Origin of the sequence: Xanthobacter variabilis (genome assembly GCF_043831965.2) — a bacterium.
Classification (GTDB): Bacteria; Pseudomonadota; Alphaproteobacteria; order Rhizobiales; family Xanthobacteraceae; genus Xanthobacter.
The window spans coordinates 2,154,642-2,212,312 of the sequence record NZ_CM195533.1; the positions used below are offsets into that span (position 1 = coordinate 2,154,642).

Annotated in this window: 48 protein-coding genes, 1 CRISPR repeat array and 1 riboswitch (1 of these 50 only partly in view); of the genes, 33 read left to right on the top strand and 15 right to left on the bottom strand. The window is 65.3% G+C overall.

What is annotated here, in order from left to right; genetic code table 11:
- The 8 genes from V5F26_RS09335 to cas2 form a co-directional block, all read left to right on the top strand.
- Window positions 1–1,155, top strand: partial view of a vitamin B12-dependent ribonucleotide reductase gene (locus tag V5F26_RS09335; protein WP_394947422.1) — the 3' portion only. Its footprint begins 2,580 nt before the window's first position; 1,155 of the gene's 3,735 nt are visible here — the last part of the coding sequence; the start codon falls outside the window, past its left edge; its stop codon occupies window positions 1,153–1,155.
- Window positions 1,156–1,636: 481 nt separating this feature from the next.
- Window positions 1,637–3,952, top strand: a complete 2,316-nt coding sequence (locus V5F26_RS09340) for a CRISPR-associated endonuclease Cas3'' (protein ID WP_394947421.1) — start codon at window positions 1,637–1,639, stop codon at window positions 3,950–3,952.
- A gap of 143 nt (window positions 3,953–4,095) precedes the next feature.
- Complete coding sequence (cas5c, locus tag V5F26_RS09345; RefSeq protein WP_509210553.1) at window positions 4,096–4,761, top strand: type I-C CRISPR-associated protein Cas5c; 666 nt, start codon at window positions 4,096–4,098, stop codon at window positions 4,759–4,761.
- Entirely contained in the window at window positions 4,758–6,590 is a 1,833-nt protein-coding gene (gene cas8c, locus V5F26_RS09350; RefSeq protein WP_394947420.1) for a type I-C CRISPR-associated protein Cas8c/Csd1, read from the top strand. The genes cas5c and cas8c overlap by 4 nt, the downstream gene beginning before the upstream one ends.
- Window positions 6,580–7,521, top strand: coding sequence for a type I-C CRISPR-associated protein Cas7/Csd2 (cas7c, locus tag V5F26_RS09355; RefSeq protein WP_394947419.1), 942 nt, complete (start codon window positions 6,580–6,582; stop codon window positions 7,519–7,521). Before cas8c ends, cas7c begins: the two co-directional genes overlap by 11 nt.
- A 19-nt stretch (window positions 7,522–7,540) precedes the next feature.
- Entirely contained in the window at window positions 7,541–7,999 is a 459-nt protein-coding gene (gene cas4 / locus V5F26_RS09360; RefSeq protein WP_394947590.1) for a CRISPR-associated protein Cas4, read from the top strand.
- Between the two features lie 34 nt (window positions 8,000–8,033).
- Window positions 8,034–9,047, top strand: coding sequence for a type I-C CRISPR-associated endonuclease Cas1c (gene cas1c, locus V5F26_RS09365; protein WP_394947418.1), 1,014 nt, complete (start codon window positions 8,034–8,036; stop codon window positions 9,045–9,047).
- A gap of 3 nt (window positions 9,048–9,050) precedes the next feature.
- The gene (gene cas2, locus V5F26_RS09370; protein WP_234052525.1) at window positions 9,051–9,341 is read left to right on the top strand and encodes a CRISPR-associated endonuclease Cas2; all 291 of its coding nucleotides are present in this window, start codon (window positions 9,051–9,053) and stop codon (window positions 9,339–9,341) included.
- Window positions 9,342–9,525: 184 nt separating this feature from the next.
- Window positions 9,526–10,217: direct repeats of the CRISPR family, unit length 32 nt; unit sequence GTCGCCCCCCGTGCGGGGGCGTGGATCGAAAC.
- 2 nt (window positions 10,218–10,219) lie between these two features.
- On the opposite strand, the gene V5F26_RS09375 is transcribed toward cas2, so the two are convergent.
- Together V5F26_RS09375 and V5F26_RS09380 are read right to left on the bottom strand one after the other, a co-directional pair.
- Entirely contained in the window at window positions 10,220–10,819 is a 600-nt protein-coding gene (locus V5F26_RS09375) for a hypothetical protein (protein WP_394947417.1), read from the bottom strand.
- A complete protein-coding gene (locus V5F26_RS09380; RefSeq protein ID WP_394947416.1) occupies window positions 10,776–11,111 on the bottom strand; it encodes a hypothetical protein in 336 nt (111 codons plus the stop codon). The genes V5F26_RS09375 and V5F26_RS09380 overlap by 44 nt, the downstream gene beginning before the upstream one ends.
- 706 nt (window positions 11,112–11,817) lie before the next feature.
- On the opposite strand from V5F26_RS09380, the gene V5F26_RS09385 reads away from it, so the two are divergent.
- The 4 genes from V5F26_RS09385 (at window position 11,818) to V5F26_RS09400 (ending at window position 17,675) form a co-directional block, all read left to right on the top strand.
- Window positions 11,818–12,786, top strand: coding sequence for a LysR family transcriptional regulator (locus V5F26_RS09385; protein WP_394054605.1), 969 nt, complete (start codon window positions 11,818–11,820; stop codon window positions 12,784–12,786).
- 371 nt (window positions 12,787–13,157) lie between these two features.
- Window positions 13,158–14,606, top strand: coding sequence for an NAD-dependent succinate-semialdehyde dehydrogenase (locus V5F26_RS09390; RefSeq protein WP_394947415.1), 1,449 nt, complete (start codon window positions 13,158–13,160; stop codon window positions 14,604–14,606).
- Window positions 14,607–14,762: 156 nt separating this feature from the next.
- On the top strand, window positions 14,763–16,304 hold the full coding sequence (locus tag V5F26_RS09395) for an acetolactate synthase large subunit (RefSeq protein ID WP_394947414.1): 1,542 nt from the start codon (window positions 14,763–14,765) through the stop codon (window positions 16,302–16,304).
- A gap of 123 nt (window positions 16,305–16,427) precedes the next feature.
- Window positions 16,428–17,675: an MFS transporter gene (locus V5F26_RS09400; RefSeq protein WP_394947413.1), complete on the top strand. Its 1,248-nt coding sequence runs from the start codon at window positions 16,428–16,430 to the stop codon at window positions 17,673–17,675.
- Between the two features lie 120 nt (window positions 17,676–17,795).
- Here V5F26_RS09400 and V5F26_RS09405 read toward each other — a convergent pair whose 3' ends face one another.
- The 3 genes from V5F26_RS09405 to V5F26_RS09415 form a co-directional block, all read right to left on the bottom strand.
- Window positions 17,796–18,569 carry a DeoR/GlpR family DNA-binding transcription regulator gene (locus tag V5F26_RS09405; protein ID WP_394947412.1) on the bottom strand — a complete coding sequence of 258 codons (774 nt, stop codon included), beginning with the start codon at window positions 18,567–18,569 and terminating at the stop codon, window positions 17,796–17,798.
- Between the two features lie 34 nt (window positions 18,570–18,603).
- A protein-coding gene (locus tag V5F26_RS09410; RefSeq protein ID WP_509210554.1) for an IS5 family transposase occupies window positions 18,604–19,361 on the bottom strand; the annotation gives its coding sequence in 2 pieces (ribosomal slippage) (window positions 18,604–19,025 and window positions 19,025–19,361; 759 coding nt in all).
- Window positions 19,362–20,438: 1,077 nt separating this feature from the next.
- Window positions 20,439–21,620: a M20 family metallopeptidase gene (locus tag V5F26_RS09415; RefSeq protein ID WP_394947887.1), complete on the bottom strand. Its 1,182-nt coding sequence runs from the start codon at window positions 21,618–21,620 to the stop codon at window positions 20,439–20,441.
- A gap of 139 nt (window positions 21,621–21,759) precedes the next feature.
- Between V5F26_RS09415 and V5F26_RS09420 the strand changes: the two genes are divergently transcribed.
- The 15 genes from V5F26_RS09420 (at window position 21,760) to V5F26_RS09490 (ending at window position 34,143) form a co-directional block, all read left to right on the top strand.
- Complete coding sequence (locus V5F26_RS09420; protein ID WP_394947888.1) at window positions 21,760–22,215, top strand: SRPBCC family protein; 456 nt, start codon at window positions 21,760–21,762, stop codon at window positions 22,213–22,215.
- Between the two features lie 116 nt (window positions 22,216–22,331).
- A complete protein-coding gene (locus V5F26_RS09425) occupies window positions 22,332–23,321 on the top strand; it encodes an ABC transporter substrate-binding protein (RefSeq protein ID WP_394947889.1) in 990 nt (329 codons plus the stop codon).
- A gap of 34 nt (window positions 23,322–23,355) precedes the next feature.
- A complete protein-coding gene (locus tag V5F26_RS09430) occupies window positions 23,356–24,156 on the top strand; it encodes an ABC transporter permease (protein WP_394054587.1) in 801 nt (266 codons plus the stop codon).
- A complete protein-coding gene (locus tag V5F26_RS09435; RefSeq protein ID WP_394947890.1) occupies window positions 24,144–24,965 on the top strand; it encodes an ABC transporter ATP-binding protein in 822 nt (273 codons plus the stop codon). The genes V5F26_RS09430 and V5F26_RS09435 overlap by 13 nt, the downstream gene beginning before the upstream one ends.
- Window positions 24,966–25,158: 193 nt before the next feature.
- Entirely contained in the window at window positions 25,159–26,649 is a 1,491-nt protein-coding gene (locus V5F26_RS09440; RefSeq protein ID WP_394947891.1) for a ferritin family protein, read from the top strand.
- 11 nt (window positions 26,650–26,660) lie between these two features.
- Complete coding sequence (locus tag V5F26_RS09445) at window positions 26,661–26,921, top strand: toluene-4-monooxygenase system B family protein (protein ID WP_394054581.1); 261 nt, start codon at window positions 26,661–26,663, stop codon at window positions 26,919–26,921.
- Between the two features lie 10 nt (window positions 26,922–26,931).
- Window positions 26,932–27,243: a monooxygenase system ferredoxin subunit gene (locus tag V5F26_RS09450; RefSeq protein WP_394054579.1), complete on the top strand. Its 312-nt coding sequence runs from the start codon at window positions 26,932–26,934 to the stop codon at window positions 27,241–27,243.
- Between the two features lie 25 nt (window positions 27,244–27,268).
- Window positions 27,269–27,601, top strand: a complete 333-nt coding sequence (locus V5F26_RS09455) for an MmoB/DmpM family protein (RefSeq protein ID WP_394054577.1) — start codon at window positions 27,269–27,271, stop codon at window positions 27,599–27,601.
- A 37-nt stretch (window positions 27,602–27,638) separates the two neighbouring features.
- Window positions 27,639–28,649, top strand: a complete 1,011-nt coding sequence (locus V5F26_RS09460) for a ferritin family protein (protein WP_394054575.1) — start codon at window positions 27,639–27,641, stop codon at window positions 28,647–28,649.
- Window positions 28,649–29,659, top strand: coding sequence for a 2Fe-2S iron-sulfur cluster-binding protein (locus tag V5F26_RS09465; protein WP_394947892.1), 1,011 nt, complete (start codon window positions 28,649–28,651; stop codon window positions 29,657–29,659). Before V5F26_RS09460 ends, V5F26_RS09465 begins: the two co-directional genes overlap by 1 nt.
- Window positions 29,643–30,815, top strand: a complete 1,173-nt coding sequence (locus V5F26_RS09470) for a Rid family hydrolase (protein WP_394947893.1) — start codon at window positions 29,643–29,645, stop codon at window positions 30,813–30,815. Before V5F26_RS09465 ends, V5F26_RS09470 begins: the two co-directional genes overlap by 17 nt.
- 26 nt (window positions 30,816–30,841) lie before the next feature.
- Window positions 30,842–31,759, top strand: a complete 918-nt coding sequence (locus V5F26_RS09475) for a polysaccharide deacetylase family protein (protein ID WP_394054570.1) — start codon at window positions 30,842–30,844, stop codon at window positions 31,757–31,759.
- A 298-nt stretch (window positions 31,760–32,057) separates the two neighbouring features.
- Complete coding sequence (locus tag V5F26_RS09480; protein ID WP_394054568.1) at window positions 32,058–32,390, top strand: hypothetical protein; 333 nt, start codon at window positions 32,058–32,060, stop codon at window positions 32,388–32,390.
- Window positions 32,387–33,490: a CobW family GTP-binding protein gene (locus V5F26_RS09485; protein ID WP_394947894.1), complete on the top strand. Its 1,104-nt coding sequence runs from the start codon at window positions 32,387–32,389 to the stop codon at window positions 33,488–33,490. The genes V5F26_RS09480 and V5F26_RS09485 overlap by 4 nt, the downstream gene beginning before the upstream one ends.
- Window positions 33,490–34,143 carry a cupin domain-containing protein gene (locus tag V5F26_RS09490; RefSeq protein WP_394054564.1) on the top strand — a complete coding sequence of 218 codons (654 nt, stop codon included), beginning with the start codon at window positions 33,490–33,492 and terminating at the stop codon, window positions 34,141–34,143. Before V5F26_RS09485 ends, V5F26_RS09490 begins: the two co-directional genes overlap by 1 nt.
- Window positions 34,144–34,256: 113 nt before the next feature.
- On the opposite strand, the gene V5F26_RS09495 is transcribed toward V5F26_RS09490, so the two are convergent.
- The 6 genes from V5F26_RS09495 to V5F26_RS09520 all read right to left on the bottom strand — a co-directional run bounded on the left by V5F26_RS09495 (window position 34,257) and on the right by V5F26_RS09520 (window position 43,850).
- Window positions 34,257–35,636, bottom strand: coding sequence for an L-serine ammonia-lyase (locus tag V5F26_RS09495; protein ID WP_394054562.1), 1,380 nt, complete (start codon window positions 35,634–35,636; stop codon window positions 34,257–34,259).
- A 62-nt stretch (window positions 35,637–35,698) separates the two neighbouring features.
- A complete protein-coding gene (glyA, locus tag V5F26_RS09500) occupies window positions 35,699–36,970 on the bottom strand; it encodes a serine hydroxymethyltransferase (protein WP_394947895.1) in 1,272 nt (423 codons plus the stop codon).
- Window positions 36,971–37,159: 189 nt separating this feature from the next.
- Window positions 37,160–39,970, bottom strand: a complete 2,811-nt coding sequence (gcvP, locus tag V5F26_RS09505) for an aminomethyl-transferring glycine dehydrogenase (RefSeq protein WP_394947896.1) — start codon at window positions 39,968–39,970, stop codon at window positions 37,160–37,162.
- An 11-nt stretch (window positions 39,971–39,981) separates the two neighbouring features.
- Window positions 39,982–40,350, bottom strand: a complete 369-nt coding sequence (gene gcvH / locus V5F26_RS09510) for a glycine cleavage system protein GcvH (RefSeq protein WP_394054557.1) — start codon at window positions 40,348–40,350, stop codon at window positions 39,982–39,984.
- Between the two features lie 5 nt (window positions 40,351–40,355).
- On the bottom strand, window positions 40,356–41,471 hold the full coding sequence (gene gcvT, locus V5F26_RS09515) for a glycine cleavage system aminomethyltransferase GcvT (protein ID WP_394947897.1): 1,116 nt from the start codon (window positions 41,469–41,471) through the stop codon (window positions 40,356–40,358).
- 153 nt (window positions 41,472–41,624) lie between these two features.
- Window positions 41,625–41,712, bottom strand: a riboswitch (glycine riboswitch).
- A gap of 347 nt (window positions 41,713–42,059) precedes the next feature.
- Window positions 42,060–43,850 carry an NAD-dependent malic enzyme gene (locus tag V5F26_RS09520; protein ID WP_394947898.1) on the bottom strand — a complete coding sequence of 597 codons (1,791 nt, stop codon included), beginning with the start codon at window positions 43,848–43,850 and terminating at the stop codon, window positions 42,060–42,062.
- Window positions 43,851–44,409: 559 nt separating this feature from the next.
- Here V5F26_RS09520 and V5F26_RS09525 point away from each other — a divergent pair.
- The 6 genes from V5F26_RS09525 (at window position 44,410) to V5F26_RS09550 (ending at window position 51,222) form a co-directional block, all read left to right on the top strand.
- Window positions 44,410–45,306 (top strand): LysR family transcriptional regulator, encoded by an 897-nt coding sequence (locus V5F26_RS09525; RefSeq protein WP_394054551.1) that lies wholly within the window; start codon window positions 44,410–44,412, stop codon window positions 45,304–45,306.
- Window positions 45,307–45,572: 266 nt separating this feature from the next.
- Complete coding sequence (fumC, locus tag V5F26_RS09530) at window positions 45,573–47,033, top strand: class II fumarate hydratase (RefSeq protein WP_394947899.1); 1,461 nt, start codon at window positions 45,573–45,575, stop codon at window positions 47,031–47,033.
- A gap of 36 nt (window positions 47,034–47,069) precedes the next feature.
- Window positions 47,070–47,447: a cupin domain-containing protein gene (locus tag V5F26_RS09535; RefSeq protein ID WP_394054547.1), complete on the top strand. Its 378-nt coding sequence runs from the start codon at window positions 47,070–47,072 to the stop codon at window positions 47,445–47,447.
- Window positions 47,448–47,464: 17 nt separating this feature from the next.
- Entirely contained in the window at window positions 47,465–48,961 is a 1,497-nt protein-coding gene (gene mqo, locus V5F26_RS09540; RefSeq protein WP_370640746.1) for a malate dehydrogenase (quinone), read from the top strand.
- Between the two features lie 7 nt (window positions 48,962–48,968).
- Window positions 48,969–50,711, top strand: coding sequence for a ubiquinone-dependent pyruvate dehydrogenase (gene poxB, locus V5F26_RS09545; protein WP_394054543.1), 1,743 nt, complete (start codon window positions 48,969–48,971; stop codon window positions 50,709–50,711).
- 364 nt (window positions 50,712–51,075) lie between these two features.
- Window positions 51,076–51,222, top strand: coding sequence for a hypothetical protein (locus tag V5F26_RS09550; protein ID WP_234054547.1), 147 nt, complete (start codon window positions 51,076–51,078; stop codon window positions 51,220–51,222).
- A 231-nt stretch (window positions 51,223–51,453) separates the two neighbouring features.
- On the opposite strand, the gene V5F26_RS09555 is transcribed toward V5F26_RS09550, so the two are convergent.
- From V5F26_RS09555 to V5F26_RS09570, 4 genes are all read right to left on the bottom strand, one after another.
- On the bottom strand, window positions 51,454–52,956 hold the full coding sequence (locus V5F26_RS09555; protein WP_394947900.1) for a PepSY-associated TM helix domain-containing protein: 1,503 nt from the start codon (window positions 52,954–52,956) through the stop codon (window positions 51,454–51,456).
- Entirely contained in the window at window positions 52,956–53,537 is a 582-nt protein-coding gene (locus V5F26_RS09560) for a hypothetical protein (RefSeq protein WP_394947901.1), read from the bottom strand. The genes V5F26_RS09555 and V5F26_RS09560 overlap by 1 nt, the downstream gene beginning before the upstream one ends.
- A gap of 29 nt (window positions 53,538–53,566) precedes the next feature.
- Window positions 53,567–55,846 carry a TonB-dependent siderophore receptor gene (locus V5F26_RS09565; RefSeq protein ID WP_394947936.1) on the bottom strand — a complete coding sequence of 760 codons (2,280 nt, stop codon included), beginning with the start codon at window positions 55,844–55,846 and terminating at the stop codon, window positions 53,567–53,569.
- A 998-nt stretch (window positions 55,847–56,844) separates the two neighbouring features.
- Window positions 56,845–57,648, bottom strand: a complete 804-nt coding sequence (locus V5F26_RS09570) for a TrmB family transcriptional regulator (protein WP_394054537.1) — start codon at window positions 57,646–57,648, stop codon at window positions 56,845–56,847.
- Window positions 57,649–57,671: the final 23 nt, after the last annotated feature.

The following is a 57,671-nucleotide window of genomic DNA, read 5'->3' on the forward strand; positions in this document are numbered from 1 at the left end:
GTGGAAAGCCACATCCGCATGATGGCGGCGGCCCAGCCCTTCATTTCGGGCGCCATCTCCAAGACCATCAACATGCCCAACGAGGCGAGCGTGGAGGACTGCAAGGCGGCCTACCTGCTCTCCTGGCGCCTGGCGCTGAAGGCCAACGCGCTCTATCGCGACGGTTCCAAGCTCTCCCAGCCCCTCAACGCCCAGCTGGTGGCGGATGACGAGGACGAGGACGATGCGGTGGAAGCCGTGATGGCGCAGCCGGCGGCCGCGCGCGCCACGGTGGTGGCGGAGAAGATCGTCGAGCGGGTGGTGGAACGCATTGTCGAGCGCCCCGTCCATGCGCGCGACAAGATGCCGGACCGCCGCAAGGGCTACACTCAGAAGGCACTGGTGGGTGGCCACAAGGTCTATCTGCGCACCGGCGAATATGACGACGGCCGCCTGGGCGAAATCTTCATCGACATGCATAAGGAGGGCGCAGCTCTCCGGTCGCTGTTGAACAATTTTGCCATCGCCATCTCGCTGGGCCTGCAATATGGCGTGCCGCTGGATGAGTATGTGGACGCCTTCACCTTCACCCGCTTCGAGCCGGCGGGCCCGGTGCAGGGCAACGACACCATCAAGTATGCCACCTCGATCCTGGACTATGTGTTCCGCGAGCTGGCGGTGAGCTATCTTGGCCGCAATGACCTCGGCCACGTGGACCCCCATGACACGGGCTTCGATGCCCTGGGCAAGGGGGCCGACGAGGGCAAGGCGCCCACCAATCCGGCGGCGCGCATCGTGTCCAAGGGGCTGGTTCGCGGCAAGACGGTGAACCTGCTGGCGGCGGCGCAGGCCGTTCCGAGCGAGCCGCGCGCTTCCGCGGACAATGTCACGGTCCTGCGCGCCCGCACCGAAGGCGCCACCGCGCTGAAGCCGGAAGTGGCGGAGCTTGCGGAAGGCGAGACCGATACGGCGGAGGCCGAGCTCTCTTTGGCGGAAAGCGGCCTTGAGACGACGCTGTCCTGGAGCCCCTCGGCCCGCAAAGCCGAGGCCCGCGCGGAGGCTCGAGCGAAGGGCTATGAGGGTGAGGCCTGCCCGGAGTGCATGAACTTCACCCTGGTCCGCAACGGCACCTGCCTAAAGTGCGACACCTGCGGCGCCACCACCGGCTGCAGCTGATCTGAGGGCTGGCCTCACTGTTGTTGTGAAGGCACCCAAAGGATGAGCATTTGACGCCATAGTTTCGCTCATCGGCAGCCAAAGGTTGGCGCAGACAGCGAAAAGAGGTGTTCAGGGATTAAAAGGGCCTGCCGCAAGTTGCGGCGGGCCCTTTCTATTTGTTGGAGACTGTCCCATGACGGTAGCCGATTTTCCCGCAGCCGCAGATGAACGGCGGGCGAGCCCGCTCCTGACCCTAAGCGGGCACCCATATCTGTGGGTCTGTAAGGCCGCTTTGCTTTCGATAGTTGTCATGACGAACCATCTGAGTTCCGAGAAAAGCTAAAGGAATTCGAACGCGTGCTTGTACGATGAAGGACCCGAGGATAGGTTCAAAATGAGTTGCATCTGGGCTTTTCCTCTCGTCAGTCTTCCTCCGCCATGAAAGGTTGATTTGGCATAGGCGCCCGACTTTCCCAACCCGTCACATGCGTGAACATCCATGGCCGATGCCTACGCCCATTCGCTCCCCAACGTGTCCTTTGAGCATTGGGAAAGACTTGGAGACCATGGCGCGGCTGTTGGGGCACTCGCTGCGGGGTTCGCCGAATGCTTGGGGTGGGCCGAGGTTTTACGTCTCGCCGGGCAGCTTCATGACATCGGTAAGCTCTCACCGGAATTCCAGGACTATATCGCCGATCGGCGACCGTCCGGCGGAGACCATTCCGCTGCCGGCGGGCGCATCGCGCTGGACCAATATGGCCCGCATCTCGGCAAGATCATTGCCGCCATCATTGCCGCTCACCATGCGGGCTTGGCAGATAGCGAGGATCTGCTGCGCCGGATGGAGGCTGCCAAGCAGCGCATTCCGGCTGGCTGGCAGGACCATGCCGGCCCCCTTGCGGAGCGGGCGAGGCTGGCGCCGGATCAGCCTCTGCCCAGCGGAGGCCCGAAAGGTTTCGCGACCAGTTTCCTCGTCCGGATGCTGTTCTCGTGCCTCGTCGATGCCGACTTCATCGCGACCGAGCGCTTCTACGCGGGGGCGACCGGCGCGCGGGTGGAACGCGGCGGGCACAGCGACCTGTCCGCTTTGCGTGATCGTCTGCGCATCTTCATGGCCGCGAAACGCGTCGGCGCTGCATCCACCCCGCTCAACGCACTGCGCGCCGACATCCTCGACCATGCGCTGGGCAAGGCGACGCTTTCGCCCGGACTCTTCAGCCTCACCGTGCCGACCGGCGGCGGCAAGACTCTGGCCTCTCTCTCCTTCGCGCTCGAACATGCGGTGCGACACGGCCTCAGGCGGATCATCTACGTCATTCCCTACACCTCCATCGTCGAGCAGACAGCGGATGTGTTCCGGAAGGCTCTGGGGGCCGCCGACGACATTCTGGAACATCACGCCAGCTTCGATTGGGAGAAGGCGCGCGGCCAGCGCAAGGCCGATGACGAGGCCCCGGACGTCCTCGCCAAGCTGCGGCGAGCGGCCGAGAATTGGGACGTCCCCATCGTCGTCACCACTGCGGTGCAGTTCTTCGAGAGCCTGTTTGCCAACCGCACCTCGCGTTGCCGCAAGCTGCACAATATCGCGGGCAGCGTGGTCGTGCTCGATGAGGTGCAGACCCTGCCGCTGCCTTTGTTGCTGCCGAGCCTTGCGGCCATCGAACAACTGGCGCTGAACTACCGCGCCAGCGTGGTGCTGTGTACCGCGACCCAACCGGCGTTCCGCAAGATCGACGCGGCATTGCACGATGCCAGGGGCAATCCGATGGGCCTCGATCTGCCGGCGGACCGGGAGCTCGCTCCGGACCCCGCGGGGCTCTATGTGAAGCTGAAGCGCGTGGCGGTGGAGCGGATGACGGCGCCGGTCGCGGACAACGCCATCGCCGTGCGCTTTGCTGAGCAGCCGCAGATGCTGTGCATCGTGAACACGCGTCGCCATGCGCGGATGCTGTTCGAGGCGATCGCGGATCTGCCCGGCGCCACCCACCTGTCCACCCAGATGTGCGCCCGGCATCGCCGCATGGTGCTGGCGGATCTCAAGGAAAAGCTTCAGGCGGGGGCGCCGGTGCGGCTGGTGGCGACCTCACTGATCGAGGCCGGCGTGGACATCAGCTTTCCCGAGGTCTGGCGCGCCGCGGCAGGCCTTGATGCCATCGCTCAGGCCGCGGGACGGGCCAACCGGGAGGGCGAGCTGAGGGATGAGGATGGCTGCCCGAGGCTGGGCCGCGTGGTGATCTTCGAGCCCGCGGAGGGGCATCTTCAGCACGACATCAAGCAGCGCTGGCAGGCGGCGCAACCGGTGTTGGATAAGCATTCGGACGTGCTGGGCCTGGAGGCGGTACGCCACTATTTCTCCGAACTCTACTGGCGCAAGGGCGATGCCAAGAAAGTCTTCGATGCGGCGCGGGTCGGGGCCTATCCGGGCATCCTGCCGGCCATTGCTGAATCTGCCGCGGACCTGTCATTTCCGTTCAGGTCCATCGCCGAAGCCTTTCGCATGATCGAGGACATCATGGAGCCGGTCATCGTGCCATGGAGCGCAGGGCCGGACGACGATGATGCAGAGACGCTTCTGGCGCGCATCGCGGCGCAGGAGCGCCCGTATTCGGCGGACCTGCGACGGCTGCAGCAATATGTTGTGCCGATCCCGAAGCGGGCCCGGGACGAATGGCTGGCGCGCGGTGTGCTGACCCCCGTCCACCCGTCGCTCGGGGAGGCGATGCTGCGGTTTCCCGATATGTCGCATTATCGCGCGCAAACCGGGATCGATCTGGAGGACATGACTTATCGGGATGCGGGACAGAACGTGCTGTAGCCCGAAGCGGTTATGTTCTCGTGTGTTTTGCTCTGAATTGTCGTGCTCGGTGCGACTTTGTTGCCTTTCCGGGCTTGTTGATTGCCGGTGCGAAATATTCTCGCATAAGGTGTTCGAGGGGGGCGATTCGCATGTCTTATGGAGTGCGGCTGCACGTCTGGGGAGAGCGCGCCTGCTTCACGCGGCCGGAGATGAAAGTCGAGCGCGTCTCCTATGACGTGATGACGCCTTCAGCCGCGCGGGGCATTCTCGAGGCGATCCACTGGAAACCGGCGATCTGCTGGGTGGTCGACGCCATCCACGTGCTGAAGCCCATCCGCTTCCAGTCCTTCCGGCGCAATGAGGTGGGAGCCAAGGCCAGTGCCGTCACCGCCGCCCGGGCCATGCGGGCCGGCAGCACCGACGGGCTCGGCCTCGTGGTGGAGGACAACCGGCAGCAGCGCGCGACCTTGTTTCTGAACGACGTCGCCTATGTGATCGAGGCGCATTTCGAGCTGACCGCCCGGGCCGGGGCCTCGGACACCGAGGCCAAACATCTGAGCATGTTCAATCGCCGCGCGGCGGCGGGGCAATGCTTCCACCGGCCCTGCCTCGGAACCCGTGAATGCGTGGCTGATTTCGCCCTCATCCCTCCTGGCGCGCCGCTGCCCGAAAGCACCCTCCCGGAAGACCAGCGCGAGCGCGATCTCGGCTGGATGCTCCATGACATCGACTTCGCCGACAACGCGACGTCGCACTTTTTCCATGCTCGGCTGAAGGGGGGCGTCCTCGATGTGAAAAGCTGCCTTGCCGAGGGCACCGTGTCATGACGCTTCTGCAGTCGCTCGATCATTATTACGATCGGATGGCCGAACGGGGGGAGGCGGAAGCGCCCGGCTTCTCGCGCGAGAAGATCAGCTTCGCCATCGAGATCGCGCCGGACGGGACGCCACGCGCCGTGCTCGACTTGCGCCTCGCGAGCGGGAAGCGCCTCGTGCCGCAACTTCGCTCCGTGCCCGCTGCGGTGAAACGCACGGCCGGCATTTTGCCGAACCTCCTCTGGGACAAGACGTCCTATGTGCTCGGACGCACCGCGGGAGACGGGAAGCGCACGGCGCAGGAGCACGAGGCCTTCAAGGTTGCCCATCTCGAACTGCTGGCATCGACCGATGACCTGGGGCTGCTCGCGCTGCGCCGCTTTCTCGAAGGCTGGATGCCGGAACGCTTCGACGCGCCACCGTTCACGTCCGACATGCTGGACACCAACATCGTCTTTCGCCTGGAGGGAGAGAACAGCTTCATCCACGAGCGCGCGGCGGCGCGTGCACTGATCTCGAAAAGAGCGGGAAGCGAGGGCCGCGTGGTGCCATGCCTTGTAACCGGGACGCCCGCCGTCGCGGAGCGGCTTCATCCGACCATCAAGGAGGTGAGCGGCGCGCAGTCCTCGGGGGCCTCGCTGGTATCGTTCAATCTTGACGCCTTCGCCTCTTACGGCAAGGAGCAGGGCGACAATGCGCCGACCTCCCGGGACGCTGCCTTCCGCTATGGCGCCGCCCTGAACGGCATGCTGGAGCGGACCAGCCATAATCGTCTTGCACGTGGTATCGGTGATGCCACGGTGGTGTTCTGGGCCGACACGTCGCAGACGGTCGACGAAGCGCAGGCGCGCGCGGCCGAGGATGTCTTCGCCGCCCTGGCCGAGCCGCCGGATGACGCCGACGAAGCGAAAAAGGTGCGCGAAACGCTGGAGCACGTCATGGAAGGGCGTCCGGTCGAGGCGCTCGATGCGCGCCTCAGTCCCGGCACGCGCTTTCATGTGCTGGGTCTCGCGCCGAATGCGGCGCGTCTTTCGGTGCGCTATTGGCTCAGCGACGATTTCGGCACCTTCGTCGAACGCCTCGCCGATCATTACCGCGACCTTGCCATCCTTCCCCATCCCTGGGGCGAGCGCCCGCCGTCGATAGAGTGGCTCCTTGCCCATACAACGGTTCGTCAGAAAAACAGTTCGCTGAAGGAAAAGTTCGAGAATATCCCGCCCTTGCTGGCCGGCGAGGTCACGCGCGCGGTGCTGGAAGGCACGCGCTATCCGCGTTCGCTGCTCACCACGGCGATCATGCGGCTGCGCGCCGGAGACGATCCCTTGACCGGCTGGCACGCCGCCGTGATCAAGGCCGTGCTCGCCCGCGATGCCCGACTGAAGACCATTGATCGGCAAGCACCCGATAAGTCCCAACACGCCACGGAGGATCCGCCGGTGAGTCTCCAAAAGGATAGTCCCAGTCCGGCCTATCAGCTCGGGCGCCTGTTCGCCGCCTATGAGACGGCCCAGCGCATGGCCCTGGGCAAGGTCAACGCCACCATTCGCGATCGCTATTTCGGCGCGGCCTCGGCCACGCCCGCGAGCGTCTTCCCCCTGCTGATGCGCGGCGCGCAAAACCATCTGGGCAAGCTGCGCAAGGGTGGCAAGGGCGCCTGGCTGGAACGGGAGATCGAGGAGATCGCCGGCCATCTCGGCGACCACATGCCCCGCACGCTCCCGCTCGAGGCGCAGGGGCGCTTTGTGCTCGGCTACTACCACCAGCGCAAGGGCCAGTTCGCCGACCGCGCGGAGGCGGAGATCGAAGAGAGCGATGCAGAGGACAGCAGCAATGACGAGTGAAACCAGCGGCCTCGCGCGCCGGCATGAGTTCGCGCTCTTCTTCGATGTGATCAACGGCAACCCGAACGGCGACCCGGACTCCGGCAACATGCCGCGCCTCGATCCCGAGACCAATCAGGGGCTGGTCTCGGACGTGGCGCTGAAGCGCAAGATTCGCAATTACGTGGCGCTGGCGCGGCCCGATGCGCCCGGCCACGAAATCTACATGCGCGATGGCGCGACCCTCAACAATGAGCATAAGCGCGCCTGGGCGGCCGTGATGCCCGAGGTGACCAAGGCGGAAGAACTCAAGAAGGGGCCCAAGGAAGAGGAGAAGGCTCGCGCGCTCACCCGCTGGATGTGCGCGAACTTCTGGGACATCCGCACCTTCGGCGCGGTGATGACCACCGGCGTGAATGCCGGGCAGGTGCGCGGGCCGGTGCAGATCGGCTTCGCGCGGTCCGTCGAGCCCATCCTGCCGCTTGAAATCTCCATCACCCGCCTCGCCGCGACCACGGAGGCCGACGCGGAGGCGAAGGGCGGGCGCACCATGGGACGCAAGCACATCGTGCCTTATGGCCTCTATCGCGCCCATGGCTTTGTGTCGGCGCCGCTCGCCTCCCATCCGGTCAAGGGCACCGGCTTTTCCGATGCGGACCTCGACCTTTTGTTCGAGGCCCTCTCCAACATGTTCGAGCACGACCGTTCCGCCGCGCGCGGCGAAATGGCGACGCGCAAGCTTGTCATCTTCCGGCACGCCTCGCAGCTCGGCAATGCGCAGGCAAGCCAGCTCTTCGAGCGGGTGAAGGTCTGCCGGATGTTCAAGGGGGAGTGTTATCCGCCCGGCGATGAGCGGCTCGACAACGCCCCACCGCCGCGCAGCTTTGAGGATTATGCCATCACCGTCGAACGCGACGGCCTGCCGGACGGCATCGAGATCATCGAGCGGTAGGAACGCCGCCCCTCGGGTGATGCGCATCGCCCGAGGGGTGGCGTTGCGCTCGGTGGCTCTCGGGGTGAGCGGCAAGGCCGATGTGGTGGAGTTCCTCGGTCGTGCGGACGCGCAGGACATCCGTCCGTTTCCGGTGGAATACAAGCGGGGCAAGCCCAAGGCCCACCGCGCGGACGAGGTGCAGCTCTGCGCCCAGGCGATCTGCCTTGAGGACGCTTTCGGCGTCGCAGTGCCCGAGGGGGCGCTGTTCTATGGCGAGACCCGTCGCCGCCAGAGCGTGATATTCGACGACGCCCTGCGCGCCCTGACGACGCAGACGGCGGCGGCGGCCCGCGCCATGATCATGGCGCAGAGCACTCCGGCTCCGGTCCACATAGCCGGTTGCCGTCGTTGCTCACTGGAGGCGCTATGCCAGCCGGTGCGACTGGAGCACCCGCCCTCCATCGCGCTCTGGCTTGCTGCTCAATTGAAGGGGTGAGGGCGCTATGCGGCGGATGCTCAACACCATCTAAGTGACCAGCGAGGATGCCTGGCTGCGCAAGGACGGCGCCAATCTCGTCGTCGAGGTGGCCGGAGCGGAGCGTGGCCGCGCGCCGCTGCACATGCTGGAAGGGGTGGTCAGCTTCGGCCGGCCGGGCGCCTCGCCGGCCTTGCTGGCCGCCTGCGCCGAGGCCGGCATCACGGTGTCGCTCCTCGATCCGAATGGCCGCTTTCTCGCCCGCGTCGAGGGCCCGCGCACCGGCAATGTGCTGCTGCGGCGCACCCAGTTCCGCGTAGCGGACACCCCTGGACAAACGGTGCCCATCGTGCGCGGGATCGTGGCGGCGAAAGCCGCGAACCAGCGCACGGTGATCCGCCGCGCCCTGCGCGATCATGGCGGCACCATGCCGGCCTCTGACCGGGAGATGTTGGAAGTGGCAGAGCGCCGGCTCACCGATGTGGCCCGCCGCTCCCTCATCGCGGCGGAAGTCGCCCTGCTGCGCGGCTTGGAAGGAGAGGCGGCGCAGGTCTATTTCGGCTGCTTCAACCACCTTCTGCGGAGCGATGATCCCGCCTTCGTCTTCGGTGGACGTTCGCGCCGTCCGCCGCTCGACCGGATCAATGCGCTGCTGTCGTTTCTTTATGCTCTGCTCGGCCATGATTGTCGCTCTGCCCTCGAAACTCACGGCCTCGATCCCCAGGTCGGCTTCCTGCATGCCGATCGACCGGGCCGCGCGGGGCTCGCCCTCGATCTGATGGAAGAGCTTCGGCCTGTGGTCGCGGATCGCCTCGTGCTCAGTCTTGTCAACCGCCGACAGCTCGCGCCAGGAGATTTCAAGGTCGAGGATGCGGGCGGCGTGCGCTTGACCGATGAGGCACGCAAGCGTGTCCTGGTGGCTTGGCAGGAGCGCAAGCGGGAGGAGCTGACCCATCCCTTCCTCAATGAGAAGATGCCGCTGGGCCTTGTCGCTCATGCGCAGGCGCAGTTGCTGGCTCGCCATCTGCGCGGCGACATCGACGGCTATCCGGGTTTCATCTGGAAATGACGCATGCTGATGCTTGTGGCCTATGACGTGAGCACCGAGACTGCCGCGGGCCGCCGCAGGCTCCGCCGCGTGGCGCGGGCGTGCCTCGATTACGGACAGCGGGTGCAGAACTCCGTGTTCGAATGCGAGGTCGACCCTTCCCAGTGGGTCATTCTCAAATCGCGATTGATTGCCGAGATAGACGCCTCAACGGACAGTCTGCGTTTCTATCGGCTGGGCGCGGAAGGCCGGCGCAGGGTCGAGCATGTCGGCGCCAAACCCGTCCAGGATCTCGACGGTCCGTTGGTGTTCTGAAGGCCAGCGCGAACCTGAAGCCCACATACGGAGCCTAGACGGTTCGCGCGCCCACTAAGGCATGGGAAATTTACGACTTCACGCAAATCAAGCCCGGCATCGAGCGGCGTCAGCCCCTCACCGCCGGTCGGTTCGCGCGGACAACGGCATTTTCAGCGTGGCGGCAGGGTGTTAGAGACGGGCGGTCGCCCCCCGTGCGGGGGCGTGGATCGAAACCGTTTGGGCCATTCCGGCCTTTCCTAGCATCCATGTCGCCCCCCGTGCGGGGGCGTGGATCGAAACAGGAGGGCATCCGGTTCCCTGCTGCAAATGAAGGTCGCCCCCCGTGCGGGGGCGTGGATCGAAACAGAACCAACTCGATACTCAGGCGCGCCAGCTCAAGGTCGCCCCCCGTGCGGGGGCGTGGATCGAAACATCACTAGCGACCATTTCGAGGACATCCTCGGAAGTCGCCCCCCGTGCGGGGGCGTGGATCGAAACTATGAGGTTCCCCTCGCCTATGGCTCGGATGATGTCGCCCCCCGTGCGGGGGCGTGGATCGAAACATGAGCGCGAGCTGTTCGTAACCGACGGTGATGGAGTCGCCCCCCGTGCGGGGGCGTGGATCGAAACCCATCAAGACCGGCCGCGAAGACCGCGCGCTGAGTCGCCCCCCGTGCGGGGGCGTGGATCGAAACACGTGAAACACGGAAGGGGGCGGCTGCCCTCGCGGGTCGCCCCCCGTGCGGGGGCGTGGATCGAAACATCGCGAGCTTAAGCAGCATGCTCTCTGAATTTGGTCGCCCCCCGTGCGGGGGCGTGGATCGAAACGACGAGCGGGCGCGCGACGACGAGCGGTTCCGGCGTCGCCCCCCGTGCGGGGGCGTGGATCGAAACTCTCACATCTGAGCTGCAGCCGGATTCGTGGACACGAAGATAACCATGCCGCCGGCACCGCCGGTGTCGCCAGTGGTCAGGTTGGCCGAGACGCTACTGCCGATGGTGCCCGCCACGTCCCATCCACCCGAGCCGCCGGCCCCGCCAATGGCTTGGGCGACAATGCCGGGCGATTGATCGCCGGCGGTCGAGATCGACGTCGTGTAGACGTCGACACCGCTGGCGATGCCGCCCACGCCGCCCACGTTCACGCCAAGGCTGGTATCGCTGGCGACCCCGCCGACCAGGCTGCCGCCACCGGCGCCGCCCGCGCCGCAGAGGCTTTGCGCCGCCAGGCCCGCCGACAACGGACCGACGGCCTGGATCACGCCCTCATTGAAGACGGCGCCCGCAGTTCCGCCGGCACCACCACCGCCGCCGACCGCCAGGGACAGGTCCCTGTTCGACACGGACCCGGTCACCGCAAAGCCGCCATTGCCGCCCGAGCCGCCCAGGGCCTGGGCCACCAGGCTCTCCGCATTGCCGGTGGTCGGCGAGTTGGAGATGATGCCGCCGTAATTAACGACCACCACGTTGCCACTGGCCGCGTTGGGAGAGAACATAAATTCCCGTGTAATTGAATTTGTAGGTCCCCGACAGGCTGGACGTTTTCAGCGTCACGGAACCGCCGGTGCCACCGCCGCCGCCGGCATAGCCACAGTGTTCGCCCGAGCCGCCCGTGCCCCCCTTGCCGTCCGTCGAGCTGGCGACGATCAATGTGCCGTCATAGGTGGAGCCGGAGGCGCCGCCATAGGATACGGTTGCGTCGATGCTGCCACCGGGTTGCCCGCCGTGGCCGTCCCCGGGCTTGTCGAAACAGGACTCGTGCGCGTTGCCGCCGCTGGGGCCGGTCATCCGATTTTTGTAGTAGACGGTCGCCCCAACTGAGGCTGTCTGGGCGAAAGCCGGTGCGCTCAACGCTCCGATGGCTACTGAGGCAACAAAGGCGGCGCGGGACGCCGCAAGGAAGTGGCCTTTGGTGAAAAGCAGTATTGCGCAGAGTAGTTGTATATACACACTAACGGATCGTAGAGTTTTTGTATTTTTCTAAATAACTGAAATATAAAATCCGGACACAGGCGCATTGGCATCATACATATTCTCGTGTTGGTATGAATAGCGATTTCTGGCCATAGCACGGCCTTGCAGTGTTCTGCGGTGGCGGAGAAAGGATGCCGAAGCGACGATTTTGGTGAAGCCGGGGCGGTGCCTCAGCTTATGGCTGAACGCGCATGGACCTCGCACGCGTGCGGTATCGCACGGCTTGTCGGGACGCTCCAGGAGGCCGCGCCTCAAAACGTTCCGGGAGGTGGCTCTTTCGAGGGCTGATCGTAGTGATGGTGAGTGCCGTTCGGGGCTTGCCATCGTCACGTCGCGCTTCGCGGCACCGGGCGCCTGGGGTGCCAAACCGCTTGTGTGCCCCCGCCGCAGCCGCGGAAGACGTCGGTGCGTCCCGCGCCAACCGTCCCGTCCACCCCGTGGGATGGATTGCGATATGGCCACGCTCTGGATATCGTCAAGGCCCAGGTTTTATTATCCAGTCTGTCGAGAATCATCACATATGCGCAAGGTGAGAATACCGAATATTGGAACTTTATTGGCCTTCGAGGCGGCGGCGCGCTATGAGAGTTTCACTCTGGCCGCCAGGGACCTTTGCCTGACGGAAAGCGCTATCTCGCGGCAGATCGCCCTGCTGGAAGGCAATCTCGACGTCACGCTTTTTGTGCGCGTCAAGCAGCGTGTGCGTCTGACGCGCGCGGGGCGGCTTTACGCGACCCAGGTTCGCCGCTCGATTGAGGCCTTGAACCGGGATACCGCATCCCTGATGTCCCATGGTGGTGGCGCGCAGCTGGAACTGGCGGTGCTGCCTACCTTTGCCTCCCATTGGTTGATCCCGCGCTTGCCCAGCTTCAATGCGAGGCATCCCGACGTTGGTGTGAACATGGGGGTGCGAACGGAAGCTTTTTCCTTCGAGGAGACGCATTTCGAGGCCGCGATCCATTATGGCAGACCCTATTGGGCCTCTGCGCAGCTCGACTATCTCTTTGGGGAAGGCGTGGTGCCCGTCTGCGCTCCGGCTCTCATCAGCGGAGAAATCCGCTCGCCGCGGGATCTTCTCGCCTATCCGCTGCTGCATTCGACGACGCGGCCGAATGCGTGGGAAGACTGGTTCGGGCATCATGGCGTGGATGATGCGCGCGCCGTTCGCGGTGCCCGCTACGAACTCCACACCATGCTGATCAGCGGAGCGGAAGCCGGCCTTGGAATCGCGCTCGTGCCGGATTTCTTCGTGCAGCGGCATATTGAGGAGGGGCGTCTGCGAGCCCTCGCCGAGCCGGACTCGTCGGATAGCGATGCCTATTACCTCGTCTATCCGGAGGCTCTGAGCCAGAGGCCGTCATTACTTGCCTTCCGTGCCTGGTTGCTGGAACAGGCCGCGGCCTATACACGCGGCCTTGACCGGAGCGGGCCCGACCCGAAGGCTCCGGCGACGGCTTCCTCCGCACGGCCTGGGCGAGCCCATTCGTGAACACGGCTTCCAGGCGGAGCCCGTTGATGGCCTGCTTGTGCTCGTGAAAGAGCATGAAGACGTTTCTCGATGCTCCTTTCTTCCCCTGCGAGAGAATTCTTAGCGCCCGTCATGAGCCGGCTGCGGCCTGCGTCGCATCGGAGGGCGCCGCTACCCCGCCGCGCGCTTGGAAACCGGTGCTTCGCGCCACATGGCAGGCCAGGCCGCGGGGGCGCCTGACGCTGGAGTTAATGACGAAGGCGCATGACCTAGTGATTTTTTCTCGCTTTACCACCTCGGGCGGGCGGTGGAAAAACAAGACCAATAAAGCACAAGCATAGGCGGCAAGTTCATGGCGCCGCAGCGGATTATGCTGTCTGAAGGGAGGGCTCATGAGTTCCGACACCCCCTATCCGAACGTGCAGCTGCACATTGACGGTGCGTGGCGGGATGCTTCGGGCGGCGGTCGCATTGCGGTTGTCAATCCGGCGAGCGAGGAGGAGATCGGCACGGTGGCCCACGCCTCCCGGGCCGACCTGGACGAGGCGCTGGAGGCGAGCGCCCGCGGCTTTGCCGTGTGGCGCAAGGTGTCCGCCTATGATCGCTCCAAGCTCATGCGCCGCGCCGCCGACCTCCTGCGCGAGCGGGCGGAGGGCATTGCCCGCCTCATGACGCTCGAACAGGGCAAGCCCCTGGCCGAGGCGCGCGGCGAGACGCTGGCCGCCGCCGACATCATCGACTGGTTCGCCGAAGAAGGCCGGCGCGCCTATGGCCGCGTCATCCCGGCCCGCGCGCCGGGCGTCTACCAGCTCGTCATCAAGGAGCCGGTGGGGCCGGTGGCCGCCTTCACGCCCTGGAATTTTCCCATCAACCAGCTGGTGCGCAAGCTGTGCGGAGCCCTTGCCGCCGGCTGCTCCATCATCGTGAAGGCGCCGGAAGAAACCCCGGCCTCCCCGGCTGAGCTTATCCGCGCCTTCGTGGATGCCGGCGTGCCGAAGGGCGTCATCGGGTTGGTCTATGGTGTGCCGGCCGAGATCAGCGAGCATCTCATCCCCCACCCGACCATCCGCAAGGTCACCTTCACCGGCTCCACCCCGGTGGGCAAGCACCTGGCGGCGCTGGCCGGCGCGCACATGAAGCGTGCCACCATGGAGCTGGGCGGCCACTCGCCGGTGATCGTATTCGAGGATGCCGACGTGAAGGCCGCCGCCCGGCAGATCGCTACTGCCAAGTTCCGCAATGCCGGCCAGGTCTGCGTGTCCCCCACCCGCTACCTGGTGCAGGAAAAGGTGTACCAGGAATTCGTGGACACCTTCGTTGCGGTGGCCAAGACGGTGAAGGTGGGCAACGGGCTCGACCCCGACACCACCATGGGCCCGCTCGCAAATGAGCGGCGCATCCCGGCCATGGAGGCGCTGATCGCCGATGCCCGCCAGCGCGGAGCGGAAGTGGCGACGGGCGGGGCGCGGATCGGCAACAAGGGCTATTTCTTCGAGCCCACGGTTGTCACGGGCGTGACCCGCGAGATGCGGATGATGAACGAGGAGCCGTTCGGCCCGCTGGCGATGATGGTGCCCTTCTCGGATTTCGACGAGGCCATCACGGAGGCGAACCGGCTGCCTTATGGGCTTGCGTCCTACGCCTACACACGCTCCGCCAAGACGGCGGCGGCGGTGGCGGACGGGGTGGATGCGGGCATGATGACTATCAACCATCTGGGCCTGGCCCTGCCGGAGGTGCCGTTCGGCGGCGTGCGCGATTCCGGCTATGGCTCGGAAGGCGGCTCGGAGGCTATCGAAGCCTATCTCAACCCCAAATTCGTCTCCCAGATCGGCGTCTGAAAGGGCTGGCCACTTGCGAAAGGCGCCGCCCGTCTTGACGGTGACGCCTTGTGCGACTTCCGGGCCGAGGAGGCCCGGCTTCGATCCATATCTGATCTCGGCTCGAGATCCGCCTCTGTGCGCTGCGATCTTGGGCTGACGCGATGGGAGTTGCCGATGAACGGCGCGAAAAGTCTTGTCGAAACACTGTTGCAGTCCGGCGTGGATACCTGCTTTGCCAATCCCGGCACGAGTGAGATGCACTTTGTCGCCGCATTGGACCAGAGCCCCGGCATGCGTTGCTATCTGGGGCTGCAGGAAAATGTGGTGACCGGCATGGCCGACGGCTATTATCGGATTGCCGGAAAGCCCGCCTGTACCCTGCTGCACTGCGGCCCCGGCTTTTCCAACGGCATGGCCAATCTGCATGATGCGCGTCGTGCCCGAAGCGGCATCGTGAACATCGTCGGCGATCAGGCCACCTACCACCGCTGGTATGACGCGCCGCTGACCTCCGACGTGGACGCCATCGCGCGCACCGTCTCGCAATGGGTGCGCATGAGCACGGCCACACCGCTGTTGGGCGCGGATGCCGCGGAAGCGGTGCGGGCGGCGCGGACCGGACCGGGCCAGGTCGCGACGCTGATCGTGCCGTCCGACATTTCCTGGAGCGAGGGGGGCGTGGTGGCGCCGGCCCTGGCCGTTCCCGAGCTGGTGGCGCTGGATGCCATCGCCGTCGACAATGCCGCGCGGGCCCTGCGGAATGGGCGCAACACGCTGATCCTGCTTTCCGGCAAGGGCGGCACGCGGCAGGCCCAGAAATTGGCGTGGCGCGTCTCGCAGGCCACCGGCGCCAAGATCATGCTGGAATATTGCGCACCCACCGTGGAGCGCGGGGAAGGTTCGCTCCCGCTGGCCAAGGTTCCCTATGCGATGAGTCTCGCGATCGAGGCGCTGCGGGAATTCGACCAGATCGTTCTGGTCAATGCGAAAGCGCCGGTGGGCTTCTTCGGGTATCCCGACATGCCCTCCATCCAGCACCGGCCCGACGCCGACATCCATGTCCTGGCGCGGCCGGAACAGGATGCCGTGGCGGCACTGACGGCGCTGGTGGAAGCGCTTGGCGCGCCCGATGTGCCCCTTCCGCCGGGCCCTGCGCGCGCCGCGGCGGCATCAGGCGCCCCGACGTCGGACAAGGTGGCCCAGACGGTGGCGGCCCTGATGCCGGAAGGCACAATCATCGCGGATGAAAGCATTTCCTACGGGCGCGGCTTTTATCGCTGCTCCCATGCCTCGCCGGCTCACACCTGGCTGCACCAGGTCGGCGGCGCCATCGGCGGGGGGCTGCCCATGGCGACGGGCGCGGCGATCGGCGGCAAGAGCGAGCGTCGTGTCATCTCGCTGCAGGCGGATGGGTCGGGCATGTATACGGTGCAGGCCTTGTGGACCCAGGCCCGTGAAAACCTGCCGGTCACCACCATCCTGCTCAATAACAGGAAGTATAATATCCTCATCGGCGAGTATCAGAATGTCGGCGCCGTTCCCGGTGCCACGGCCATGAGCATGCTGGACCTGGGCAAGCCGGACCTTGACTGGGTTTCCCTGGCGAACGGCCTCGGGGTCGAAGCCGCCCGCGCGCATACCATGGAGGAATGCGCGACCCTGATGGAGGCGAGCTTCAAGGAGGCCAAGCCCTTCCTCATCGAGCTGATGATCTGAACCGAACCTTGCGCCCCCGCCTGGACCTCGCGCGGCGAGGCAGCCCATCGTGGGCCATGGTCCGGTGGGGGCGAAACGATATGCCTCGCCCAAAAATAAAATAAATATATCGGAGGAAACAGGATGACGACGGCTGTCGAGACGGACGAAAAAGCAGTTGCCGACAAAAAGTGGATGATCGTGTTTGTCTTCGCCTTCCTTGCCCTGCTGGCGGATGGCGCTGATGTAATGTACCTGGCTTTGAGCCTTCCCAGCCTGAAGCAGGAGTTCTCGCTCACGAATGTGGAGGCCGGCGCCCTGGGCAGCATTACCTTGGCGGCCATGGCGGTGGGCGGCATCTATGGCGGCTGGGCCTGCGATCGTTTCGGGCGCGTGCGGACCTTGTCGATCGCCGTTTTCCTGTTCTCAGTCGGCACCAGTGTTCTGGGGTTGACGCAGAACTACTGGCAGTTCGCCGTGGTTCGCTTCTTCGGTTCTCTGGGGCTCGGCGCGGTCTTCGTGTGCAGCAATACTTTGATGTTCGAGTATGCGCCCGCCAAATATCGCACCACCATCCTGGGAGCCCTGCAATCGGGCTGGACCATCGGCTATGTGGTCGCCTCCCTGGTGTCGAGCTTCGTCATCCCGGATTTTGGCTGGCGCTATCTGTTCTTTACTTCGATCGTACCAGTGGTAGTGGCGTTGGGCATGCAGATGTTCGTGCAGGAGCCCGCCTGCTATCTGGAGGTGAAGGCCGCCCGCGCGCTCAATGGGGGGGCGGGGGGAACCAAGCGGGCCTCCATCATCCGCCAGCTCCTCAGCGATGTGGAAAATCGCAAGCGTTTCGTCATCTGGACCATCGCCACGGGCCTTCTGCAGTTCGGCTATTATGGCGTCGTCAATTGGATGCCGTCTTATCTTCAGGAAGAGCTGCACATCAAGTTCAGTGCCATCGCCGGTTACATGATGGCGACCTTCCTTGCGTCGACCCTCGGCAAGATCTCGGCCGGCTGGCTGGCGGACAAGATCGGCTGCCGCGCAGTGTTCTTCATCGCCAATGCCGCCACGGCGGCCTTCATTCCGGTGGTGGTGTTCTGGCATTCGCCGAGCAACATCGCTTATCTGATGACCCTGTTCGGCTTCTTCTACGGCATGCCCTTCGGCGTGACGGCGACCTATATGGGCCAGAGCTTCGACACGAGCGTTCGCGGCCTCGCGATCGGCGCCACCTACAATATCGGCCGGCTCGGCGGCGTGGCGGCGCCCATCGTCATCGGCTATCTGGCGACCGGCGGGAACATCGGAACCGGCTTCCTGGTCATGTGCATCGCGTTCCTGCTGTGCGGCCTGGTCCCGAGCACTCTCATTCGCGGCAAGACCTATGCGACCTGAATGCCGGGCCCCCGCGTCCTCGAAGAGGGAGCGGGGTCGGGCGCCGGGAGCATGAGGAAGAGGGCGGCCGCGTGCCGCCCTCTTTGCGTTGCCGGGGCGTACAGGTGGGGCTGCGCGCCTTCAGCCGGCGGACGGGGCGATCACGATGCGGCCGTGTTCCAGCTCGCTGGTCACCGCGGCAGGAGGCGCCGCCTCAGTGACGAGGATGTCCACGGCCGACCAGCCGCACACATGGATGAGATCGGGCTTGGTCCATTTGGAGCTGTCGAGCAGCAGCATCACCTTGTCCGCAAGGGCGATCATGGCCCGCTCGAGCTCGGTCTCGAACAGGTCGAAAGCCATGGAGTCGTGCTGCGGGGATGCGGCCGCCACCGACAACACGAACAGGCTCGGCGTGAATTGCGAGGCGAAATCGATGGCCGTTGGTCCGATGACAGTGCGGTCGTCCGCGCGCAATTCCCCGTCCGGCAGGATGAAGCGGTGGCTGCGGCCGGCGCCGGTGAGGATCTGCGTCACCTCCAGGGAGAAGGTGATGGCGGTCAGCCGGCCCGCCCGCGGCACCAGCATCTCGGCGAGGAAACAGGCGGTGGACGAATTGTCGAGGAGGATGGTGGCCTCTTTGTCGATCAGCTCCACCGCGGCGCGGGCGATGCGGCGTTTCGCGGCGTCGTCGTCGTCGCGCAGGCGCCGCTCGAATTGCGTCTCCAAATCGCTGACGTTGAGGCGCACGCCGCCGTGGAACTTATCCACGAGGCCCTCATCGGCCAGCGTCTTCAGGTCGCGGCGAATGGTTTCGTCCGAAACCTCGAACCGAGCGGCGAGGTCCGTGATCGTGGCGGAGTGCAGCTCACGCAGCAGCTCGACGATCCGCTGCTGTCGCACGGTCTGGGCCATGGGACGGTTCTGCCCTAGGCTCAGGACTCGTTGATCACAGCCAGAAGAGCACCGTTGCAGCGAGGGCGAGCACGGAGAAGAAGACGGTTGGGCATCGGTCATAGCGGGTTGCCACGCGGCGCCAATCCTTGAGGCGGCCGAACATGATCTCGATCCGGTTGCGGCGCTTGTACCGGCGCTTATCGTATTTGACGGGCATGGAGCGGGATTTGCGGCCTGGAATGCAGGGCTTGATGCCCTTCTGCTCCAACGCGTCTCTAAACCACTCGGCGTCATAACCCTGATCGGCCAGCATCCACTGCGCCTTGGGCAGATCGTCGAGCAAGGCCGCTGCGCCGGTATAATCGCTGATCTGACCGGCCGTGATGAAGAAGCTCAAGGGGCGGCCATTGGCGTCCGTCACGGCGTGCAGCTTGGTGTTCATGCCGCCCTTGGTCCGTCCGATCAGCCGTCCGGGCCCCCCTTTTTTACCCCAAGGCTGGAAGCTGTGCGGTGGGCCTTGAGACAGGTCGCATCGATCATGACGGTCTGCGGCTCGGCCCTCTGGGCGGTCAGGCCTTCCATTATCCGCGCGAACACGCCCATCTCACTCCACCGTTTCCAGCGATTATACAATGTCTTGTGCGGCCCGTATTCCCTGGGCGCATCCCGCCAGCGCAGCCCGTTCCGGTTGACGAAGATGATCCCGCTCAGCACCCGCCGGTCATCGACCCGTGGTTTGCCGTGGCTCTTGGGAAAATACGGTGCAAGCCGCGCCATCTGCTCGTCCGTCAGCCAATACAGGTCGCTCATGCTCAGTCTCCTTATGGAGCCTGAATCACAGCGACGCCTGGCAATCAATGGGTCCTGAGCCTAGGCACCAATCCGCCGTCAAGCCTTGACCTTAGCATGAGACGTTCCCGCAGAAACCCCATCGACGAATAGCCTCGTAGATGGGGTTTTGCATGGTGCATTGGATGTAAAAGCGCAAAAATGCGATTCCACACCTACGCTAGTGGCTGGGGCATGCAGGGACGTGTTCGATTATATCGCGATGTTCTACAATCCCATCCGGAAGCACGCCGGGGACGGGATGCTGTCGTCCATCGAGTTCGGACGGTAGCACAAAGCGAAAGCCGAAGGTGTCCAGCAAACTTGGGGCGGTTCAGTCGGACATCTCGCCTTGACGCGGGTCTTGGACGTGGACGGCATTCTGCCGGTGCGTGATCCGGGTGCCCTGCATTTCACCTTGTATCGGTGCGCCGACATGTCGTAGCCGCCGTCGCATCGTGATCTCTCTTTGACCTTCGGTCGCTCTGGCGGTTGGGGGGAGGGGCTTTTGGGCCTTGCAGCACCGTGCCGAGCGCATAGGATTTTTGAGCGAACTGCGTGCAACGTAAGGCGCGCAAACGCGTGATGTTTTTCAGAATATTAAATTAAATAAATGCAATAGTCGTAAATATAAGCGAGATTCAATGATGCGCGGAGCCTTGCTTGACTGTGAGTGCACCCAAAGGATGGGCTGTTGACGCCATCGTTCGGCTCATTGGCAGCCAAAGGTTGGCTTGGCGTTTGAACAATGTTGCCGATGAACGAAAGAGGGCCCGTAGCAGAGGTGCTGTGGGCCCTTTTTTCTTTTTTGGCTACCGCGGGTCAGCTTCATGTTGAAGTGCTGGGGCATCGGCGTGAGCCATAAGAACCCGCGCCAACTCTCCGCTCGGGTGGGCTTGGGTTCGCCGACGCGTGGGCGGGCGGTAAGCGTAGCTTGCGCGCGCGACGGCCCATGGGGGATCGGATCCGCGCACGCCCGAACCTCGACTTCATGTGGGTGTCTTCATCAATCGCCCGCGCTTCCCAGTGCCGGTTTCTGCCGCCTGAGAAAAGCAGGCCTCATGAGCTCTTTTGTATGGTGGGCGCTTCGCTCCGTGTGTGCGTCATGTATGCGCCGAATTGATTCCAGCACAAAATGAGTTGTTTATAAATTTCAACTGCTTCCAATAAGCGGTCGATGCGGCAATACTCGTCCACCTGATGGGCCATATGCGTTTCGCCAGGTCCCAGGATCAGGGTGGGAACATTGCCGAACGCCGGCTTCAGGATGCTGGCGTCGGTGAAGAAGGGCACCCCTTTCGCCGGCTCCGGCTTTTCAGGGGGGGCGAGCAGCGCAATGGCCTGCTGCATCCAGGGGTCGTTCGGCGACGTCCAGACGCTCTCCAGGTCCACCAGCCGGTCCAGGCGATCGAGCTCGGGTTCCAGGTATCTGTTGATGTCATGGAAGAGCTTATCGTGAACCATTCCCGGCGTGGTCCGGATGTCCACGCCGAATTCGATCAGGTCTGGAACGGAATTTATGTTCATGCCCCCATTTACTCGGCCGACATTCAATGTCGGTGACCCGAGACCATCGTGGGGCTTTTGATTGAAGCCGAAGTCCTTCAGCTTTTCGAGCATCGTCATGCCGCGATAGATGGCGTTTACGCCCAGGTCGGGCATGGAGCCGTGGGCCGTGCGCCCGGTGCAGGAAGCTGCGAGCCAGAGGGCGCCCTTGTGTCCGACCCGGGGCTGATTGCCCGTGGGTTCGCCGACAATGATCGCTCCCGCCTCGCCCAGCACGCCGTCATGTCCGGCCAGGAATGTCGCCCCTTCGCAGCCGGTCTCTTCTCCGCCGGTCAGAACCAGCAGGACGCCCGGGCCCTCGTCCACGCGATCCGCAAGCTCGGTTGCCGCGACGACCATCGCTGCCACGCCGGCTTTCATGTCGCTGGAGCCGCGCCCGAGAATACGCCCGTCGCGCACCTCTCCTGCAAATGGATCGAAGCTCCAGCTCGCGGCGCCAATGGGGACGGTGTCGAGATGGCCGGTGAAGCAGATGGGGGGTGTGCTTCGGTCGCCTGAGCAGCCGCGTCGGGCGACGACGTTCACGCGCTTCTCGCCGAAGGTGTGCAGCGCGGTGTCAAATCCTGCGTCCTCCAGGAGATTGGCCAGATGCTCGGCGCAGGCAGCCTCGTCGCCGGGCGGGTTGACGGACCGGAATTGAATGAGGGTCCTCGTGAGCTCAACCGGGTCGATCATCCGCCTCTCCGCCTCGATATGCCTACTATTTAGCCATCTCTTGCACTGCTTATGTGCTGGGCGAAAGTTGACAGGAACATTGAACTGCAGTCAAGTCACTTTCCATACGATGAACGTTTGTTTCATATGGAGCAAGCCGATGCATGTGGAAGTCGCGCTGGATGTGCCGTTTGCGGCGGGTGATGTGTGGCGCCTGGCCGGTGGTTACGACCTTTTGCCGTTGATCAGCACTGCGACGGCGACGAGCGGCCTGGAGGATGGGGGGCGGGTGCGTGTGCTCGTGAATCGCGACGGCTCCATCCTCTGGGAGCGGCTCATCCACTTCGACGAAGCGGCGCGCACGCTTGCCTATGAAATCATCGACGCGAAGGCGTTCTCGGGCGCTTACGGCACCGGCTATCTCGGGCGCGTCAGCATTCTGGAGAAGGGCGAGGGCGCCTCGACCTTCCGCTACGAGGCGGATTTCGAGCCGGCGCCGGGCTTTTCCGACGATGCCGCCAAGGGCGCGGTTGAAGCCTTCGCCGCTGACTGCGTGAACGGCATCGCCCGCGTGCTCCGCCTGAGGGGCCAGGAGAAGGGCCGGGGCCAGCGCTGATCTGGCCGGCTGAACAGCGGTGCGGCGCGCCGGCCTCGCGCGGGCCGGCGGCACGCGATCCCAATCCGCACATGCGGGCCAATTGCACCAAGACGACAACCAAGAGGGGTAAGGCTATGCGACGGACGTTCAATTGCCGGCGGTTCATCACTGGCGCCCTCGGCGCCGCGATGCTGGTTGCCGGGACCGCGGGGGCTGCCCAGGCGGGCAAGCTTTCCATCGGTCACTTCATCTGGGTCGGCTACGGCCCCATGTATCTCGCCCGGGACCTTGGATACTTCAAGGATGAAGGGGTCGAGGTGGACCTGCAGGTGGTGGACGATTCCGCCCTCGCCATGGCGGCCCAGGCGGCGGGCAAGCTCGATGGCGTTGCCGTCACCGTGGACGACATTCTGAAGTACCGCTCGAAGGATTTCTGCTTCAAGGCGGTGGCGGTGCTCGACGACAGCGCCGGCGGCGACGGCGTGGTGGTGAAGGACGACATCAAGGATCTCGCCGCGCTCAAGGGCAAGACGGTGGCGCTGAACGAGGGCTCCACCTCCCAGTTCTGGTTCTCCTACCTTTTGACCAAGGCTGGCCTGCCGCTCGACACGGTCGAGATCACCAACATGACCGCCGACGCAGCCGCCGCCGCCTTCATCGCCGGCCGGGTGCCGGCCGCCGTGACCTGGGAACCGAACCTGACCATGGTCAAGACCCAGAAGGCCGGCAAGACGCTGGTGAGCAGCGCTTCCACACCCGGCGTCATCGTCGATGTGGTGGAGTTCTCCTGCGACGTCATCGAGAAGCGCCCGCAGGACGTGAAGGGCTTCGTGCGCGCCGTCCAGCGGGCCATGACCTACATCAAGGAGCACAAGGACGAGGCCTACGCCATCATGGCCAAGGGCGTGGGCGGCTATCTGGAGAAGCCCGCGGACTTCGCCGACGCCGCCAGCGGCGTGCGCTTCTACGACAAGGACATGATGGCCACGTATCTCGGGACCAAGGAGAAGCCCGGCGAGGTGGCCGAGGTGATCGACCTTGCCAACGGCATCTGGGTGAAGCTGGGCAAGATGAAGGCCCCGGTTCCGGTGGCCGAGGTGGTCGATCCGAGCTTCGTGAAATAAGCCGCCCGCGGCAGGTTCGGCGCCAGGTCAAGCCATGACACATCGCTCTCTCCTCCAGGCCTGTCTCACGCCGCGGGCCGCCGTGCCCGCGGCCCTGCTCACCTCCATCACGGTCGCCGTGTGGCTGGTTCTGCTCGGGGCATGGTGCGTCCTCACCTATGGCGGGTTCATGCCCGCCATCTTCCTGCCGACGCCGGGGGCGGTGTTGTCAGCCTTCTTCCGCATGCTCTCCGACGGCTCCCTGGGCCGCCATGTGTGGGCCAGCGTGGAGGTGGTGCTGATCGGCTTCGTGGTGTCGTCGGCACTCGCGGTGCCGATCGGGCTCCTCAGCGGCTCGTTCAAGGTGGCGCAGGCGGCCATCGAGCCGCTGGTGAACTTCATTCGCTATCTGCCCGTCACGTCCTTCGTGCCGCTGTTCATCCTGTGGATCGGCATCGGCATGGAACAGCGGGTGATGGTGATCGTGTTCGGCACCTTCTTCCAGCAATTGGTGATGGCCTCCGACATCGCCAAAAGGGTGCCGAACGATCTTCTGAACGCGGCCTACACGCTGGGCTCGTCGCGGCGGGACGTGCTGCTGCACGTGCTGTTTCCGGCGGCGCTGCCGTCGGTGATCGACATGCTGCGCGTCACCATGGGGTGGGCCTGGACCTATCTCGTGCTGGCGGAGCTCGTCGCCGCCTCGGCCGGCCTTGGCTACATCAGCCTGCGCGCCGCCCGTGGCTTCCAGGTGGACGTGATCTTCCTGGCCATCGCCGTCATCGGACTGCTCGGCCTCCTGACCGACCAGTTCTTCCGCTTACTCCGGCTGAGGATCACGGCATGGGCACGCTGATGGAAACGGCCGCGCCGACGCAGGGGGGCGCCGCAGGGCCGGCCAAGCTGCGCCTCGAAAACGTGCAGCTCACCTATCAGAGCACGGGCAAGACCGTCACCGCCATCGAAAGCATCTCGCTGGATGTGGCGCCGGACGAATTCGCGGTCATCGTGGGGCCGTCCGGCTGTGGCAAGTCGAGCCTGCTCTATCTGATCGCGGGGCTGGCCGAGCGCACCGGCGGCAAGATCCTGCTCGATGGCCGGGACGTGGGCCGGCCGGGGGCGGACCGGGGCATGGTGTTCCAGTCCTACACCCTCTTTCCCTGGCTCACGGTGCGCCAGAATGTGGAATTCGGCCTTGTCCGGCGCAAGGTGCCGCCGGCGGAGCGTGACGACATCGTCAACCACTATCTGAACGTCACCGGGCTCGCGCAGTTTCACCAATCCTACCCGAAGGAGCTCTCGGGCGGGATGCAGCAGCGGGTGGCCATCATCCGCGCCATGGCGAACGACCCCGCGATCCTGCTCATGGACGAGCCGTTCGGGGCCCTGGATGCCCAGACACGGGTCGTCATGCAGGAGCTGCTGCTGAAGGTGTGGGACGGCGCGCGCAAGACTGTGCTGTTCGTCACCCACGACATCGACGAGGCGGTGCTGCTCGCCGACCGCATCTATGTCATGTCGGCCCGCCCCGGCCGGCTGAAGGAGGTGATCGACGTCTCGATCCCTCGCCCGAGGTCCCCCGAAATGAGCTCCGAACCGGAGTTTCTCGCCTTGAAGCGTCGCATCCAGCAGCTGTTGCGCAACGAGGAGGGGGACCCCCATTGACCCTTGTTTCCTGTTGCCCTCACACAGGAACTGTGTTCAAGTAACTTGAAATATGTGCATGAAACGGAGTGCCTAATTCTTGGTCAAAGTGCCCGTGAATTCGCCGGGGGCGGCGATGCGCGAGGCCCTCGCGGTGCTCATGGACATATAGGCAAGGATCGCGCCTTCCACAGATCAACGCCGGAGTCAGCCGATGGCTATGCTTGCGACAAGCGAATGGTACGACATCGCCAGGGACACCAACTGGACCCCCACTTATGTGGCGGAAAAGGAGCTGTTCCCGCCCGAGTTCAGCGACCCTTATGGAATTCCGCTCAGTGAGTGGGAGACGTTCGACGAGCCTTACAAGATCACCTACCGCGACTATGTGAAGAGCCAGCGCGAGAAGGATGTGGGCGCCTATTCGGTGAAGTCGGCCATCGCCCGCACCGAGTTCTACCGCAAGTCCTCGCCGGGCTGGAAATCGCTGCTCCAGCTCCATTTCGGCGCCACGTCCTTCACCGAATACGGCTCGGTCTCCGCCTTCGCCCGCATGACCCGCTTCGGTCGCGCGGCGGGCATGCGCAACATGGCGAATTTCGGCTCCATCGACGAGATCCGCCACGCCCAGATCCAGATGTATTTCGCCTATGAGTTCATCGGCGAGAGCCGCGCCTTCGACTGGGCCCAGAAGGCGGTGCGCACCGAGAACTGGGTGGTGGTCTCCGAACGCCACTGCTTCGACGACATCGAGCACACCCGTGACGCGGTGTCCGCCGCCATCATGACCAACTTTTCGTTCGAGCAGGCCTTCACCAACCTGCAGTTCGTCGCCCTGTCGGCGGATGCGAAGAAGTATGGCGACTATTCCTTCGCCACCATGCTGCAGACCATCCAGTCGGACGAGGCCCGTCACGCCCAGATCGGCGAGCCGCTGATCGAGATCATGCTGCGCAACGGCCGCGAGGCCGAGGCCCAGAAGCTCATCGACATCTCGTTCTGGCGCATCTGGAAGCAGTTCTCGGTGCTCAGCGGTGTGTCCATGGACTATTACACGCCCCTGGAGCAGCGCGAGCATTCCTTCAAGGAGTTCGTCACCGAGTTCGTGAGCTCCCAGTTCCTGCGCAACATCGAGGCACTCGGTCTCAAGAAGCCGTGGTATTGGGACGAGTATTTCCTGCCCGACGTGGATGTTTATCACCACGCCCAGCAGATCGGCATCTATCTCTATCGCGCCACCGAATGGTGGGACGTGATCGCCGGCGTCTCCCCGCGCGAACGCGATTGGCTGGAGCGGAAGTATCCGGGCTGGAACGACACCTTCGGCCAGTCCTGGGACGTCATCACCGAGAATATCCTGAAGGGCCGCATCGATCGCACCGAGCCCAAGCTGCTGCCCATGATGTGCAACATGGTGGGCTTCGAGCTGACTGGCGTTCCCGGCAAGAAGTGGGACGTGAAGAGTTGCCAGCTCGACCTGGATGGGCGCCGCTATCACTTCGGCCATCCGGTGGACAAGTGGATCTTCGAGCAGGAGCCCTCCCGCTACAAGAACCACCTTGGCTTCATCGACCGCGTGGTGGAAGGCATCATTCCCGGAGGGCCGGAGGGGCCCTTCAAGTACATGGACATGAGCGAGGCTGATCGCGGCAATTGCGGCGAAGGTTTCGGCTGGGCGGAAGCCTTCCGCCAGGCGGCGGAATAGGAGCGGGTGCCATGGAAAACTTTCCCCTCGTCATCAACTTTCAGGGCGACTACGGCATGAAGGTGCTGATGGTCGATCCCTCGACCACGACCATCGGTGATGTCGCCCGCATCGCCCATGACGAGCTCGTGGGGGTGGTGGTGAAGCCGCTGCCCCACGGCACCCGCCTCGTGGTGCGCAAGCACGATGACGGCTCCCTGCTCGACGACGGCCTGAAGATCGCCGAAGCCGGCCTGGTCCGGCTCGAGGCGCTCGACATCGTCCACGATTGAGCGCGCCATCATGAGCTTCAAGCCCGTCTGCACCCTCGACGACCTCTGGGAAGGCGACATGCAGGTCTTCGAGGTGGGCGCCCAGGAGGTCCTGGTGGTCAATGCCGAAGGCGGGGTCATCCGCGCCTTCGACCCCATCTGCCCCCATCAGGAACAGGCGCTGATCGAAGGCACGCTCGAGGGCTGTGTCCTGACCTGCCCCGCCCATCTGTGGCAGTTCGACGTCGTGAGCGGAGAAGGCGTCAATCCCACCGGGTGCCGCCTGAATGCCTATCCGGTGCGCGTCGAAGGTGCCGACATCCTCGTCGATCTGCCCGACTGAACCGCGCGCTTTAAGGACAAGATCCATGTCTGACACCATCAAGGATGCCCATGCCGAGGACTTCGTCGGCCCGATCGTGACCCGCGGCGAGATCTCCGACGCCGTCGCGGAGGCGGCCGCCATCGACAATGAAGGGCGCAAGCTGCGGCTCGGGGAGAATTCCGGCTATGTCCGGGTCGAGGTGCAGGGCGAATGCGTCATTCGCTTCAAGACCGTCTCCGAAGTGCTCGGGCGGGATTTTTCCGTCACCGATCTCGAACGCAACATGCCGGGCTTCTCCGGGCTGATCCGGGTCGACGCGGATCAGGTGCGCTTCCTCGCCTCCAAGAAGAAGCCTGCCGCTGCCGCCGCGAAGTGAGTTGATCAAAAGCTTTCCAAGATCGAGGTACCCGAAGATGACCGCCCTTCAGCATCAACGTCCGGGCCTGAAGACCTGGAGCGTCCTGTCCGGAACCCGCAAGCGCCCCAGCGAATACGAAATCCTGACCTATAAGCTGCATGCGCGCACGCGCAATCCGCAGTCGCCCTATGAGCAGGATCCTGATACCATGATGAATACATGGTACAAGACCTATGTGGTCGGGAGCCCGCTCACCCATCCCGATTGGGACAGCTTCCGCGACCCCGACCAGCTCACCTACCGCGCCTACACCACCATGCAGGACGGGCAGGAACAGTATGTGGATGGCCTGCTCAACGACCATGACGAGAACGGCCACGACAAGGGGCTGAGCCCGGCCTGGGTCGCCACCCTCGCCGCTCTCTACACCCCCATGCGCTATGTCATGGCGGCCGGGCAGATGGCGTCCGCCTATCTGGTGCAGACGGCGCCCGCCAGCACCATCACCAATGCGGCGGCGTTCCAGGAAACGGACTATTTCCGCTGGATCTCGCGCATCGCCTACCGCACCCGCGAGCTGGCCAATGCCCATCCCGATCAGGGCTTCGCCACCGGCGAGCGCGAGCGGTTCGAAACGCTGCCGGCCTGGCAGGGGATGCGCGAGCTGATCGAGAAGGCGCTCATCGCCTATGACTGGGGCGAGTGCTTCTTCGCCTTCAACGTTGTCGCCGCCCGCGCCATCGAGGAAGCCTGCGTGCGCCAGGTCGGCCTTGCCGCGCGCCGCAATGGCGACACCCTCACCGCCATGATGTGTGACAACCACATGCGCGATGCCGCCCGCTCGCGGCGCTGGACCGGCGTGCTGGTGCGCCAGTGCCTGACGGTGGAGAGCAACAAGGCGGTCATTGACGGCTGGCTCGCCAAGTGGGTGCCGCTGGCGGACAAGGCGATGACGGCCTTCTGCGTCGGCCTGCCGGACAGCCCCGAGGCGGGGGCGGCCGCGAAGGCCGCCTGTGCCGACTTCCGCCGCGAGCTCGGCCTCGGCATGCCTGCCGGCGTCGCGTGATGGGCGAGGGCGCCTACAAGATCACCGTGGAAGGGCGCGAGGGCGCCTTTCCCTGCGCCGCGGGCGATACCCTTCTGGGTGCCGCCCTGCGGGCCGGGCTTGGCCTCGCCCATGAGTGCGCTTCCGGCGGCTGCGGGAGCTGCAAGGTCGATCTGAAGGCGGGCGATGTCGATCTCGCCTATCCGGCGTCGCCGGGCCTGAAGCCGCGGGATTTCGACAAGGGCAAGCGCCTTGCCTGCATGACGCGCCCGAGGAGCGATCTCACCATCCGCTTCCTCGAGGCGGAGGAGGCCCGCCCGGTCATCCGCCCCCGGCGGCAGCCGGCGCGGCTGCTGAGCCGGCAGGCGGTGACCCACGACATCTTCGAGCTGCGCTTCGCGCTCGAGGGAGACGACAGCTTCCTGCCCGGCCAGTTCGCTCTCCTGGATGTGCCGGGCCTGCCGGCGGGGCGGGCCTATTCCATGGCCAACCTGCCCGGACAGTGCGAATGGCACTTCCATGTCCGCCGCGTGCCCGGCGGACGGGCCAGCGGCTTCCTGCTCGACACGCTGGCGCCCGGCGACGCGCTGACGCTGGACGGGCCCTATGGCACCGCCTTCTACCGGCCCGGCCTGGAACGGGACGTGGCGGTGGTGGCCGGTGGATCGGGCCTGGCGCCCATGCTGTCGGTAGCCCGCGCGGCCTTGCGCGATCCCGGCTGGCGTGGCCGTCGGCTGCATTTTCATTACGGCGCGCGCACCGGCCGGGACATGATCGCGCCCGAGCTGCTGGGCTTCGACGATCCCCGTCTCGTCTTCCATCCGGTGCTGTCGGATGTCGGAGAAGACGAGGCCTGGAGCGGGCCGCGGGGGCTGGTGCACGACCATCTGCGCGACAGCCTGGGGGACGACGCTTCAACGCGCGAATTCTATCTCGCCGGCCCGCCGCCCATGGTGGAGGCCGTGCGCCGGGTGCTGCTTCTGGAGCAATCCATTCCCGTCGATCAGGTGCATTATGACCGCTTCTTCTGATTTTCCGAGCGCCCTGCGCGTGGGCGAAACCATCTATGTGGGCGGCCAGAATGCCACCACCAGCGATGTGGGCATCGAGGCCCAGACCGCTGAGGCCTTCGAGCGGCTCATCGGGCGCATCGAGGCGGCCGGGGCCTCCATGGCGGACCTCGTCAATCTGCGCACCTATTACGTCTATGCCGGCGCCGGCGGGCGCGACGTGACGGATTATTGGGAGCGCATGACCAAGGTGCGGGTGCGCTACATCGCCGATCCGGGCCCCGCGGCGACGGCGCTGCGGGTGGGCGGCGTGCCGGCGCCGGAAAACCTCATCGGCGTCGACGGGGTCGCCTCCACCGATCCCGACCGCCAGCGCATCATGCCCGCCCATGCCTGGGACTGGAGCATGCCCGTCACCCTTTCCCAGGGCTGGCGGGTGGGTGACACCATCCATGTGGGCGGGCAGATCTCCGCCGACCGCCTCGGCAAGGCTCTGGCCCCCGGCGAATGGGGCGCCCAGGCGAAGAACGCCCTCGAATACATCCACCATGTGCTTCTGGACGGAGGCATGGACTGGGCGGACGTGGCGCACATGCGCATCTGCTTCAAGCATGACGGCGACCGCGTCGCGGCCCGCGCTTTGCTGGAGGAGATCCTGGAGGTGGTGCGCGCCACCCTGCCGGAGCCGCGCCCGGCCCTCAACGCCTTCGGCGTCAACCTGCTCTATGAGGGGCTCGGCCTCGAGATCGACGCTGTGGCCAAGGCCGGGGGCAAGACCCCGGTGGCGCCCGCCGGCTCGGGCGACTGGATCGCCCTGCCGGGCTTCCCGCCGGCCTGCGCCGCCGGCAACGAGCTTTATGCGGCGGGCCTGTCGGCTCCGGGGGCGGCCTCCCTCCAGGCGCAGGTGGAAGGCACCCTGGACCGGCTGCTCAACTGCCTGTCCACCGGCGGCTTCGCTCCGGAGGATCTGGCGCGGCTCACCGTGTTCATGGTGCCGGAAGGCAGCCCCGCCCAGGCGGAGAAGGACCGCGCCCTGGTGATGGAACTGGCCCGCCAGTACCTGCCGCAGCCGGGGCCGGTGGTCACCCTTCTGTCCCTTAATGGCCTGCCCCACGACGGCCAGCGCTTCCAGCTCGATGCGGTCGCGGTGCGCGACGTGCCGCGGACGGCTTTCTGACAACTCGCGACGAGAGGTTTTAGGACATGATCAAGAATCCCGTTCCCTGGCCCAATGGCGCGCGTTGCGCCGTCGTCTTCACCTGGGACATGGATGCCGATTCCATCCTGCATCTGGCCCATCCCAATGATGCGGACACGCGCCTGTCCACCAATTCCATGCTGCGCTATGGGCCTGAGATCGGCGTGCCGCGTATCATGGACCTGTGCAGGGACATGGGCGTGAAGCACACCTTCTTCGTCCCCGGCTGGTGCGCGGAGCAGTATCCCGACGCGGTCGAGGCCATGATGAAGGGCGGCCACGAGGTGGCACTGCACGGCTACCTGCACGAATATCCCAATGAGATGACCCGCGAGCAGGAGGAGTTCTGGACCCGCAAGGGCGCGGACGCCATCGCCAAGATCTCCGGCAAATATCCGCGCGGCTATCGGGCCCCCTGGTACAAATATTCGCGCCACTCCACGGATATTCTGGCCGAGCTGGGGTTCATCTGGGATACCTCGCTCATGGGCGATGACAATCCCTATCTCATCCGCTCCGCCGGCGGCGAGCTGGTGGAATTGCCCTCGCGCTGGCAGCTCGACGACTGGCCGCAGTTCGTTCACAACCACGACCTCGACTTCATGATGCCCGTGGCTTCGCCGCAATACGCGATGGACGTCTATATGGCGGAATTCTACGCCATGTGGGAATATGGTGGTATCTGGGTCAACTGCTTCCACCCCTTCTGCTCGGGCCAGGTCGCGCGGCTGATGATGGTGCGGGACATGATGGCGAAGATGCAGGAGAAGGGCGACGTGTGGTTCGCCACCGGTGAGGAGGTGGCGGCGCATCTGCGCAAGCTCATCGCGGAGGGCAAGTACGACCCCAGGGTCGATCATCTGCCGTTCTATACCGGGCGTCTGCCCGAACTTGCGGAAGATTATGTGATCCGTGCCCGCTAGAGCGCCTTCGAGCGAAGTGGAGACCGGTGCGCGTGAAGAACGTGCTTTAATACAATGAGTTAGAGCATTGCTCGATTCCGGGAAATCGGGAAATGCTCTAGAAATGCGATGCCGTCCGGGTGGAGTTGCCCGGGCGGCATCCGATGGGGTGTTTTCTCGCCGTCGCAAGGTGCGGGATACACTTTGACATTTCGCTTCGACGATCGTTTCGGCATGGTGGGTAGGAGCTTTGCTCGCGGGATCGTCGAAGCCGGGGGATGATGCTGGAGATGATCCACATCGTCTGGAGGGATCGAAGATGTGCAGCTTGTGCGCCGCTTTGGGCGGGAGCCGCTACTGGACCGATGCCGCGGGACGGGAGGCCTTCAGTCGCGGCGGCCACAAGGTGACCTTACGTGAGGAGCGCGAGCGCAGGGTTGCCTTTCTCGACCGCATGCTCGCCCATTACGGGCTCTCCATTCGCGATTGGGGCGGCAACTCCTATGTGCTGATGGACCGGCGTGGCCGGCGCGAGAATGTCTACAATCTCGCGGGCATCTGGGCGCTGGTGGACACCATGGCCGCGACCGAATGCGATCCGCTGGACCCCGCTTTGCTGGCGCGCCTCGCTCCGGAAAGTCCCGCGGCATGATCGGCGCTGAACGTCTACCCGCCCTCGTGCTGACCGGCTTTCTCGGCAGCGGCAAGACGACCTTGCTCGGCCGGATCCTGGCTGATCCGCAGTTCTCCGACAGCGCGGTGATCCTCAATGAGCTGGGCGAGGTGGGGCTCGACCAGGACCTCGTGACCCTTTCCGAGGATTCCACGGTGGTGATGCCAGGCGGCTGCGTGTGCTGCACCGTGCGCGGCGACATCGAACGCGCCTTGCGCGATCTTTTCGACGCCCGGGATGCCGGCCGTATCCAGCCGTTCCGAAAGGTCATCATCGAAACCACCGGCATCGCCGATCCGCTGCCGCTGCTGTTCACCCTCAATGCCAGTCCCCTGGCGGCCGAGCGCCTGGAGAAACCGCGCGTCGTCACCATCGTTGATGGCGTTCTCGGCCGCGAAACCCTCGCCAGCCAGCCGGAGGCGGCGGCGCAGGTGGCGGCCGCGGATTTGATCGTGATCTCCAAGCGCGACCTTGAGGCCGACCCCTCCCTTGACGCGGTGCTGTCCCGGCTGAACCCGTGGGCGCCCCGTCGCCGGGCGGATCTGCTCACCGACGCGGTGGCCGATCTCATCGCGCCGCCGGAAGGAGATGTGGTGACCCGTCATGTGGGCCGCTTTGCCTGCCTGCCGGCCGGTGATGCGGGCTTCTCCGACGGGGAGGCCCATGGCGGGGTGCGCAGCTTCTGCCTCGTGCTCGACACGCCCCTGGACTGGACCGCCTTCGGCATCTGGATGTCCATGCTGCTGCATCGGCATGGACAGCAGGTCTTGCGCGTGAAGGGACTTCTCGATGTCGAGGGTGCCGGCGGCCCGGTGGTCTTTCACGGCGCGCAGCATCTTGTTCATCCGCCCATCCACCTTACGCAATGGCCGAGCGAGGATCATCGCTCGCGCCTCGTCTTTATCGTTCGCGGCCTCACGCCCGAGAGCGTGGAGCAATCGTTGAGAACATTCGATTCCGCAGCAAAATTGAGCCAGCGTGATGCCGGTCGTGGCGGTTATCTGCCCGCCGGTGCGGGCGGTACGATCGCCGGCCGTCCGGTCCGGCGCGCCACCGCGCCGCGCTGGATGAAGGGGTAATGGAAACCGTGGTCAAGAACACAGCCTCGCCCAAGGTGGCGCTCAACACCCATCACAAGCCGAGCGCCCCGGCGGCGGTGCCTCCCGCTTCGTTCGACGATCTCCTGGTCGGCAAGCGCCTGCGGCAGGCGCGCCGGGTCAAGGGACTGCGCCTGAAGCAGCTCGCCGACGCGGTGGGGTGTTCGGAAAGCCTTCTCTCGAAGATCGAGAACGACAAGGCGCGTCCCTCCCTCCAGATGCTGCACAACATCGTGGGGCATCTGGGCATCACCATCGGCAGCCTGTTCACCGAACGCGATCCCCATGAGGGCGTGGTCATGCGCGCGGGCGAACGCGCGATCATCCGCATGGATTCCCAGACCACGGACGGGGTGCGTCTCGAATGCCTGATCCCCGAGGGCGGGGGCAAGACGATCTACGGATCCATTCATATCGTGGAGCCTGGAGGCGGCAGCGCCGGCCCCATTTCCCATGAGGGGGAGGAGGTCGGCTACGTGCTCGAAGGCACTTTCGAGCTCACGGTGGCTGACCGCACCTATACCCTCTACCCCGGAGATTCGTTCTTCTTCGAATCTCACCTGCCGCACAGCTATCGCAATCCGGGCACGGTGACGACGAAGGTGCTCTGGATCAACTCGCCGCCGACCTTCTGACGGGTTCCGCCCGGCACGGCGCACGTCCGGGCCACCGCGACCGCAAGGAGCGTCCCTGCGCGGATGGGCCTCGGGTGTGTGGCCTTCGGAGGCGTGCCGAGCGCGGGTCATGCTCAGCATTCCGGGAGGTTGACGGCGAGGCCGCCGAGGCTGGTTTCCTTGTACTTGGCGCCCATCTCCTCTCCGGTCTGGCGCATGGCCGAGATGCAATTGTCGAGCGGCATGAAGTGCGCGCCGTCGCCCCTCAAAGCGAGCGAGGCCGCCGCCACCGCCTTGATGGCTGCGATGCCGTTGCGCTCGATGCACGGCACCTGCACCAGCCCGGCCACGGGATCGCAGGTCATGCCGAGATGGTGTTCCAGGGCGATCTCCGCCGCATTCTCGACCTGTTCCGGCGTCCCTCCGAGAATGGCGCAGAGGCCGGCCGCCGCCATGGCCGCCGCCGAGCCGACCTCGCCCTGGCAGCCGGCTTCGGCGCCGGAGATGGAGGCGTTGTGCTTGATGAGGCCGCCGATGGCGGCGGCGGTCAGAAGGAAGTCGTGCACCTTGCCCGGCTCGGCGCCGGCGCAATGGTCGAGATAGTAACGCAGGACCGCCGGAACGATGCCGGCCGCGCCGTTGGTCGGGGCCGTCACCACCCGCGCGCCGGCGGCATTCTCCTCATTGACGGCCATGGCGTAGGCAACCAGCCAGTCGGATGCGGCATGGGGCTGGGACATGCCCGCGACGCGCTCCTTCACGAGCTGCTCATGGAGACGGCGGGCGCGGCGGCGCACCTTGAGGCCGCCCGGCAGATCGCCATCCCGCGCAAGACCGCGCGCGATGCAGTCGCCCATCACCGACCAGATATGGTCGAGCCCGCGTTCCAGCTCTTCGGCGGATCGCGTTGCGCGCTCGTTGGCGCGTTTCATCGCGGCGATGGGCAAGCCGCTCTCGCGCGCCATGCGCAGCATGGTGGCCGCGGTCGCGAAGGGATAGGGAACGGCGTCGCGGTCCTCGGCCGGCGCCGCGTCCTGCTCCGCCGCGGTGACGACGAAGCCGCCCCCGATGGAATAATAGGCTTCCGCCAGGATCGTCCCGCCATCACGATCCAAGGCCTCGAAAACAAGGGCATTGGGGTGACCCGAAAGCGGGCCGAAATCGAAGATAATGTCACCTTCGGGATCGAAGCGAAGTGGGGGGAGGTCCCTTGGCGTCAGGGCGCAGTCGTCGCGGAGCCGGGCAAGATCGGCTTCCGCTTGGTCGGCGTCGAAGGCCGCCGGCGTCCATCCGAGCAGCCCGAGGGCGACGGCGCGATCCGTGCCGTGGCCTCGGCCGGTGAAGGCGAGCGAGCCGTGAAGACGGACGCGGAGCCGATCCGGCTGCGCCCGCGCCGACTGGTCCGGTCGACGCAGGAGATCGAGAAAGCGCGATGCCGCCACCATCGGCCCCATGGTATGGGACGAGGACGGTCCAATGCCGATCTTGAAGACGTCGAAAACGCTGAGGAACATGCCGGCCTCGTTCGGGAGAGCGTCGGGCCAGCAAGGCGATGCCGGGCCCCCTGGTTGCTCGCTCAGGCGTAGATGGGAAAGCGGTGGCAAAGGCCCCGGACTTCCCCCAGAACCTCGCTCAGCACCTTCTGCTCAACGGTTCTGTCGCCATCGGTGTCGGTCCGCGCGCGTGCGTCAATGACAGCGAGGATCATCCTGCCGATCGTTCGGAACTCCGCTTCCCCGAAGCCGCGCGTCGTGCCTGCGGACGTCCCGAGGCGGATGCCCGAGGTTATGGCCGGCTTTTCCGGGTCATAGGGAATGGCGTTCTTGTTGCAGGTCAGCCCGGCGCGCTCCAGGGCCGCCTCGGCATCGCGGCCGGTCACGCCCTTCGGGCGCAGGTCGACCAGTACGATGTGGCTGTCGGTGCCTCCCGAGACAATGTCGAGGCCGCCTTCCGCCAGCGTGTCCGCGAGAACCCTGGCATTGGCCATGACCTGGGCCGCATAGGACTTGAATGCCGGCTCCAGCGCCTCGCCCAGCGCAACGGCTTTCGCGGCGATGACGTGCATGAGCGGGCCGCCCTGATTGCCGGGAAAGACGGCGGAGTTGATCTTCTTCGCCAGCGCCGCGTCGTTGGTGAGGATCATGCCGCCGCGCGGGCCGCGCAAGGTCTTGTGGGTGGTGGTGGTCACCACATGGGCATGGGGCATGGGATCAGGGTAAAGGCCCGCCGCGACGAGGCCCGCATAATGGGCCATGTCGACTATGAGATAGGCGCCGATCTCGTCGGCGATCTCGCGAAAGGCGGAAAAATCGATGGCGCGCGGATAGGCCGAGCCGCCGGCGATGATCAGCTTGGGGCGCGCCTCCCGTGCGCGGCGGCGAACATCGTCGTAGCTGATGCGCTGGTCGTTCTCGCGCACCTCATAAGCAACCACGTCGAACCATTTTCCGGACATGGCCACCGGCGAGCCGTGGGTCAGGTGACCGCCATGGGCGAGAGACAGGCCCATGATGCGATCGCCCGGCTGCAGCAGCGCCAGGAGCACGGCCTGATTGGCCTGGGCCCCGGAATGGGGCTGGACATTGGCAAAGGCGGCGTTGAACAGCTTTTTCGCGCGCTCGATCGCCAGCGTCTCCACCTCGTCGACGAACGCACAGCCCCCATAGTATCGGCGGCCCGGATAGCCCTCGGCATATTTGTTGGTCAGGATGCTGCCCTGCGCCAGGAGAACATTGTGCGAGACGATGTTCTCCGACGCGATCAGCTCGATCTGGTTTTGCTGCCGATCAAGCTCGCGCGCGATGGCGGCGGCGATTTGAGGGTCGCCGATGGCGGACTGGTCATGCATTCAATCGGTCCTTGGCGCGGGATAGCGGGTGGCGCCTCCTCTCGGCGCGCGCGGATAGGCGCGCGCCGAGAGGCTCGACGCGGGATCTTTCGGTTTCCGTGGCGGCGGGCCGTCCGGCCTGCCTTTGCCCATGAACTTCTGTTGTGAAACCTTTACCCGACAGCGCGCTGTCGGGCCGGCTCCTTGGGATTACTCGGCGGCCTCGCCATAGGCCGAGAGGGGTGGGCAGGCGCAGATCAGGTGTCGATCACCGGCGACATTGTCGATGCGCGAGACCGGCGGCCAGTATTTCACCAGCGATCCCGGCTCGCCGGCGGGATAGGACGCGATCTGGCGCGAATAAGGGTGAGCCCAGTCTTCCGCCAGTGCCTCGTGCGCCGTGTGCGGGGCATTGACGAGCGGATTGTCGTCCCGGGGCCAGGCGCCCGTTTCGATCCGCTCCGCTTCGCGCGCGATGGCGATCAGCGCCGCGCACAAGCGGTCGACCTCGCTTTTCGGCTCGGATTCCGTGGGTTCCACCATCAGCGTGCCGGCCACCGGGAACGACATGGTCGGCGCATGGAAGCCATAGTCGATCAGGCGCTTGGCGATGTCGTCCACGCTCACGCCGGAACAGTCCTTGAACGGGCGGGTGTCGAGGATGCACTCATGCGCCACGCGCCCGGAGCGGCCCCGGTACAGCACGCGATAATGGCCCTCCAGCCGCGCGGCCAGATAATTGGCCGAGAGGATGGCGATCTCGGTCGCCTTCCGCAGCCCGTCCGGCCCCATCATGCGGATGTACATCCAGGTGATGGGCAGGATCGAGGCGCTGCCGAACGGTGCGGCCGCCACCGCGTGGGAAGAGCCCTCCGCCACATGGCCCGGCAGATGCGGCCGCAGGTGCGCCTTGACCCCGATCGGACCCACCCCCGGCCCGCCGCCGCCATGGGGGATGCAGAAGGTCTTGTGCAGGTTCATGTGGCACACGTCGGCGCCGATGTCGCCCGGCCGGGCGAGGCCCACCAGGGCGTTGAGATTGGCGCCGTCGAAATAGACCTGGCCGCCATGGGCGTGCACGACGGCGCAGATCTCCTGCGCACCCTCCTCGAACACGCCATGGGTGGACGGGAAGGTGAACATCAGCGCGGCAAGATTTGAGCTGTGCTGCTCGGCTTTCGCCTTCAGGTCATCGATGTCGATGTCGCCGTCGTCGGTGCAGCGCACCACCACCACCTTCATGCCCGCCATGGCGGCGCTCGCGGGATTGGTGCCATGGGCGGAAGAGGGGATGAGGCAGATGTCGCGATGGGCCTCGCCACGGGCCGTGTGATAGCCGCGAATGGCGAGCAGCCCGGAATATTCGCCCTGGCTGCCGGCATTGGGCTGCAGGGTCACGGCATCGAAGCCGGTGATCTCGCCCAGCCACCCCTCAAGCTGGCCGATCATCGCTCGGATGCCGGCCGAATGGGGCTTGGGGGCAAAGGGGTGGAGATTGGCGATGTTCGGCCAGCTCACCGGCGCCATCTCCGCCGCGGCGTTCAGCTTCATGGTGCAGGAGCCGAGCGGGATCATGGCGCGGTCCAACGCAAGGTCCTTGTCCGCCAGTCGGCGTAGGAAGCGCATCATGTCGGTCTCGGAGCGATTGTCGTGGAACACGGCCTGGGTCAGAAAATCCGCGCCGCGCGGGGTGCCGGGCAGGCTGTCCGTTCCGGCCGGGGAAGCGGTCGCGCCGAACAGGGCGGCGATGGCCGCAAGGTCGGTCTCGCCGGAGAGCTCGTCGAAGGTGATGCCGACCTGATCGGCGTCGATGACGCGCAGCAGGCGTCCTGCCTTCTCGGCTGCGGCGGCGATGGCTTGCGCCCGGCCGGGAACCACGGCGGTGACGGTGTCGAAGCGGCGCATGCCCAAAATCTGCACGCCGGCTGCGCGCAGCCCCTCGGCCAGCCCCTCGGCCAGTGCGTGGATGCGTCGGGCGATGGCCTGAAGCCCGGCCGGGCCGTGCCAGATGGCATAGGCGGCGGCCATGTTGGCGAGCAGCGCCTGGGCGGTGCAGATGTTGGAGGTGGCCTTGTCGCGGCGGATATGCTGCTCACGCGTCTGCAAGGCGAGGCGGTAGGCGGGCCGGCCGTGCGCGTCCACCGACTGGCCGACGATGCGGCCCGGCATCACCCGGGTGAGCTTTTCGGAAACCGCGCAATAGGCCGCGTGCGGACCGCCGAAGCCCATGGGCACGCCGAAGCGCTGCATGGAGCCGACGGCGATGTCGGCGCCGAGGGTCGCGGGCGTGCCGGTGAGGGTCAGGGCCAGGGGATCGCAGACGAACACCACCAGGGCGCCCGCCGCGCGGGCCTTCGCGATGGCATCTTCATGGTCGCCATAGACGCCGGCCGCGTCGGGCCAGGAGACGATCAAGGCGGCGGTGTCCTCATCGCCGGCCGTGCCGTCGATGGTGATGCCAAGCGGGGCGGCGCGCGTGCGCAGCACGTCGAGGGTCTGCGGCAGCGCCGTGCCGGCGAGGGCCACCTTATGGCGGGCTCCGCGATGATGGCGCACCGCGATGCCCACCGCCTCGGCGACCGCCGTGGCCTCATCCAGCAGCGAGGCGGAGGCCACCGGCAGGCCGGTCAGCTCGCTCACCAGGGTCTGGAAATGGAACAGCATTTCCAGACGGCCCTGGCTGATCTCCGCCTGATAGGGGGTGTAGGCGGTGTACCAGGCGGGGTTCTCGAACATGTTGCGCTGGATGACCTGCGGCACCTTCACGCCGTGGTAGCCCGCGCCGATGAAGCTCTTCATCACGGTGTTGCGGGCCATGAGGCCGGACAGCTCGTCCAGGGCCTCAGCCTCGTCAATGGCGGCGGGCAGGTCGAGAAGGCGCCGCAGCCGGATGGATTCGGGCACGGCCTGGTCGATGAGATCCTCGACGGATGCGGCACCAATCGTGGCCAGCATGGCGGCGATGTCGGTGTCGCCGGGGCCGACATGCCGGTCGACGAACGCGAAGGGGGCGGAGGTCATTGCGGGTCCTGTCAGCCGATAAGGGCGTTGTAGGCGGCTTCGTTCATGAGGCTTTCGAGCTGGCTTGCGTCGGACAGGCGCATTTTCCAGAGCCAGCCGTCGCCGGTCGCGGCGGCATTGACCCGCGCCGGATCGGAGGTGAGGGCTTCATTGACCTCGATGACCTCGCCAGCGGTGGGCGCATAGACCTCCGAGGCGGCCTTGACGGATTCCACCACCACCACCACGTCGCCCTTCGACACGGCGCGCCCCGGTTCGGGCAATTCCACGAAGACGAGGTCGCCGAGCTGGCCTTGTGCATGATCGGTGATGCCGACCGTGGCAATGTCGCCTTCGACCCGCAGCCACTCGTGATCTTCGGTGTAATAGACGGACGACATGAGACTTATCCCTTGCGATAGCGGTGCTGGGTGAAGGGCAGGGGGTGGATCGCCATGGGGATCAACTTGCCCTGCAGGTCTGCGTGGAGGCGGGTTCCGGGCGTGGACAAAGCGAGCGGCACGTAGCCCATGGCGACCGGATGATCGACGGAGGGCCCAAAGCCGCCGGACGTGACGCGGCCAACGGCATTGCCCTCGGAATCGCGAAGCACGGTTCCCGCCCGCACCGGCCGGCGGCCCTCGGCCCTGAGGCCGACGCGCTTCTCGTTGGCGCCCCGCGCCAGCAGGTCACGCAAGGCGGGCGCGCCGACGAAAGCGCCGTCCGCCCGCACGCTTTTGGGGATCGCCCACATCAAGGCGGCGTCGACCGGATTGGTGAGGGGCGTGATGTCGTTGCCGTGCAGGCAGAGGCCGGCTTCGAGGCGCAGGCTGTCGCGGGCGGCAAGGCCGACCCAGCTCACGCGCTCATCGGCCAGAAGCCGGGACAGGAGCGCGCGGGCATCCTTCTCCGGCAAAGCGATCTCGAACCCATCCTCGCCGGTGTAGCCCGAGCGGGTGAGGAACCATTCGGGGTGGGGCTCCACGGCCTGCATGAAGGACAGGGCGCCGGCATCGACGCCGGCCGCGCCGAGCACGGCTTCGGCGTCCGGTCCTTGCAGGGCGAGAAACACGCGATCGAGCGGCGCGATGGTGACATCGAGCGGCGCGGCGAGGGCGCGCAGATGGGCTTCGTCGGCAACCGCATTGCCGGCATTGGCGACCAGCATGAAGCGCGCTTCATCCAGCCGGGTGACGATGACGTCGTCGAGAATTCCGGCTTCGTGATTGAGTAGAAAGGAATATTTCGAGTGTCGTGGGGCCAGGGCTGCCGCCTGGAGGGGACAGGCGCGATCGAGCAGCGCGCCGGCATCGGCGCCGGACAGCTCGAACAGCTTCATGTGCGAGATGTCGAACAGACCCGCATGCGCGCGGGTGTGCTGATGCTCCTTCATGACGCCGGCCGGATAGGTCAGCGGCATGAGCCAGCCTGCAAAAGCGCCGAAACGTGCCTCAGCTTGCCGATGCAGATCTTCCAGGGGGAGGTGTTTTACCGGAAGGTGACTTGCTTCATCGCCCGCCATGACTTCTCCAGAACAGCACGAACCCGACCGCTACGCGCGATCATTGCGTGCCCCTCTGTCTGAAGCCTGAGAGACTCGTGCGAACCAGCGAGATGCGGGCTGCACTTACACCTTCGGCGCGGGGCCGTCAGACCCCGACTTTCCAGAGTGTCCTTACTGTTTCCGGTTCTTTTGCCTGAGAGATTTCGGGCGATTTCCCCTTCGGCGGCAGCGTTATGCTGCACTCTCCCGGAAACAGCTTAAGGCTTGTTGAGCCTTTCGACGCTGGCATCAGATATAGCGGCCGGAAGTTTGTCAACCCCACTTCCGTTTCACTCCACAAAAGCGGTTGAGCGACTGTTTTTTAGGCATAATACAACCACGGGAAGATGGCGGCGCCGTTGTGTACCAGAACAACGTGGCGGTCTGTGACCTGCTGTTCCAGGCGCTGGTGGAGGCGCGATCGCTTCATTCCCGCTTCTCGCCCGCGCGGTCGCACAGTGGCGACCGCGCGGATCTCGTCCTTGCCATGGCGCTCGGTCTCACTGCCCCCGGATGATCCCGGGGGCGCCAGCCGCCGCGGGCCGCCCTAAGCGGGCGATCCGCTCGCTAAACCGCTTCGACGGGGCAATAGACCGGCCACCACTGCCCCGAGCGCACCTTCTCGACGACGTCGTCCGGCTTCTCGTGCGAGAGGCCCTGGGCGATGGCAGTGCGCGCCACTTCGATGGCGACCACGCTGGAGGTGGTGCGCAGCTCCGCGTTCGATGGCAGGAGAGAGGCGCCGGGAGAGGCCTCGGGCGCCTGGCCGGCTACGGCCTGCGCGGCGGCGAAGATCATCTCGTCGGACACCATCGCGGCACGGGAGGCGATGACGCCGAAGCCGAGGCCGGGATACAGCGCGGCATTATTGGCCTGGCCGATCCTGTAGGTCACCCCATCAAGCACCACGTCGTCGAACGGGGCACCGGTGGCGACGAAGGCCTTGCCCTTGGTCCAGGTCAGGATCTGCGTCGGCGTGGCTTCGTGCAGCAGCGTGGGGTTGGAGAGCGGGAAGATGATCGGGTGTTCCACGTGGGCGGCCATCGTGCCCACGATCTCCTGGGTGAACTGATGGGGCGTGGTGGAGGTGCCGATGAGGATGGTGGGCTTCACCGCCGCCACCACCGTCGCAAGGTCGATGATGCCGCCCTTCGCCGCCGCGGCAGCCCGCAGCGCGGACATTTCGGGCCAGCGCGTTTCGGCCGCCGGGATCGCCTCGCAGCGGGTGCGGGCGAGGCCTGCCACTTCCGCGTCGGGGCGCGCATAGGGCCGCTGGAAGTCGAGCAGTCCATCGGACATGTCGGCCGTGAGGAGGCCGGGCAAGTCGACCAGCCACACGCGGCGCGTGGCCTCTTCCTTGGAGAGGCCATGGCGGACCATCAGGTCGCGGATCTGGTCGGCGATGCCGACGCCCGCCGTGCCGGCGCCAAAGACCACCACGCGCTGCTCGCTCCAAGGGGTGCCGGTGCGCGCGACGGCGTTGAGCAGGCCGGCAATGACGATGGAGCCCGTGCCTTGCATGTCGTCGTTGAAGGTGGCGACCTTGTCGCGGTAGCGGCCGAGGATGCGGCGCGCATTGGTGGAGCCGAAGTCTTCCCAGTGCAGCATCGCCTTCGGGAACAGCTTTTTCGCCGCGGTGACATAGGCATCGATGAAGTTGTCATAGTCTTGCCCGCCCACACGGGCGTGGCTGTAGCCGACATAGCAGGGGTCGTTGAGCAGCTTCTCATTGTTGGTGCCGACATCGAGCACCACGGGAATGACCCGGTGAGGGTCGACGCCAGCGGCGGCGGTGTAAACGGCGAGCTTGCCGATGGAGATGTCGATGCCGTTCGAACCCCAGTCGCCGATGCCGAGGATCTCCTCGGCGTCGGTGGCCACCAGCAGGTCGATGTCATCGGGGCCGGCGCCGAACGCCGCCAGCTTCCCCTCGACACCTGCCGGGTCGTCAATGCTCAGGAAGATGCCGCGGGGACGGGTCATCACCTCGCTATAGTTTTCGATGGCCTCGCCGACGACGGGATCATAGACGACGGGCAGCATTTCCAGCATGTGGCGCTGCAGCAGGGCGTAGAACAGCGTGACGTTATTGTCGTGCAGGCGCCACATGTAAATGTGCTTCGCCAGATCAGTCGGGGCGGCGTGATAAGCCTGGTAGGCCAGCTCCAGCTGGGGCTCCAGCTCGGTCGTCACCAGCGGCGGCAACAGCCCGTCGAGGCCGAGGGCCTTGCGTTCCGCGGGCGAGAAGGCCGAGCCTTTGTTGAGCGCCGGATCTCGCAGGACGTCGTAGCCGCGCGCGGTGGTGCTGATGCGGCGGCCGGCAGCATCGGTGATGACCTTTGCCTGTCTGCTAAACATGCTTGAGACCTTTCCGACTTGGTGGACGTTATTGGCGGGTTAAGGGCGGTGGACTTGTGTCCGACGGGCACAGGGCACGCCGGGCGCGCGCCATCACGGTAAGTGGCGGACGGACCCGGCGGAGCGGCCGGAGCCGGAGGGATTGGGCGGCCAACAGCTTCAAGGGGCACGCCGTGGCGCGTCCCCTGCAGGCGGGCGCACGGCTCTTCAAAAGGCGCCGATCACCGCGCAATCCGGTGTTGCCCCCGCGGTGTGGCGCGGAGGGAGAGATTTCGTGTCGCTGCAGAAAAATAAGCTATGACAATTATAATTACGCGCTTTTGCGGATCTGATATATTTATGTGAAAATCGCAATCAGCGTCCGTGAGTCGTGTTTATAAGTTGAGCTTATATTCATGTTGAACGTGCATGTCGACATGAAAGCAATAGAATTCAATTTATTTGATATTTATACATATTTATTTCATTTGAAGATAAATAATCGCGGTGCAACTTGTCGCTGGCGTGTCGTCGAAAGCGTGCTATCAATACCGTCATCGCGGCTGGGGACGGGCAGGGCATGGCAGGACCGGGCGACCTCATAGACACCGACGAACTCAAGGCATTCGACGCGGTGGCGAGCAGCCGCAGCTTCAGTCGCGCGGCGGAGCAGCTGGGGTGCTCCCAGTCCGCCATCAGCCAGCGCGTCGCGCGGATCGAGAAGCGGATCGGGCGCCGGATCATCCGCCGCACGACGCGCCGGGTCGAGCTGACTGCTGATGGCGAGGCGATGTTGATCTATGCCCGCTCCATCCTGGGGCTGGCGGCGGATGCGCGCGAGCAGCTCGCCCGTCCGGGCATGCGGGGGATTTTGAAGGTCGGCATTGAGGATGAGTTCGCGACGACGCGGCTGCCTCTGGCCCTCAGCATCTTCCGCTCCGAGTTTCCGGATTTCGCGATGAAGTTCGTCACCGGCCGCAATGAGCACCTGCACGATGCGCTGCGCGCCGAGGAGGTCGATCTGGTTCTGGGCAAGAGCCACATGGACGATCGCGGCGAAGTCCTCTGGCACGAGCACCTGGTGTGGGTGGGGCGCGCCCGCGAGCGGATCGCGGCGGACGAGCCGCTGCGGTTCATCACCTACACCAGCCCCAGCATCACCAGGACCATCGCCGAGGCCGCCCTTCGCGCCGCCGGCCGCGATTGGACGCCGGTGGTGGAGGGTAGCAACCTTCTCGGCCTGCTGGCCGCGGCGGAAGCCGGCCTTGGCGTCATGGCCATCGGACGCAGCTTCCGGACCCCGGGCATCGCAACCCTTCCGCAGGATGCGGGCCTGCCGCCGCTCGGCACCCTCAGCTATGTGCTGGAGGGACAGGCGGACGCCTCGAACGAGGCGGTGGGCGCATTCTGCAGCGTGTTGCGCAATGCCGCCCGGCAGGTGGCCAGCGCGGCACCGGCGCCGGGCACGGCAAATTGAGCCGGCCGCTGCGACCGATGTCGTTTCAAATGCTTGTGCAACCCGCATTCCGGCAGGTCTGCCGGTCGGGCGCGGGTCCCCGGAAAGGGGGCGCCCGAGTGAGGCCGCAATCCGCCCGCCGGCCTGATGCCATTTGCCACAGGCCCGGCCAGAATTGGTCCATAGGCCGCCTTCCGGAAGCCCATAAGCTTGGCCGCGTCTGATGGCTCCAGATTTCCGCGACTGACGCAGTTCTTGTCATCTCAAATCCGCTCGGAGTTCCGACTATGACTTCGCTTCCTCCCGAGACCCGGACGTTGCTCGATCTGCCCATTGGCATCCAGGCGAGCGGTACCCGGCGCGAGTTCGATTCCATGGGTGAGGTCGAGGTCCCCGCCGACCGTTATTGGGGGGCGCAGACGGAGCGGTCGCTGCATCACTTCAACATCGGTGGCGACCGGATGCCGAAGGCGGTCTATCACGCCTATGGCTATGTGAAGAAAGCCTGCGCGCTGGTGAACGCGGCCGCGGGGCGCCTGCCGGTGGAGAAGCGCGACGCCATCATCCGCGCGGCGGACGAAGCGATCGCCGGGAAGCTCGACGATCATTTCCCGCTCTATGTCTGGCAGACCGGGTCGGGCACCCAGTCCAACATGAACGTCAACGAGGTGCTGTCGAACCGGGCCATTCAGCTGCTCGGCGGCACGCTCGGCACCCAGCATCCGGTTGGTCCCAACGACGACGTCAATATGGGGCAGTCCTCCAACGACACCTTCCCCACCGCCATGCATATCGCCTCGGTGGCGGCGATCGACGACCTTCTGGTGCCGGAGGTGGTCAAGCTGGTGGAGACCATCGAGCGCAAGGCCGCCTCCTGGATGGACGTGGTGAAGATCGGCCGCACCCATCTGGAAGACGCCGTGCCGCTGACCGTCGGCCAGGAATGGTACGGCTGGGCGGGGCAGATCCGCGATGCGATCGCCGCCATCGAGGAGAGCCGCTCGGGCCTTTATCAGCTGGCGGTTGGCGGAACCGCCGTGGGCACGGGCCTCAACGCGCCCAAGGGCTTTTCCGCCGACGTTGCCGGCCAGATCGCGGAATTGACCGGCAAGCCCTTCGTCACCGCGCCCAACAAGTTCGCGGCGCAGGGCTCGCTTGATGCCATGGTGCGGGCCCATGCGGCGCTGCGCGGCCTCGCGGTGGCCCTCATGAAGATCGCCAACGACATGCGCTGGCTGGCCTCGGGCCCGCGCTGCGGCTTTGCGGAGCTGCTGCTGCCGTCCAACGAGCCCGGATCATCCATCATGCCGGGCAAGGTGAACCCGACGCAGTGCGAAGCCATGGTCATGATCGCCATCCAGGTCATGGGCAACGACACCGCGGTCTCGGTGGCCGGCAGCCAGGGCAATTTCGAGCTCAACGCCATGCGCCCCGTCATCATCAACAACTTCCTGCACTCCGCGCGTATTCTCGCGGATGGCTGTGCCAGGTTCCGGGAGTTCTCGGTCGAGGGCACCGAGCTCAACCGCAAGAAGATCGACGAATATGTGAACGGCAGTGTGATGCTGGTCACTGCTTTGTCTCCGGTCATCGGCTATCAGAACGCCGCGCACATCGCGGAAAAAGCGATTGCCGATGGTACGACCCTGCGGGAAGCCGCGCTGGCGTCCGGCAAGGTGGATGCCGCGCTTTTCGACAAGACCATCCGGCCGCTGGACATGGTCGGTACGGGACTGGCTGGCGCTTGAAACGAGGGGGGATAAGCGATGATCAGGTGTGTCAGGATGTGGACCGGGCCCGATGGCAATTCCCTGTTCGAGGAAGGCACCATCGCCCTCGCTGACGGCGAGCGCGGTGACTTCATCGGCAAGGCGGCGGGAGCCAAGAACATTTCCTTCCGCGAAACCGCCTCCGGCGGCTCTTTCGAATGGCATCAGGATCCCGAGCCGCGCTACGTGATCACCCTGTCGGGGACCCTGGAATTCGAAACCAAGTCCGGCGCCACCTTCACCATCCGTCCGGGCGACATCCTCATCGCCCAGGACAATTCCGGCTCCGGCCACAAGTGGCGGCTGATCGGCGATGAGCCGTGGCGCCGGGCCTACGTGGTCTATGAGGAAGGGGTCGATCTCGGCTTCGTTCCTGTGAAGGCCAACAGCTGAACGCGTGGAGACCTGCCGTGTCGCAACCGTCCATCGAAAATCCTGATATCGTCCTCATCGGCGCCGGCATCATGGGCGCCACCCTCGGCACCGTGCTGAAGGAGCTGGAGCCCTCGCTTTCGGTCGTCATGTATGAGCGGCTGGCCGATTGCGGCCAGGAGAGCTCCAACTCCTGGAACAATGCCGGCACCGGCCATGCCGCCAATTGCGAGATGAACTACACGCCGCAGCGGGCGGACGGCTCGGTGGACATCTCCGAGGCGCTCATCGTCAACACCGAATTCGACATCTCGCGCCAGCTCTGGGCCCATCTGGTCCGCAAGGGCGCGATCCCCGATCCGCGCGCCTTCATCCATCCTTGCCCGCACATGAGTTTCGTATGGGGCGAGGAAAACGTTGCGTTCCTCAAGGCGCGCTTCAAGGAGATGTCCGCGCACCACTGCTATCACGGAATGGAGTTCAGCGACGACCCGGCCCAGATCGCGCAATGGGCGCCGCTCATCATGGAAGGGCGCGCCGCGGACGAGAAGGTGGCGGCGACGCGCATCATCACGGGAACGGATGTCGATTACGGCTCCCTCACCCACCTTCTGGTGGCGCAGCTGCGCGCCCAGACCGGGTTCGAGGTGCATTACAGCCGACAGGTGGTCGGGCTGGAGCGCGAGGCGGACGGACGCTGGCGCGTGACGGTGGAGAACGGCGCCGACAAGTCCCGCGAGAGCGTCTCGGCGAAGTTCGTCTTCATCGGCGCGGGCGGCGATGCGCTCGATCTTCTGCAGATGTCCAAGATTCCGGAAGGTCGGGGCTATGGCGGCTTCCCGGTCAGCGGCATCTGGCTGCGCTGCGATGTGGATGCGGTGAGCCAGCGCCACCACGCGAAGGTCTATGGCAAGGCGGCCAGCGGCTCGCCGCCCATGTCCGTCCCCCATCTCGACACGCGCATCATCGGCGGCAAGAAGTCCCTGCTGTTCGGGCCCTATGCGGGCTTCTCGACCAAGTTCCTCAAGCAGGGCTCGCTGCTGGACCTGTTCGAATCCATCACCCCCTTCAATATTCTGCCGCTGCTTGATGTCGCCAAGAATAATATGAGCCTGACTGAGTATCTGATCGGGCAGGTGCTTCAGAGTTCTTCCCACCAGTTCGGTGTCCTGAAGCAGTTTTTCCCGAACGCCGCGCGGGGGGACTGGAAGGAAGCGGTCGCCGGCCAGCGCGTCCAGATCATCAAGCCCAGCGGGCATGAGGGCGGCTATCTCGAATTCGGGACGGAGCTGGTTCCGGCCGCCGACAAGTCGCTGGTGGCCCTGCTCGGCGCCTCGCCGGGTGCCTCGACAGCCGCCTTCATCGCCATGGAGGTCCTCCAGACCTGCTTCGCCGAGCGCCTGACGGACGAGGAGTGGCTGCCGGCCCTGAAGCGGATGATCCCGACCTACGGCATCGATCTGAAGGTTGATGCCGAAGCCTGCGCCCGCACGCGCGCGGACACCGCGCCGGTGCTGAAGATCGACAATATTTGAGGACGCCATGCCAGCAAAAAATGTTGCGGACTTCGTCGTTGAGACCCTGGAAGAGGTCGGGGTCAAGCGCATCTATGGCGTGGTGGGCGATAGCCTCAACGCTATTACCGAGGCGATCCGCGAGCGCCCCGGAATCGAATGGCTCGGCCTGCGCCATGAAGAGGTCGCGGCCTTCGCGGCCTCCGGCGAAGCGCAGGCCACCGGTGAGCTGGCGGTCTGCGCCGGCTCATGCGGGCCGGGCAACCTGCACCTCATCAACGGCCTGTTCGATGCCCATCGCACCCGCACGCCGGTGCTGGCCATCGCCGCCCACATCCCGACGGCAGAGATTGGCGGGGGCTATTTCCAAGAAACCCATCCGCAGAACCTGTTCAAGGAATGCAGCCACTATTGCGAGCTGATCTCTGATCCGGCCCAGCTTCCCTATGTCCTGGATAATGCCATCCGCGCCGCCATCGGCCAGCAGGGGGTGGCGGTGGTCGTGCTGCCGGGCGACATCGCGCTGAAGGCCGCGCCGGAGCACCCCATCGGCACCCGGCGGGCCCTGGTGCCGCCGCGCCCTGTGGTGAGCCCCTCCGAACCCGATCTCGATGCCCTCGCGGAATTGCTCAACGGCGCAAAGCGCGTGACGCTTTTCACCGGACGCGGTTGCGCCGGCGCCCACGCCGAGCTGATGGAGCTGGCAGGAACGCTCAAGAGCCCCATCGTTCACGCTCTGGGCGGCAAGGAGCATGTGGAGTACGACAACCCGTATGATGTCGGCATGACCGGCTTCATCGGCTTCTCCTCGGGCTATGCCGCGATGCAGGGCTGCGACCTGCTGCTGATGCTCGGCACCGACTTTCCCTACAAGCAGTTCCTGCCGACCGGCTGCAAGGTCGCCCAGATCGACATCCGGCCGGAGCAGCTCGGCCGCCGTGCGAGCCTCGATCTCGGTATCGTCGGCGACATCAAGACCACGCTCGCGGCGCTGCTGCCGAAGCTGACCGCGAAGAGCGACACGAGCTTTCTCGATAGCGCAATCAAGCATTATGCCCATGCCCGCGAAGGGCTCGATGAGCTTGCCAAGGGCACGCCGGGCCACAAGCTGATCCATCCCCAATATGTCGCCCGCGTGCTGAGCGAGGCGGCGAGCGACGACGCCGTGTTTACCGCGGATGTGGGGACCTGCACGGTGTGGGCCGCGCGCTACCTGAAGATGAATGGCAAGCGCCGCCTCATCGGCTCGCTCACTCACGGTTCCATGGCGAATGCCATGCCGCAGGCGATCGGTATCGCCAGCGCGCAGCCCGGCCGGCAGGTGGTCACGCTCTCCGGCGATGGCGGCTTCTCGATGCTGATGGGCGACGTGATCTCGCTGAAGCAGCATAAGATTCCGGTGAAGGTCGTGGTGTTCAACAACGGTGTGCTCGGCTTCGTCGCACTGGAGATGAAGGCGGCGGGCTTTGTTGACGCGGGGTCGGGCGTCGATCTGGATAATCCGGATTTTGCCGCCATGGCGCGGGCGATGGGCATCCACGCCATTCGCGTCGAGGATCCGGGGGATCTGCCGGCCGCCGTTGCCGATATCCTGGCCCATGACGGGCCGGCGCTGCTCGATGTGGTCACGGCCAAGCAGGAGCTGTCCATGCCGCCGACCATCGGCATCGAGCAGGTGAAGGGCTTCAGCCTCTGGATGCTGCGCGCGGTGATGGCCGGCAAGGGCGATGCCGTGATCGATCTCGCCAAGACGAACCTGCTGTCGCGCTGAAGCGGCGGCAGGGCGAGGCGCGTGTCGCGGCAAGCGTGATGGCTGCAGGGACGTTGTCCGGGCAGCCGTCGTAGCGCGTAGCGTGGCCGCGCATCGGTAATTTAGTCGTCGATACCATCACGGATGAGCTGACGTGACGATCCGAGACCTGACGTCTGACAAGGCCATTACCGGTACTCTTTCGAGCGGAGAACGGGGCAGAACTTATAGGCTGGCTGTCTCACGCCTTGCACCCGAGGAGCTCCAAGCCATTCGGGCCGCCCTCGATACACGGATTTCGGGGAGCAGGATCGAGACATCCTCCTGGATTCCGGGAGCCGATTGGCGAGGGACCGCGTATCAGCCCATTTACGAACGCGCGGCGATGGCCAATCCCGAACTTGCAGCGCTGATGTTCGGTCTCTTCGTCTGGGAAGCGTTCGAGCGGCATCCGGACGATTGGTACACGGATCGCTTCTCCATGGGCGGAGATGAGGATCGGTTCAGGGTGTATTTCAAGCCAGGGCGCTGAACGCCGAAGAGCTGAGCTCCCGCCTCGGAACGGACCGGCGGCGAACCGGCGCGCGTTGACCGCACATGGCGGAGGGCCAGACACCGGAGCCCGCGGGGGCTCGCCGCCAGGGTCCGCAATCGGCGCCGTAAGGGCCTTTTCGAGCGAAGCGGATGCCGCACTCAGGAATAATCTATTTAACTCAATGAGTTTCATTCCCCCATGTTGCGGGCCGGGAAATGCCCTGGCCTGTCAGACGCCCTTCCATTTGCTGTGGAAGGCGGAGGTGGCCAGGATCAGTGCGCAGCCCACAAGGATGGCGTTGATGGCGGTCGCCATGGGGTCGCTCCCCCGGCTGGCCCACAGGATGGTGTGGAGAATGGCCACGGTGCCGAAGGCCGCGGCCGTGGCAAGGCGCAGCAAGCGCGGCGTGCCGATGCTGTGCCTGGTGGCAAAGGCGGCGGCAAAAGCCGCGGCCATCGTCGTCAGATAGATCGGCAGAAGGGCCCCTGTGTCCATCACGAGAGAGGCGCCGGCAGTGGTGGCAAGGGCGAGAGGCTGGCCCCAGCCCAAAGCGGACCAGGCCGCTTCCCAGCCGGGAGCCGGCTGTCCCTTGTCGCGGCGCCGTGCCAGCCAGATGGTCACGCCGCTATAGGTCACGAGGGTCAAAGCCGCGCCGAGCAGGCCGTAGGCGACCTTCACCGCCATGCCGCCGAACCACCCGATGTGGAGCGGCTGCAGCATGCCAAGGATCTGCTGGCCAATGCCGCCCGTCTCAAGGCCGCCATCGCCGAGCCGGGTACCCTGGCCGTCGAAGTAATAGGTGTTGGCCATTGCGATCTGGCCGGGTGTTCTCATGCCGAGGTGCACCATCTGCCCCGCCGCGCCGATGTGCTGCGCCCGCGCGCTGACGAACCGGGCGTGGGGCACCGTGGCTTCGATCTGGCGGATCATGGCGGCGATATCGGGCAGGGGGGCGGGGGTCTCGTCGGCGCGGGCCATGGGGCCAAGGATCTCGGCGAAGGCCCTTTCCGAGTCCCCGTCATAGGCGGCGAGTGCCAGGATGCCGATGATCAGTGTCGAGAGCCCCAGCAGCGCCCCGGTGAGCGACACCGCAAGATGAAAGGGCAGGCCCCACACCCCGAGGCGGTTATGAAGGTCCGCTTCCTGCAGCCGGCGCGAACCGCCCCATCTGAGAGCAAAGGCATCCTTGAAGATGCGCGGATGGGACAGCAGGCCGGAGATCAGCGAGGAGAGCAGCGCCACGCCCACAAGCCCGACCAGGAAGGTGCCCCACGCGCGCGGCAGGTGCAGCGCCGTATGCAGCTCCGCCAGGAATTCAGACCATGGCGCGCGCAGCGGCGTGATAAGGGAGCCGTTCCCATCTGCCAGCCACTCGCCTTCGACGCCCGCGTGATGGTCGTCATAATGAATCTCGAAGCGCGGGCTGATCGGCCCGGGGCCCGCGATATAGATCGCGTCCGCGCCCCCTTCCGCCAGCGATCGCGCATGGGCGGCGGCGAAGGCCGCGGCGACGGCGTCTGCGGTCACGCCTTGTGGGGCCACGGGGGCGTCCGGCTGTTCCCAACGCTTGAACTCGTTCAGGAACACCGCCACCGTTCCGGTGAAGCAGACGATATAGATCAGGGCCGCAAAGCCGAGCCCCAACGCGGAATGCCCTGCCAACATGGCGCGCACGAAATCCGCCGAGAGCCAGGGGCGGCGGGCCGCCCGCACTTCGATCCGCTGGCGCATCAGCCCATCACCTTTGGCAAAAAAGCGATGCCATAGCCGAAGATGGAGGCCGCCAGGAGCGCCGCCGTGGCTCGTGCGAGGCGGGCATCGGAAAGGGTCCAGGCCATGCCCGCGCCCCACAGGACCGGCACCAGCACGCCGCCGATGACGATGCGATCATGGGGCCCCAGAGGCATGGCGACCGCGAAGGCCACGCCGAGGCCAATGGCCGTGAACCCCGACAGGACGACGGCCAGGAATGCCTTGGCTCCTGCACGCATCCAGTCGGTGCGGCGGGGTTCCTGCTCGAAGGTCGCGGGCGCCGCCTTGCGCCGGCGCGCCTGCCGGACATCCACCCGCACCGCGATCACGGCGAACGCGATGAGGGAGAGGGCGAGAAGGCCGGATGCGATGCCGGGTTTGACCCCGAAGGCCCGCGCAAACATCCAGACGCCGGCGAGGATGAGCCCCCACCCTGCTGCGACCGCCCACGCCGACGCATCCCGCTGGCGCCAGCATCGACGCAGGAGAACGACGCCGCACAGGAGCGGCACCACGCCAGCCAGGCGTCCCAGCGTCTCGATCGCCGGCATGAAGGTCATCGTTGCTCCGCGTGTCGCATGGGGTGCGGTCAGAACTTGTAGGTCAGGCTGGTGATCACGGTGCGGGCCTGGCCAATGGCGCAATCGCCGCGATAGGCTGTGCAGCTCACCACATAGAAGGTGTTGGCAAGGTTCTGCGCGTTCAGCTGCCAGCGCCAATCCTCATTCTCCCACGCCAGCATGGCATCGAAGAGCGTGTAGGCCGGTGTCCTCACATAGAGCGCCTGCTGGGTGGCGACATCGCGTCCAAAGCTTTGCGAAGCCCCGACATATCGCACGCCTCCACCGACGGACCATCCCTTCATCGCGCCGCCCTGCGCCGTGTAGACACCCCACAGCGAGGCCAGATTCTTCGGGATGCCGCTGACCGGTTTGCCCTGCATGAATTCAGAGATGCCCGAAGCGTAGGGGTAAAGCTCCGGATAGCGGTCATAGGTGGCGTCGGTGTAAGAATAGGAGGCGATCATCTTCAATTCGGGCAGAATCTTGCCGGTGACGTCGATCTCAAATCCACGCACCTTGATGTCCGCGCCGCCGACGGCATCGAACAGGAAGTCGGGCTGGACGATGGCGTTTCTCTGCGTCAGCTCATAGAGCGAGCCATTAACCGCCAGCGGCAATGTGGGGTGCTCGTATTTGAAGCCGATTTCAACTTGCTCGCCCTGGAGTGGCTTGGCGGGTGTGAGCGCCTCGCCATAGGCCGTCGCAAAGATGCTGGAGCCCACCAGCGCGCCCGGCTGCGGCGTGAAGGAGGTGGAATAGCTCGCATACGGGGCAAGGCCGAAATCGGTTTCATACATGAGCGCCAGCCGGCTGGACGTGGCGCTCATATTGTCCGAGGGCGACCCGTCCTGCTCGATGGTGAGCCAATCCTGCCTCAGCCCGAGCACGGCGCGCCAGGGCCCGGCCTTGATCTGGTCCTGGAGGTAGAGGCCCACGTCGCTCTGCACCTCGTGGGGCTGCGCGGACATGGGAATGGCATAGGGTGAGACAATGCCGCCGCTGAGGGAATAAAGATAGGTCGACTGGCCGTAGAGCGGCGCATAGATGTCGAAGCGCGGCTGTCCGGGCAGTGCATTGTCCACCAGGGTGCCGGCCGTCTCCAGGTCCATCGCGAAGCGCGTGTAGTCGATGCCGCCCGTCAGCTTGTGCTCGAAGATGCCGGTCTGGAACGTGCCGGACAGGTAGGTGTCGGAGGCCAGCACGCCCGTGTCGGTGTTTTGCTTGGTCACGGCGCGGGCGATCTGACTTTGCCCGGCATTGAGGTAGGGGGCATAGGCCGGATTGAAGATCGGCCCCCCCAAAAGCGCGTTGAAGACCGCCACGCGCGAGGGTGTCATGACGGCCGCATAGGTGGACTGGTAGTCATTCTCGGTGTGTGTATAGCGCGTGACGCTGTGGAGCTTCAGGCTCTCATTGAACCTGTGGTCGAGGAGCATCTCCAGGGATTGTTGCCGGGTGTTGTAGTAATCGCCGGGCTCACCCACAAAAGTGCTGAAATTTGCGCGCTGGCCATATGCATTGGGCGTGAGTGTGCCAAGCGCCGGCAGGAATTGCTGGGTGGAACCGGTCTTGTCATCGCGGATGTTGGCCAGCAACGTGATGGACGTGTCGTCCGTTGGCCGGTAGGTGAGGGAGGGCGCGATCATCAGGCGGTCGTCGCCCACATAGTCAACCTGCGTGTCCGCATCACGGGCGAGGCCGACGACGCGATAGAGCCACTTGCCGTCCTGGGTCAGCGGGCCGCTGCTGTCGAACTTGAACTGTTTGAAGTCGAAAGAGCCATATTCGACCGTAACTTCGTTGCGCGGCGTCGCCAGCGGCAGCTTGGAGACGCCGTTGACGATGCCGCCCACAGGCGCCTGACCATAGAGCATGGAGGCCGGCCCGCGCAGCACTTCCACGCGCTCCAGGGCATAGGGCTCGATGGGGATTGTATAGGTGTAGCCGAAGCTGCTGCGCAGCCCATCAATGAAGTAAGTGGCGGGAATGCCGCGAATATAGTTGTAGTCGCTGCGCGTATCCACGCCGAAGGCCCCGCCCAGGACCCCGGGGGTATAGCGCAGCGCCTCCTGAACATTCTGCACGCCCTGGTCGCGCATCTGCTCGTCGCCGATCACGGTGATGGATTGGGGCGTCTCGATCAGCGGGGTATCGGTCTTGGTACCGACGCGTGAATCCGTCGCGACATAATCGATCACGGGTGAGGCGGAGGACGGAGTGGCCCGGCCGTTGGCGGCGCCCCGCACCCCGGCGGCAACCGACGCGCCGTCGTCGCCTTCCGCGGATGCGGAGCCGACTACTTCCACGGTCGGCAACTCGAGTTCCGCAGCTGCTTGCTGGGCCTTCGCCAAGCCTATGCCGCCGCCCGTAAACGCAAAGCCCAAAAGGAAAACTTCAGTGAAACCACGAAAATTGGTCGTCATTATTCAAATCCCGGCAACCCGCCCAGAGCCGAACGTCAAGATCGTGGCTGATGGGTTTGGCGTGCCGCCGAGTGCAGTAGCTGTTCACCTTGACGTAGCGAAAGTCGCACGAGTCTCTCAGCTTGTCGATGATTGAATAGTTATAAAATTTAATCACATAAACTTATTGCGTATTTTCGTGCAAATGAATGTTTTGAATTACTTTAAGTTTCTGAAGTCGGGGGCGATGTTGATCGCCGGCTGCTGCGGGAGCACCTGCGCGCATGTGGCGGGGGCGGCGCGCTTGCCAGAGGGTGCATCATTTTCAGCCCCTGCACTCCATCTGCATCCGCTTAGACGTGCTCGCCGGCCCCCGGTATCCGAGGGTTTTCGCGGGAGTTTAGCGGTGTGGAGGCCCAAATCTTCGATCCTCCCCTCACTCCGGTCCTGGACAATCCGGGCGGCGCGATGGGATTGGCGGCTGTGCCCGGGCGCGGCGTGGAGTGGGGGCGAGGCGATGGAACTGAAACGAGGCGGCGGTGGCTGAAGCGGGCCGTTCCTTGCCCGGGGCGGGCCCTTCAAGCCGGCGCGATGCGCGCTCGCGCTCTGCCGGCGCCTGTGGTGGCCCAAGCCGCTCCGGCCGCGCATGTCGCACCGAAATCCATCTCCATTCCGGCGGGCCCCTTATGAGGGGGGCGATTGTGCGGCGGCCCTCGGTGCCGGACAGGTGCTGCAGATTGAGGAGCCTCAGGCTCGCCACGCAGTTCTTGAGACGTCGCTCAAGCAGCTTCAGTTCTATTGCAGAGCCTTGCCGCGTTTCGCTAAAGCCGGGGAACGCCATGGCTCACTAATTTGAGGCGTATTCATCAAAGGGACAGGTATCCCCGTCGCTCGCAAGCGCTCTATTGCGGCGAGCCCGCGGTCTTGGTGCCGCGACGGCCTGTCTTCGCCGGTGGGCTGGCTGGCAGGTTCGCAGGGGCGCTCATGGACCAGAGGGTTTCGAACAGGATGGTCTGCAGCCGCGCGAAATCCTCGCTCTCGATGACGAGGCCGTAATTTTCCCGCTTCGAGGAGATGATGGCGACCTTGTCGTCATACACATATTGGGTCACGCCCAGCACCATGCTGTCGGGGGCGTAGCGCAGGTCGCGCAGGTCCTGCGGCGTACAGGGCCAGATGCGCTCGGTGTCCTTGCTGCGCGAGCGCACCACCCTGAGGGTGATGCCGCGATTGACCCGCTCGGAAATGTAGGTGTCCATCTCCGAAAGGCCGGGTGTCTCGATGAGCTCGCCCATGGAGAGGATGCCCCGCAGCACCTTGCTCTGGCAGGTGAGGGTGTCCCACAGCACGGTGTGCACGCCTTCCTCGCCCTCATAGAAGCGGATCTGCGGCTTGCCCTTGGCGCGATTGTAGAGGGAGCGCAGCTGGGGCATCAGGTCGCCGATCACCTGGCGGCGATGGTCGAGCCGCTGCAGCATGCCCACCGGATCTTCGGCGATCACGTAGCGCCGGCCCTGGCGCTCTTCCACCCGGATCAGCTCTTCCTGTTCCAGGCGTTCCAGCACGTCATAAGCGGTGGTGCGGGCAAGGCCGGCGCGGGCGGCGATCTCCTGCACGGGAGCCTCGCCCAGCTCGACGGCGGCCAAATAGAGCTTCAGCAGCTTGCCGCTGATTCCGATCTTCGCCAGCTTTTCTTCAATGCTCATGACGCGCCGATTGAGGTGAGGAC

Coding starts and splice junctions, on each gene's coding strand:
- V5F26_RS09340 (WP_394947421.1), top strand. CDS start 1,637: ATGGCCGATGCCTACGCCCATTCGCTCCCCAACGTGTCCTTTGAGCAT.
- cas8c (WP_394947420.1), top strand. CDS start 4,758: ATGACGCTTCTGCAGTCGCTCGATCATTATTACGATCGGATGGCCGAA.
- cas7c (WP_394947419.1), top strand. CDS start 6,580: ATGACGAGTGAAACCAGCGGCCTCGCGCGCCGGCATGAGTTCGCGCTC.
- cas4 (WP_394947590.1), top strand. CDS start 7,541: ATGCGCATCGCCCGAGGGGTGGCGTTGCGCTCGGTGGCTCTCGGGGTG.
- cas2 (WP_234052525.1), top strand. CDS start 9,051: ATGCTGATGCTTGTGGCCTATGACGTGAGCACCGAGACTGCCGCGGGC.
- V5F26_RS09375 (WP_394947417.1), bottom strand. CDS start 10,819: ATGTTCTCTCCCAACGCGGCCAGTGGCAACGTGGTGGTCGTTAATTAC.
- V5F26_RS09380 (WP_394947416.1), bottom strand. CDS start 11,111: ATGACCGGCCCCAGCGGCGGCAACGCGCACGAGTCCTGTTTCGACAAG.
- V5F26_RS09385 (WP_394054605.1), top strand. CDS start 11,818: ATGCGCAAGGTGAGAATACCGAATATTGGAACTTTATTGGCCTTCGAG.
- V5F26_RS09390 (WP_394947415.1), top strand. CDS start 13,158: ATGAGTTCCGACACCCCCTATCCGAACGTGCAGCTGCACATTGACGGT.
- V5F26_RS09395 (WP_394947414.1), top strand. CDS start 14,763: ATGAACGGCGCGAAAAGTCTTGTCGAAACACTGTTGCAGTCCGGCGTG.
- V5F26_RS09400 (WP_394947413.1), top strand. CDS start 16,428: ATGACGACGGCTGTCGAGACGGACGAAAAAGCAGTTGCCGACAAAAAG.
- V5F26_RS09405 (WP_394947412.1), bottom strand. CDS start 18,569: ATGGCCCAGACCGTGCGACAGCAGCGGATCGTCGAGCTGCTGCGTGAG.
- V5F26_RS09415 (WP_394947887.1), bottom strand. CDS start 21,620: ATGATCGACCCGGTTGAGCTCACGAGGACCCTCATTCAATTCCGGTCC.
- V5F26_RS09420 (WP_394947888.1), top strand. CDS start 21,760: ATGCATGTGGAAGTCGCGCTGGATGTGCCGTTTGCGGCGGGTGATGTG.
- V5F26_RS09425 (WP_394947889.1), top strand. CDS start 22,332: ATGCGACGGACGTTCAATTGCCGGCGGTTCATCACTGGCGCCCTCGGC.
- V5F26_RS09430 (WP_394054587.1), top strand. CDS start 23,356: ATGACACATCGCTCTCTCCTCCAGGCCTGTCTCACGCCGCGGGCCGCC.
- V5F26_RS09435 (WP_394947890.1), top strand. CDS start 24,144: ATGGGCACGCTGATGGAAACGGCCGCGCCGACGCAGGGGGGCGCCGCA.
- V5F26_RS09440 (WP_394947891.1), top strand. CDS start 25,159: ATGGCTATGCTTGCGACAAGCGAATGGTACGACATCGCCAGGGACACC.
- V5F26_RS09445 (WP_394054581.1), top strand. CDS start 26,661: ATGGAAAACTTTCCCCTCGTCATCAACTTTCAGGGCGACTACGGCATG.
- V5F26_RS09450 (WP_394054579.1), top strand. CDS start 26,932: ATGAGCTTCAAGCCCGTCTGCACCCTCGACGACCTCTGGGAAGGCGAC.
- V5F26_RS09455 (WP_394054577.1), top strand. CDS start 27,269: ATGTCTGACACCATCAAGGATGCCCATGCCGAGGACTTCGTCGGCCCG.
- V5F26_RS09460 (WP_394054575.1), top strand. CDS start 27,639: ATGACCGCCCTTCAGCATCAACGTCCGGGCCTGAAGACCTGGAGCGTC.
- V5F26_RS09465 (WP_394947892.1), top strand. CDS start 28,649: ATGGGCGAGGGCGCCTACAAGATCACCGTGGAAGGGCGCGAGGGCGCC.
- V5F26_RS09470 (WP_394947893.1), top strand. CDS start 29,643: ATGACCGCTTCTTCTGATTTTCCGAGCGCCCTGCGCGTGGGCGAAACC.
- V5F26_RS09475 (WP_394054570.1), top strand. CDS start 30,842: ATGATCAAGAATCCCGTTCCCTGGCCCAATGGCGCGCGTTGCGCCGTC.
- V5F26_RS09480 (WP_394054568.1), top strand. CDS start 32,058: ATGTGCAGCTTGTGCGCCGCTTTGGGCGGGAGCCGCTACTGGACCGAT.
- V5F26_RS09485 (WP_394947894.1), top strand. CDS start 32,387: ATGATCGGCGCTGAACGTCTACCCGCCCTCGTGCTGACCGGCTTTCTC.
- V5F26_RS09490 (WP_394054564.1), top strand. CDS start 33,490: ATGGAAACCGTGGTCAAGAACACAGCCTCGCCCAAGGTGGCGCTCAAC.
- V5F26_RS09495 (WP_394054562.1), bottom strand. CDS start 35,636: ATGTTCCTCAGCGTTTTCGACGTCTTCAAGATCGGCATTGGACCGTCC.
- glyA (WP_394947895.1), bottom strand. CDS start 36,970: ATGCATGACCAGTCCGCCATCGGCGACCCTCAAATCGCCGCCGCCATC.
- gcvP (WP_394947896.1), bottom strand. CDS start 39,970: ATGACCTCCGCCCCCTTCGCGTTCGTCGACCGGCATGTCGGCCCCGGC.
- gcvH (WP_394054557.1), bottom strand. CDS start 40,350: ATGTCGTCCGTCTATTACACCGAAGATCACGAGTGGCTGCGGGTCGAA.
- gcvT (WP_394947897.1), bottom strand. CDS start 41,471: ATGGCGGGCGATGAAGCAAGTCACCTTCCGGTAAAACACCTCCCCCTG.
- V5F26_RS09520 (WP_394947898.1), bottom strand. CDS start 43,850: ATGTTTAGCAGACAGGCAAAGGTCATCACCGATGCTGCCGGCCGCCGC.
- V5F26_RS09525 (WP_394054551.1), top strand. CDS start 44,410: ATGGCAGGACCGGGCGACCTCATAGACACCGACGAACTCAAGGCATTC.
- fumC (WP_394947899.1), top strand. CDS start 45,573: ATGACTTCGCTTCCTCCCGAGACCCGGACGTTGCTCGATCTGCCCATT.
- V5F26_RS09535 (WP_394054547.1), top strand. CDS start 47,070: ATGTGGACCGGGCCCGATGGCAATTCCCTGTTCGAGGAAGGCACCATC.
- poxB (WP_394054543.1), top strand. CDS start 48,969: ATGCCAGCAAAAAATGTTGCGGACTTCGTCGTTGAGACCCTGGAAGAG.
- V5F26_RS09550 (WP_234054547.1), top strand. CDS start 51,076: ATGGCCAATCCCGAACTTGCAGCGCTGATGTTCGGTCTCTTCGTCTGG.
- V5F26_RS09555 (WP_394947900.1), bottom strand. CDS start 52,956: ATGCGCCAGCGGATCGAAGTGCGGGCGGCCCGCCGCCCCTGGCTCTCG.
- V5F26_RS09560 (WP_394947901.1), bottom strand. CDS start 53,537: ATGACCTTCATGCCGGCGATCGAGACGCTGGGACGCCTGGCTGGCGTG.
- V5F26_RS09570 (WP_394054537.1), bottom strand. CDS start 57,648: ATGAGCATTGAAGAAAAGCTGGCGAAGATCGGAATCAGCGGCAAGCTG.